The following is a 57671-nucleotide window of genomic DNA, read 5'->3' on the forward strand; positions in this document are numbered from 1 at the left end:
TCGGAGTACCACGACGACTTCTCCGACTACCCGATGGATGTCGACGGCGACGGGCGGCTCGATATTATTACAGGCGCTTGGTGGGGCGAGACGCTCCGCTGGCGGCGTAATCCGGGCGATACGTCGGCCGTTTGGGAGACGTTCGATATCGACAAATGCGGCAGCATCGAGACGATTCGTTATTACGATATCGACGGCTGCGGCTCCCTCGAGATTTTTCCGAATACACCGGGAGAGCCGCAGGCATTCTACAAGCTCGTTCGCGATGCGGAAGGTAAAGGGACGAGCGAGTTCAAGAAGTACGTCATCAGCGAAGGTTCGAGCGGACATGGCATGGGCTTCGTCGATGTGACTGGCAACGGGCGCATGGACATCATTCTGAGTGGCGGATGGCTCGAGCAGCCGGAAGATCCGCTTAGCGGCGGGCTGTGGACATTCCATCCAGAATTCTCGCTCGGCAGCGCAAGCGTACCCATTCTTGGGCATGACGTGAACGGCGACGGCCTGATGGATATGATCGTCGGGCAAGCGCATGATTACGGGCTGCACTGGTACGAGCAAGGCCGCGCTGCAGACGGATCGCGGACATGGACGAAGCACGAAATCGACATGAGCGGCTCCCAGTTCCATGACCTGTGGCTCGTGGATCTCGACCAAGACGGCGAGCTTGAGCTCATTACGGGCAAGCGGTATCGTGCCCACAACGACGGCGATCCGGGAGCTCATGACCCGATCGGTATCTACTATTACAAGCTGAATGGCGGCCAGTTCAAGAAGCATGTCATTGATTTCGGCCCTGCTGGCGAGGCTTCCGGCGCAGGGATTTACTTCTGGGTACAGGACTTGACCGGCAACGGCTATCCCGACATTGTCGCGCCAGGCAAGGACGGACTCTATCTATTCGAAAATTTAGGCAAAAGAGAGGGTTAGTGACGATGAGCAAATTACGAATTGGTTTTGTTGGCGGCGGCGGTATGGGCCAGATGGCTCACCTGAGCAACTATGCGGTGCTCACGGATCTATGCGAAGTCGTCGCACTTGCTGAGGTGCGTCCGGAATCCGCGAAGCTCGTGGCGACGCGGTACGGTATTCCTCAGGTGTATAGCAACCATCTAGAGCTGATTGCGAATGCAAATGTCGATGCGATTGTAGCGCCGCAGCAGTATCGCCACCATCCTGCGCTTATCCCGGACATTCTGCGCGCGGGTATTCCAGTCTTCACGGAGAAGCCGCTTTGCTTAACGGTTGAAGCTGGACGCGAGCTGGTCCGCATTAGCGAAGAGACTGGCACGCTGCACATGGTCGGCTACCATAAGCGCTCCGATCCTGCGATGGAACGCGCCAAGAAGGAAGTAGACGCTTGGCGGGCAAATGGCGACTATGGCAAGCTTCGCAGCATCCGTGTTACGATGCCTCCAGGGGATTGGGTTGCTGGAGCGGATAAACCGCTAAGCGCGAATGAGCCGTACCCTGCTCTGACGCTGGAAGGCGGCCCGTCCGACTATACCGAGCATCAGACACGCGAGCTGGATATCTTCGTGAATTATTACATTCATCAAGTAAACGCGATTCGTTTCTTCCTCGGCGGCGAGAATTATAAGCTGACCTTCGGCGACCGCGAAGGCGTGCTGCTTGTTGGCGAGAGCGACAGCGGCATTACCGTCACGCTGGAGATGGCGCCGTACTCGAATTCGATTGAATGGCATGAGCAAGTGCTCGTCTCCTTCGAGAAAGGCTTCGTCCGCGTCGACCTCCCTGCTCCGCTCGTTCGCCAGCAAGCAGGTAAGGTAGCGATCTACAAGGACAATCCGGATATCGCGCCGCCGGAGATCGTGCAGCCAATCATGCCTAACGTATCCGCCATGCGGAATCAAGCGATCAACTTCATCGCAGCCGTGAAGGGTGAACGCCCAGCGCCTTGTACGTCCAAGGAGGCGCTGGAGGATCTGATCCTCGCCCGCTCGTACATCGACTTCATGTCGCGGACATATTGGCAGCAGCCGGCGAAGGCTTAGGATTAGGATTAGGATTAGGATTAGGATTAGACTTAGACTTAGGCTTAGAGTGAACAACAAAACGTAGAAGGAGCGTGTACCGATGCGAAGAATCGCGATTATCGGAGCAGGAAGCATCGTTTTTTGCAAAACGTTAATCCTCGACATTATGGCGACCAAGGACCTCGAAGACACGGAATTCGTCCTGATGGCACCGTCAACGTCGAAGACGACGCAGGTGAAAGCTTTTGCCGATAAAGTGATTGCCCACAACGGGCTGAAGTCGAAGGTGACGATTACGACAGACCGCCGCGAAGCGCTGCGCGATGCGAACTACGTCATCGCCTCGTTCCAAATCGGTGGCGTTGACTTGTTCGAGAAGGACTACAAAATCCCGCTCTCCTACGGCGTTGACCAATGTATCGGCGATACGCTCGGACCAGGCGGCGTGTTCCGTGCGCTGCGCAGCATTCCGGTCATTCTGGATTTGGCTCGCGATATGGAAGAGCTTTGTCCGGAAGCAACGCTGCTGAACTACGTCAATCCGATGGCCATGATCTGCTGGGCGCTTGGCGAGACGAAGGTCAAGTATGTCGGGCTGTGCCACGGCGTGCAGACGACGCTCGACCTCATCTCCGGCTATGTCGGCGTACCGAAGCATGAGATCGACTACGTCTCCGCAGGCATTAACCATATGGGCTGGTTCACGAAGCTGACGCATAAAGGGCAAGATCTTTACCCGATTCTGCGTGAGAAGTTCGAGGAGCCGGAGTTCTACGTCAATGAGAAGGTCCGCGGTGAAGTGTTCCGCCACTTCGGCTATTTCATGACCGAGTCGACCGGCCATCTATCCGAATACGTGCCTTGGTTCCGCAGCAGCCAGCAAGCGCTTGATCTCTACTGCGACGAGCCGTCCTTCGGCGGCGAAAGCGGCGCGTACTACAAATGGTGCACTTACGTTGCCGATAAGTACAAGGAGAAAGACGTGCTTGCAGGCGAATCCGCTGAGCTTCCGCCACGCAGCGTGGAGTACTGCGCTTATATTATCGAAGCGCTCGAAACAGGCCGCACCTTCAAGTTCAGCGGCAATCTGCGCAACAACGGCATGATCTCTAACCTGCCGGAGGATTGCTGCGCAGAAGGTCTTGTGTTCGCAGATCGCAATGGGCTGCACCGCACCATTAACGGCGACCTGCCGCCGCAGTGCGCGGCACTCAATATGACGAACATTAACGTGCAGCGCCTTACTGTACTGGCGGCAAAGTCAGGCGACCCTGAAACGGTCGTGCAAGCGATCGCGCTTGACCCGCTCACGTCCTCCGTGCTGACGCTGAAGCAAATCCGCGACATGGTAACGGAGATGCTCATTGCCCAGCAGGAATACTTGCCGCAATTCGAGGGCAGACTCCCTCGTCCAACGCCAACGATCCAAATCCCGGCGAACGTCCAACGCGCCGAAGTGCCGATCGACCCGGCTCTCGCCGTCTATTCACGGTTCGGGGAGCTTGCGAAGTAAACGGTTTATGGCAATCTCAAAATGTGATCTCGGGGCTGATAGCGGCCCCGAGTTTTTTCTTTTGAGGCATCGGAATGTTGGTTATTTTGTTCGGCGATGGCGATGGGAGCACGTACATGTTCTCTCAGCTCGCCGCCACCTCCAAGTTCATTCCCGCCAACCTGCCCCTTCCGAGAGAGGCAAAACCCTTTCTCAGCCCCTCACCCTAGCTCCCCTCGCATCCTCACCACAAAGCCCGCACCTCCTCGCTCGCCAGCCTGCAAACCTCCCAACCACCAACCAACAAAACAAAAAAAAGCGTGAGGACCCCAACGCCCCCACGCTCTCCAACCTATTTCAATTCACGCATAACCTCCTGCAAGAACTCCCACGTCCGCTCCACAGAGGAAATTGACACATGCTCCTCCGGCGTGTGGAAATTGTACATGTTCGGGCCGTAGGATACGGCGTCGAGATGCGGCATTTTCCCAACGAGGACGCCGCATTCGAGTCCCGCGTGGATCGCCTTAACTTGTAGCGGCTCGCCGTACTTGCGTGCGTACACCGCTTCGAACACCTCGCGAAGCTTCGAATCCGACCGGTATGGCCAGCCCGGAAAATAATGATCGTGCCGGAACTTCACGCCCACCGCCTCCGCGAGCGTCTCCATCCCCTGCAGCACCGCATCCAGCTGAGAACGATGCGAACTGCGCACAAGGCTCTCGAACACAATCCCGTCCTCCTTCGTCGAAATCACACCGATATTCGTCGATGTCCGAACGAGATTCTCGATCGCCTTGTTCATGCTAAGCACGCCGTTTGGCATAAGCGCCAGCAAGCGGATCACGAGCAGCTTCGTCTCCTCCGTCAGCCAGCGCGACACTGCCGCATTCCCAGCCGTACCTTCAATCGCAGCAATCGTCACCTTCACGCCTGGGTCCGCAGCCTCGAACTCATCCTTATAAGTCTCGTTCCACTCTGCAATACGCGCTTCAGCCGCCGCCAGCTCCTCCGCCGTCAGACGCACAACCGCCTCCGACTCGCGCGGAATGGCGTTCACCTTCATGCCACCGGCAACGCTCACCAGGTCAAAAGCGACATGGCGCCGCAGATCATCCAGCACACGTCCGACCAGCTTATTCGCATTGCCGCGCTCGCGGATAATATCATCGCCAGAGTGGCCGCCAATCAAGCCCTCCACCGCAATGGTATACGCCGAACGGCTGTCCGTTGCCTCACCGCTACTCCAAACAATCGGCACCGTATGGAACACCGACGCTCCGCCAGCACTGCTTACGAACACAACGCCTTCGCGGTCGGAATCGAAGTTGATCATCATCTGCCCGCTAAGCTTGGAAGCATCAATATTTTCCGCTCCCGCCATAGTCGTCTCTTCTTCCGTCGTCAGCAAAATCTCCAGCGCCGGATGCGCCAGCTCCGCCGAGTCCATCAGCGCCATTGAGAACGCAACGCCGATGCCGTTATCTGCACCAAGCGTCGTATCCTGCGCATAGATCATATCCCCGTCAAGCTTGAAGCGGATCGGGTCCTTGGTGAAGTCGTGCTGCGTCGATTTATTTTTCTCACAGACCATGTCCAGATGTCCTTGAAAAATAACTGTCTGCGCGTCTTCGTACCCTTTTGCGGCCGGCTTCTTGATAATGAGATTATATCGTTCATCCTGAATCACCGTGCAGCCGCGCTCCTTCGCAAACTGCGCCACGTAATCGCTGATCGCTTTCTCGTTGCCCGATCCACGCGGAATCTTGGACAATTCCTCGAAGAATTGCAGCACCTTACAATCACCTGTATATACCTTGCTTGCTTGTTCTTTGCTCACGCTTGCATCCTCCTAAAACCCAGCCTTCTAGGTTCAACTTGCTATACGCAAGTAGTGTACATCATGCGAGCAGCGAAAATCCAGCATCCACCTTAGTTCGAGGAGACATTTACACTTACATCATACCCGCCATAATTGTTGCCATAGTAACCCGGATCATCATTATACATAAGCAGCAGCACTCCATCTGCAGGTGCAGTAAAGGTCTGGTTCGTACCGAGCACAATTGGACCGCTCAGCGAACCGTCCGACATCTGGATAACGCCTACCAATGCGCCGATTGGCGCGATGTTGAACATAGCCATACTATCCATCTTCGGGCTAAGTCTATCCGGGCTGGATGACAGGAATTGAAAGCCGTCTGCATCGGTAAAGTACGAGTCATATCCGCTGTAATATCCAATGCCTGTCGCCGTAACGTTGACCGTCTGCCCTTTCGCGATTGTAATGGCCGTGTTGGTATAGCCGCTTTGAGATGGATCTTGGGCTGCTGAGACAAACACCTTCTGCTCTGGACTCGACCTTTCGAATTTAACCGTAATGGAGCCCTGATTATCTGCAAAATAGCCCGGGTCATCGCTTATTTCGAGGAACAAGTCCATATCCTCGCTCGCGGTTATCGTCCTGCTGTCCCCGCCGACAAAGAACTTCGTCTCCAAACCGGAGGCCGTTCTCGTCTTGCCAATTAATGAGCCCCAAGGATGATCCGGCACTTCGCTTCGGCTCTTGGAGGCAAGCGTCTGATCAATCGCTAACGGATAACCATTCGCGTCGCACCAGAATTCATCCCCTTGGCCCGGCCAAATATTCCATTTGCCATCAACTGCGGTAATGGTCACTTGCTCGCCTTTGTTAAGATGCAGCATGTTTTGCCATTCCAGGTTGGCGACGACTGTCTTCTGAAGCGAACCTGATGAAGGATCTACTGTATCCGATCCTATACCAGTATCCGTACCAGTTTCTGGTTGCTCTGGCTCATCCGATGTGTCAGCCGGCTGATCGTCCTTAGGTTTCTCCGGCTCTTTACATGTGCTGCCTTCTTTGATCGGCCATGTCTGCTCCACGATCGGGAATTCAAGATTAAGGATATGCGGAATCTTCACATACGCCCCTGCGTTCAAGAACCAGTCAATCCCGTATTCTGCGCAAGCGGGCTGTTCGCCTTCCCAGTCATCCTTTGATTCAGATGGGTTGATGTTGTCGTTCTCATCCGTATACGTTACTTTGCCTCCCGCATAAATAGCGGCCTCTCCTTTAATTCCTCCATTCACGAATAAGCCGGCGCTGGCGAACTGCAGAATCGAAGCACCTAGCTTTAGCTCTGGGCCGAGGCTAGCCGAGACCTGACCTTCTCCTTTTCCTTCGACTTCAATCTCTTTCGTAAACTTGTTTATAGCCTGATAGCTGCCATTTGCCTTTACGATCCCGATATCCTTCGATATGGTCGCCGTTACCGTTTCTGTGATGCCGAGCGATGCATCGAATTTCAGCTGCAGCTGTAGAGAAGCTTCAACCCCCAACGGACCGGCCACTGGTACATAAAAGGTGCCTAGGGAAATATCTTCTTCAAAATCCAAGAAGTTTTTACTTGAATCATAGCCTTTGTATACCGGCGAATACGTGTAGCTCCCTTAATACCCAGCTTCGCCATTCAAGCTTAACTCCAATTGAAGCTTGTCCGTAGACTTGTACTCTAGCTGGAATCTCTTTACTCCTTTAATCACGGAATATTTGTAATCACTAATGACTTCTGGCTTTCCAATTAGTAGGCTCCCAGACAGGCCGATCTTCACTTTCGACTTGTCGAAGACTACGCCTTTATCATCCTTAAACTTCGGTTGAAACTCCAGCCCTTTCAAGCTAACCTCAAAACCCTCATCATTATTTGTCATTGAAATCGTTGGCAACGATTGCGTCTTCACTCTCTCCGGCAGCTTGCTTATCGTTACACCTTCCGGAACGGAAGCTGTATCCAGATTCGCCAGCTGCAGCGGGACTGTCTTCTGCACGCCAATCTGATCAATGACATCTTGGATTTCCGGCTCTTCCGTCTGTGCAACGGTCTGCCCGTTCTCGGTCGCAACGGAGACAATGCGCTTCGCAACGCCGAACGGATAGCCTTCCATCGCCGGCAGGACTACTATTTCGCCTGCTTCTGGCTTCTCTGCGTTTTGTCCAATACGAGCTCGCCGTCAGACGACAACGACTTCACCTGCCGCGGATCGGTAATTTCCGTCACGCCCGATTGGTACGTAACCTCGTTCGCGGCATCCCGGTGCACCAGAGGCGTCGGCATATCCGGGTCCTGCGACTTCAGCGCCGTGTCGAGCATATTAATGAGCGCAATAGCGGATTGCGCGCGCGTCAGCGTACCTGCCGGACGGAAAGTCTGATCCGGGAATCCGGTGATGATCTTGGCATCGACGATAGCACCGACCAGCTCGGGATGTGACCTGATGCTCGTTTTGTCCTTGAAACCCAGCGCTTTCTCGCTCGGATCCAGCTTCAATGCACGCGCGATCATAATCGCCATTTCGTTGCGTGTAATCGCCTGCGTCGGTTTGAAATTCGCTCCATACTCGCTCTTCACGAGTGCGCCTTCACGAAGCGCGGCTGCAATCGCCCCACTCGACCAGCGGGATGCGGCGACATCCGTGAAAACAGCGCCAGTAGCCGACGCGTCCTCCACCGAGTAGCCCAGCGTGTTCACCAGCATGGACACAAACTGCTCGCGGGTGACGTTCTGATTGGGGAGGAACTTCCCATCCGGGAACCCTTTTATAATCGCCATCTCTGCCAATCTCTCAATCTGGCTCTGCGCCCAGTGCGCCTTGATGTCCGGGAATGTTACTGTTACACCGGTGCTCTCTTCTGCGTGTACGAGCTGCTTAGTGTCTGGAAATAGTTGAACTGTTAATACGAGTACGAATAGGGATAAAAGCACACGCAAACTTCTCATTACTGAAACTCTCCTTCACATGTTATGTAAACTTGTACGTATCATTATAGACTAGCTAAATTTACCTATCAATGCAAAAAGTAACTTTAATAGTAGGAAATTGGTACTATGAGTGCCGGGTGAAAGTCTCGCAACCTGCCGCCGACTTGGGTTTTAGTGCTGAGAGAGCGTATTTGCTCTCTCGGGTGCTCTGCGGCGGGGAAATTACCGAATTCCACGATATTGGTATGGTTGGGGTCGAGGTTAGAATTGAGGTTAGAGCTGGGATTGGAGTTGAGGCACACATATCGAGAAGCAGTAGTGTAATTAGTTAATTCGGGTACCGAACTTTTTCATCAATTCTTGCGATATTCGAATCGCTCCTTCACGATCCTCCGCAGGAGCCGTTATCATGAATCCGTCTGTTTGTGACCATTGTTTATTGGCATCATTCGATATTGCGATGGTGAATTGAGTAAAATCGTCGTTGATATACGCAGCGCCATAGAAATAAATATTCGGAACAATAGCTCCACTCTTGCCTGCAGTACTATAAAACGATACGACTGATGCAAAATTATCCCCGGAATACAGCAGCTCTAATTTGTCGCGATCTTTTGGAATCTGGGGTACCTTCGCTCCCGTGATTTCTATTGTGCCTCTAAAGCTTTTATGACCATTGATATGATTTCGCAGCTTTCCGTTGAGATGCACTTTTACATCCCCGATTATGCCTTCTTCACCTAGTTGATAATAAACGCCGTCCAATGTTTTGTTATAGTGTTTTGGAGTAAAGCACCAAATTGCAGATGCCGCTAGTATCAACACAAGGACGACTAGAATTTTCACCTTCATAACAATCTTCCTCTCCATTAGGCTTAAGAAGCGCTACGAGCTATTTTAGTTACGTACCGGTTGCTTCCTTATTCTACATGAAAATCAGCTGCGCAAAAAAGACGCGCCGCATTGGCGCGCCCTTGTTATTATTTCTGCCCCTCAAAGCTCACACTCTCGTCCGCCGCATCCCCACCGCTATGCAGCTTATCTTCCTCATTGTCACGAATCGTCTTCTGCAGAACAAGACAGGACACTATTAGAAATGCTCCGCCAATGGCGTAGTAACCTTTTACAGACAACGGTTCTTCAAGATTGAATACCCCGACATACTCCGCAAGAATTGCGAGCACGAAGCCAGCCCATGAGAGGAATGTAAAAGCTGACGTATTTCTGCGGCGATAACCAGTGTTGAATGTTTGCAGGTAATTATCTTCATCGTTGTCCCGCGCCACCTTCTGAAGCAGGAACGAGGTTACGATCAGCAGGATGGCCGACACCGCGTAGTAGCCTTGAACGGAAAGCGGCTCCTTGAGCGTGTAAATTCCTCCAAATTCAAATCCACATGCCAGCACAAAAGCCGACCAAGCCATGAATGTATATGTCGGAGTGTTGCGGCGGCGGTAAAATGGCATTCTATTGCGAAGCGGTGCCCCAGCCCAGGTTGCTGTTGCAGTTGCATTTGTTGTCGATTCGGTCATCATCTCTAAAGTCCTCCCTTGCAGCCTCTCGCGGCTGCTTCGTTATGACTTTATTGTAAGGCCGACTCTGCAATCGCATAAGTACTATCTTCTCCTAGTACCTGGTCACAACAACTACCTTACTTAACGCTCGAACGTCACGTTCCGGCTGAGCTCCACGACCATTTTGGCTGTATTGGCGCTTGTTAGCGGCTCGCCCAAATAGCTGATACCGGAGAACGTAACGCCATCGATCATATGTGCACCGTCATAACCGCGGATAATAGAGACTGGGAGCAGCCCGCCGGTGATGGAGATATTCTCGAACCGAATATTGCGAACCTGACCACGCTCCGTATCGCGGGAATACTGGGAAAATTGGATCTTCATATCGACCAGCTTCTCCTCCGAATCCTCGATGCGAATGTTGCTATACAGCACGTTTTGCACGACCGCTCTATCGCCGTTATGAATGGTGAACGTTCCGCCAGATTCATACCCTTCGAACTGGCAGTGAATGATGTCGCAGTCGCTGAACTCGATGTCCGAGATGGTCTCGCAGCGTGTCTCGTAGCCAATTTCGAGCGCATTGCCCCACTCCGCATTGAAGAACACCGAGCGGCTCACCCGCACACGGCGGACATCGCGGCAGCCCGCTTCATGGAAGTAGTCGACCGCCTTAATCGCGATGCAGTCATCCTTGGAGCGAACGAACACATTCTCAATTGTCACATACTCACAGCCGACGATATCAATACCATCGCCCGTCCCTGCAAAAGTAAGCACGTTTACGTTCTCAATCCGCACATTCGAGCAAGCCGTCGGCACGAGATGCCACGTCGGTCCGTCCACGACGCTAATCCCTTCAATGGTAACACCCGAGCAGCGTGCAGGCAGCAGCATCGCATGCTTCTTCGCCCCTTCATTCTCCCGCCACAGCGAGCCGTCGAGAATTCCTCTGCCACGAACCGAGATGTTCGATGCTCCGTCTGCCGTCACTCGGCCATGCACGACTGCCCCTTCTTCAATGTAAAGCGTCTCGCCATCCTGCAAACGAATTTCGCCTGCATGATGCACTTCGCCGCCTTTGTAATAGTGAACAGCCTTGTCAGCAGGGTCCGGACGCTCTGCTGTCTCCGGCGGATTGATCCAAATAAACAGCGGCTCCTTGATGCCGCCGTCAAACTCAACGGATAGTTTCGCTGGCGCTTCGACCTCGAAGCGAAGCACATTGTCAGCTGCCGTTTCTGTCACAATGCCGTGGCGCAATGGCCGTACAACCACTTGCTCGAAGGCATGACTCGTCTCGATTTCAATTGTCATTGCGCCTTCAGCCGACAACACGGCATAGCCTGCGCCTTGGCACTGATATACAAAAACAGGCTGTCCACCAATACGAACCTGGTATCGGTCCGATGGCTTGATGGATGCCGCTGGGTAGCTGGATTGGATCGCTGCTTGAGTCATAACGCTGCACGCTCCTTGCATGGATTATGGCTCTATTTTATCGAACCCACTGCGCGGCACGTTAGTGAAAATTGTTCATTGCGACTCCGAAAGTTGTCTCGTGAAAAACCATTTTCAAGATGGATATGAGAGATGTTCCAGCATCGCGCTGAAAACCTCATCCCAATCAAGGTTAACATTATTAATCGTATAGGCCGGAAAAGGAGGCCTATTAGTCAAGCAATATCAATTCCACACCATTGTTCATTTCTAGTAGGATCGTTGATAATCCTTCGTAAATCAGTTTAGCTTCCGGTTTTAAAATGATGTAGGGTACCTAGTACCCTTCTTGCTACCTTTTCGCCGATTTTTGGCCAATGTAGAGTACCCACTACCCTTCTTGCACCCCAAACGCAAAACAGACCAAACCGCCATATCAGCGATTTGGTCTATTCTACTATTCCTTATGCTGCAATCAACCTTGTATTACCAGCCGATATCATCGCGTGCTGCAGCTTTTTCGCCGACATAAGCAGCCATGTCCTCTACGCCAGCAGATTTAAACTTGTCTTGAATGCCGTGCAGAATTTTAAGCGCATCGGCATCTGTTTTCGCGTAGCAAGCTTTGCGGAATTCTTCGTCGAAGTTCAAGCTAGCTGTTTTGTCGCGGAACTCTTGGTATTTAGGCCAGTCTCTTTCCAGGTAAGTTGCGCTGACTTTGTCGATAATTTGGATCGGAAGTCTCTTCGAGTAGCTTGCTTCGAGTTTCTCCCATTGCGTCTTCTGGTCATCTGGAATCGGCCAAGTGACTTCAGAAGAGAAAGCGCCCATGAAGCTGCCGGAGAGGTAGTTGAGACCTTCGTCACGCTTCACATCTGGATTATCATCGAATTGCTTCTTCACGTCTGCAACCCATACCGGCTTGCCATCAACCAGGTTGTAATCTTTGCCTGAGATACCCCAGTAAGCGAGCAGGCGGCCTTCGTCGCTGTTCAAGTAATCAATCAGACGCAGTGCTGCATCTGGATCTTTGATCTTCGCGCTCAAGAAGATAACCGGGAAGCCGGAACGACCTGGCTTCTCTACTTGCGTTACAATGTTGCCGCTCTTATTCTTCATTGGTCCAAGCAGCTCGTACTGCATTTCCGGATTTGATTTGTAAAGCGTTTTTTGCAATTCGCCAATCATGCTTTGAGCGCCGAATACAGCCAGCTTACCTGTAGCGAGCTTCTCATTCGCGGTCGTATCGGTATTGCTGAACGCCTCAGGGTCAAAGAGACCGTTTGTGATCAGCTTTCTCATATACAACAAGCGAGCTTCTTGATCTTTGGATTGCGTCCAGTGGATCAGCTTGCCATCTTCCTGACGGAAGTCCGAAATGTTGTAATCAGACCAGCCGGATAGGAATTGGCTATAGTCCCATCCATTGTGCATCGTACCGGAAGGAATAACCGGCTTGCCGCTAATATCTTTGAAATCGCCAGCCTTAATTTTAGTCAACAGATCTGCAAGCTTTTCTTCCGTGTCGATATCAGCAGCATTCACATTCAATGCTTTCAAAATATCTCCGCGAGCGTAGAGGCCGTAGTTCCAGTTATGAATACTTTCTGGAGTGCCGTCCGGCGTCTGCATAGGAATGACATATTGCTTGCCTTCAAGATCAGGACTATTCAGATCGAATTCGGCAAAGTCCTTCGCTACGCCTTGCGTCATCAGTTTCTTCACGTTCGGATATTTATCAAGATAAGGGGTTAAGTCGAGAAGCTGGCCTTCCAAAGCCGCTTTCTTGATGACTTGTCCTTCTCCGCCTGTCGTCGACCAGTATGGCGCGTTTACGATATCCGGAACCGTATCCGAAGCGAAGATCGTGTTCAGTTTCTCAACTTCGCTTGTTGTGATCGATTCCAGTTTCAACGTTACGCCGGTTTTCTCTCTAACTGCTTTAGCAACCGGATTGTTTTCCTGATCCTGCGGGAATCCTGCTCCTCCGCCGTTCCAGGCACTTAGGAAGGATAATGTAGCCTCTTTAGGTGCAGATGAGTCGTTTGTCCCCGAGTTCGCGTTCGTCGTGTTAGCTGCTCCCGAGTTCGCATTCGTACTCGAAGCATTGTTGTTTCCTCCACATGCCGTTACAGACAATGCAATCATCGGGATGGCAAGCGTCAAGCTAAGAGAACTTTTCAATCCGGTCTTACGCATTAGACAAGCCCCTTTCTTTTGCTGATTTTTTATATATAAAAGGCTCAGCCTCTTATACTCGGCTACTCTTTAAGCGAACCAACAAGTACGCCTTTAACAAAATACTTCTGAAGGAATGGATACACGCAGATGATTGGTGCCGTAATGATGATAACGAAGGTCATTCTGAGAGCCTCAGGCGTTACGCCTCGCAGCGCCATCTGGTTTTGGTTCATGTTTTGAATGGCTGAACCGCTGCTTGAGCCCGTCATGGACTGGAACGACGCTTCACTGATCATTTTGTTCAGGAACGTAGCTGCAGGCTGAAGGTTTTCATTTTGAATGAAGAACTGCCCGGTAAACCAGTCATTCCAGACGCCAACCCCGACGAACAATGCGATGGTAGCCATTACTGGCATCGAAAGCGGGAGAATAATTCTCCAGAATACGCTTAGCTCGCTTGCGCCGTCGATCCGCGCCGATTCCGATAAGCCGAGTGGAATTCCGTCGAAGAAAGTCTTCATAATAATTGCATTGAAGAAGCTATACAGCGACGGCAGGACAAGCACCCAGTACGTGTTCAGAATATGCAGCTCCCGGTACAGAATAAATGTCGGGATAAGTCCGCCGCTGAACAGCGTAGTGAAGAAGAAGAAGAAGACGATATATTTTCTTCCCGGCAAGCCTTTCCGTGAAAGACCGTAGGCGAGCAGAGCCGTCAACATTGTTGAACCTACGGTTACAACAACCGTTCGGGAAATGGAGATCCAAAATGATTTCAAAATGTGAGGGTTGTGGAATGCCTTGGAGTAGTTCTCAAACGTACTGACCCTCGGGAAGAAGTAGATGCCGCCCTTCATGGCGTCATAGCCGTCATTGAATGATAGCGCTAGAAAATAGATAAAGGGATAGAGTGCCGTCAGGCAGAATATGAGCAGCAGCGAATAGTTCACTGTGGTATAGATTCTATCGGCAGCCGATAGTTTTCTCACACCCATACCTGCACCTCCTTAAGTTCAAATAATGAATGATGCCTAATTACCATAGCGATACGTCGCTCACTTTTTTGGATACTTTATTAACGGCCACAATGAGAAGCAGAGAGATCACTGACTTGAACAATCCGATGGCCGTGGAATAAGCGAATTGTCCCTGCTGAATACCCGTTTTCAAGACATAAGTGTCTAGAATTTCCGAAACGCTGAGTGTAGCAGGTGTTTGCATCAGCCAGATTTGGTCAAAACCGGCATTCAGAACGCCGCTGAGAGAGAAGATCAGCAAGATACCAACCGTAGGAGTCAGAGATGGCAGCGTAATCTTAAACAGCTTGCTCCACCGTCCCGCCCCGTCCATTTCCGCGGCTTCATACAAATGCGGATCGATATTGGTCAAAGCGGCCAAGTAAATAATCGAGCCCCAACCTACACCCTTCCAAATATCCGAAATGACGACCAGCGGATAAAATAATGACGGCATGCCCATAAAGAAGATCGGCTCAAGCCCCATATGATCCCGGATGTCATTGACAAGTCCCACGTTAGGAGAAAGAATTTTTTGCATCAGCGTCACAACAACGACCCAGGATACAAAGTGCGGCAGATAGGAAATCGTTTGGAAGATCCTTTTTAATTTCCCATGCATAACGCCATTCAGCATCAAAGCAAGGATGAGCGGAGCCGGGAATCCAAGCAATAGCTTCAGGAAGCTAATCGATAGCGTATTGTAGAGCACCGAATAGAAACTGGAATCGCCTAGGAACTGTTTGAAAAACCGAAGGCCTTCCCACGGACTGTGCAATATCCCTAGGTTGTATTTGAAATCTTTGAACGCAATCAAAATACCGTACATCGGATAGTAGCAAAATACGACATACCAGATAAAAGCAGGGAGCATAAATAAGTAGATCGACCTGAAACTCCATACTTTCGCCCATGCATTGTTCTTCTTTAACGGCAATACATCGGGCATGACTTCAACTCTTGCTTCTTTTGCAATCATTACTCCTCCCACCTTCTACAGGGTATAGCCAAACGAAGCGCTTTCAACTAATGAACCGACAGACATCGATGCGCGAAAAGCAAAGGGACTGCGGCAGTCCGTTAAGCAAATGCAATGTCATCCTGCAAGCAGTTTCATTAACCTTATATATAAATATAATATGTTTAATATATTTAATCAACACTTTTATTAGAATTTTTTTCCACCAGGTACAGCGACCGGAACATCACATGTCATCACGGCACCATTCTCCACCTTCCCAAATGCTCACCTGGCGATAAAACCTCCGTAATTCGGGTATTTTGTCGAAAAATGCTGAAATGTGAAGGATCACCAATTTCCCATTCTCATCCTCCAATACGCTAACTTACCCCTCCCATGATTTAAGTTGGCAGCTACAAAACCAACTTCAATAAATAATATATTTAATATATACTCAATACTTAATATTCATGCCTTCGTCTTAGGCACTACATACCAGCACAAAAAAAGCCGCCCGCTTCAAACGAAGCTGCTAGCAGCTAACCTAATAGGTGCGAAATGGTCGGGCCAAATGTCACGCTTGGTGCTACCGGTGGCTAACGGATCCCAGATGCCGTGCCACCGCTAAATACAAATGAGAAAAAGCCGTCTCGCAGTAGTATAAACACTACTTCCGAGACGGCTCTTGCATCCGATCTTCGGAGGCACCTCCTTGAAGGGCACCTCCGTCGCACTCTATCCCTACTACTTCACCCGCACCAAAATATCAAGCGGGTAACGCCCTGCATTGCGGCCGTAAAGCGCCACGCCGCCTTGGTCCGCTGCGATTGCGAGCTTGAAGCTGCGGCTGCGGTTCAGTTTGGCTGCAATACGGCTTGGCACCGTAATGCGGCACAGGTAACCGTACGAGCCTGCCTCGTCGAGCTTGTTGTATATCTCTTGATACTGATACGACAGCACGCCGCGGCTATCGGACGGATTGTCTGGCAGCGTGAACGTTCCAACCTGCTCACCGTCAATGCTCACAACGATGTGCGATGGGTGCAGCTCATCATCGGTCATGTAGTACGTATTGCTGTTGTACTCCACATTCGCATTCGCGCCATGCATGAAGTCGATGCCATGCTGGCGGTCGCGCGAGCCCTCGATATTACGGGCAAGCAGTCGCTTCGCGCTGGCTTCGAAAGCGATTTCGATATGATGGATCGCGCCCTGTTCTTCTACGCTTGGCAGCTCCACGTCGTACACGAACTCGCCTTCCAAACCGCCGTTTGTTTTGCCCTCTTGAATCGCGTTCCACTGGTGCGGGAAGCTATGCGAGGCGAAGCCTGTAACAGGCACCTGCACGAACTGCCCTTCTGCTTCATATACGCCGTGAGCAGCGCCACTGCGCACATCGAATGTCGTGAAGTTGCGCGTCACCACGCGGCCCGCTGCATCCACAAGACGAACTGCCAGTACAGCAACCGCATCTTGCTTCGGCATGTTCACCACAATCGGCGCCTCAATTGCCTTCACGCCATACTCGCCCCAAGCCAGCTCTACCGATCCGCGCTCAGCTGTTACGCGTACGCCGATGTTGTCATACGTCAGCTCCCAAGCAAGCGTCAGCTGCTGACCATGATACGCATCGGAGTAGCTGGATGCCAGCAGTGAAACCGATACTTGCTCGCCAGCCTGTACAGTTTGACAAGGAGGTGCGTCGATCACGATAAAGTCCGGCGTATGCAAGTCTGAGAGCGACATGCCCGGCACTAGATCTTCATATCCGAACTGCTTATCCGTGCCGTCCAGACGGTAGTAGCCGTTGAATTCATTCGTCACATCGCGGAATTCCGTAAAGACAAATCCGCACATTTTGTCATGACGGCGGAACTCATTCATCATGTACCAGTAATGCCAAGCAAGGTCGCTGTCGCCAGCACCGTTCGAGAAGCCCCACACATTGCCGCACTCGCTGTTCATCAGAGGCGCATCGCCCTGAACGTTACCGCCAATGCAGTTGAAGCTCGAGCCTGGATAGGTTTTGTCCACAACGTCCGTCACATGCTCACGCAGCTGCTCGTAGCCGTTAATGTAGAAGTGCCATGTATTCAGATCCGTCTCGACATGGTCGAAGTTACAAGGGGAGTTGTCTTCGACGATCCGCGTCGGGTCAAGCTCTTTTGCCCAGTGATAAATCCCTCTGACCCACTCCTGAGTCTCAGGCAAATACGCGCTTGGCGTATGCGATTGATTTGTTAGGCCCTGTGACTCTGGATTTGTCTTCAGCCCCCAAGTTTCATTGAACATGACCCAAGAGAAGATCGACGGATGATTGTAATCGCGCTCAATAATTTCCTTCGCTTCGCTCTCATAATTCGCTCTTGCCGTCTCGTCTGGATTGCCCCAGAAGCAAGGCATATCCTCCATTACGAGCATACCCAGCTTATCCGCCCAGTACAGCTTGCGCGGCTCCTCCGGTTTAATATGAATCCGAACCAGGTTAAGCCCAAGGCGCTTCAGCAAATAAATCTCGTCCTGCATCTCATCATCGGTCGGATAGGTGAAGTAACCTGTCTGATGGTACGACTGATCAAGCGTACCGTTCAGATATATCGGCTTGCCGTTAAGCGTAACCCAGCGGTACGAACGATCGCCGAATAGCGCAGTCCCGAACTCGCGAATGCCGAAGTACGTCGATACCACATCGCCCGCACTGCCCGCACGACTGAGCGTCAGCGAACCTTCATAGAGATAAGGCGTCTCAGGGCTCCACAGCTGCGGATCGCTCACGACAAAAGAAGCGCTAACCTCATTCTCGCCCTCTGCCAGCTCAGCCACGAAGTTATGCTGAACAGTCCCGCCATCGAAGCTGAATTGCAAGCCAGCTTCTCCCGCTTCATGAGCGACAACGACAGCCTTCACACCAATCGTGCCATTAATGAACGTTGCGAACTTCGCCGATTGGATATAAGATTGCGGACGCGCTTCCAGCCAGACCGGCTGCCAAATGCCGCGAATTTCTCCATAACCTTGCTTCCCGCGTGCCTGATAACCATGGTCAAAATCAGTCGCGCTTACAACAATCGCATTCTCCGCATCAGTGCGCCACACATGCGTTACATCGAACTCGAAGCCGCCGTAGCCGCCAATGTGCGAGCCGACATGCGTACCGTTAACCCAAACCTCGCTGCTGTAATCAGCCGCGCCAAAGCGCAGGAAGACACGCGAATTACTCTCAGCTGGCGACCATGCAACACTCTTCTTATACCAGCCAGTGCCGCGCTCATCGCGGCCAATTCCCGACAGCGGGCTTGCCCATGAGAAAGGCACTACAATTTCACTGTCAAATTGGGTCGCAGGCGTCTCGCAACCGCTTGCAGCTTCCGTCGTATCAAGACGGAATTCCCATGTACCGTTCAAGTTCAGCCAATCCTGGCGTTGCCAGTCCGGGCGCGGATATTCAGGACGAGGTATTTGTTTCAATGCAGACGTTAATGCTTGCGCGGTCATATCAAGTAGCACAACCTTCCCTAAAAGTGGATTTGCCCCCATTTTAGCACCCATATATAGTTTAATCAATATGTATATTATACTTTTACAATATAACGATTTTCGAGTACACTACCTCTATAACGATTTGAAGGGCTGGTCAGGTGAAGCCAATGAACGAAATCAAACAAGACACAATCAGATACCCCTCCTCCCGCATTGTCGACGTGGCAAAGGCGTTATCCGGCGACGTTCGGGTACGCATTCTGGAAGCGCTCGGCGAGAAGCCGATGAGCGTCAGCCAGCTTGCGGAGGCGCTCGGTGTAGCGCAGCCGACGATCTCCATTAATGTACAAATCCTCGAGAGCGTGGAGCTCGTCTCGTCCACAACCGGCGCGAATCGGGAGAAAATATGCTCGGTCACCGGACGCTCCATCCTGCTCGAGCTGCCCGTCAAGCTTGGCGAAGGACTGCACCGCACGGAAGAGCTGCATATGCCGATCGGCATGTATTCCCACTGCTCGACCCAGCCGACCTGCGGCATTGTGACTCGGGATGGCTCCCATGTCGGTTCCGTCGACGATCCGCGCGCCTTCTATTTGCCGGAACGAGTGGATTCATCGCTGCTCTGGTTCTCCGGCGCAGGCTATTTCGAATATTATTTTGCCAACCCGATGCCGCCCGGCGTAACGATTGACGAGCTGTGGTTCAGCGCGGAGCTCTGCTCGGAGGCGCCGCACTTCCAGATGGACTGGCCTTCGGACATCTCGCTATTCATCAACGACCAGCTAGTCGGCGTCTTCACAAGCCCCGGCGACCTCGGCGACCGCAAAGGCAAGCTGACACCTGACAAGTGGAGCGGCACTGAGTACGGCGAGCTCACTGAATGGCGCATTACCGCTTCAGGCAGCCTCGTGAACGGCTCAGCCTCCTCCGAGGTGACCATCGCGTCGCTTGATCTGCAGTACAACAAGCCGATCCGCGTCCGCCTCGAAGTCGCCGAGGATGCGGCGAACTGCCGCGGGCTCAACCTGTTCGGCGCAAACTTCGGCGATCACAGGCAGGATCTGCTGCTGTCGTTCATCCGCTACTCGGATTAACTCAGATCTATAATGTATACAAAGCAAATAAGCGCAAGGAGCGACAATCGCCCCTTGCGCTTATTTGCTTTATTCAGCCAACTCGCCGACTTATATATCCGAAATAGTCAGCAGTACAGTCTTGATCTCGAATGGCGTGAATGTAAGCGATATGCTGCCATCCGCAGCTTCCAACTGCTCTTGCTTATTCTCCATTAGATCAGCCAACCATGCATCTTGGAGCGGCAGGCCGACGCGAAGCTCCGATTGCACGGAGGCGCCGCTTGTCTCGTACAGACGGACGATAATGTCATCGCTGTCCTCTGCTTTCTTCACCGCCTCGATCATGACGCTCGGGTGAGCTGGCTGGAAGAAGGATTGCGCCGATGCCGCAGCAGACTGCGCATGCGATCCTCCGATACTCGCAGTACGGAGAGGAACGTTCAGCTCATAGCCTTGCTTATAAACCTCGGCCGCTACATGATCACCAGCATGCGGGTAAAGCGAGTAGGTGAACATATGCTCCGCTTGGTCCGCTTCCGGATCCGGATATTTCGGGCTGCGCAGCAGGTTCAGATCGAGCGTGCTGCCCTCGGCGCGGTAGCCGTATTTGCAATCATTAAGCAGCGCTGCGCCGTAGCTTGGCTCGGACAGGTCGACATATTGATGCGCGCAAATTTCGTCTTTGGCATAGTCCCACATTGTGTTGCGGTGGGTTTGGCGGTTCAAGTACCCGAATTGAATTTCGCAAGCAGCGCGATCCGAACGGACGTTCAGCGGGAAGGAGGTGCGGAGCATCTTCTCCTCTTCCTTCCAATCGACGGTCGTTACGAAATCAATGCGCCGGCTGCCCTCGGTAAGCACAACCTTCTGTATGAGTACGGACTCGCCATACTGATAGCAGTGGATTACGCCTGCCGTCGGTCCAGACTCGAAGGATGACGACTCGATTATTGAGAGCGACATGCCGCCAGTCTCGCGGTAATCTTGACGGAAGTCCCACGCATCGCCTTTGTCATCGTACACCTGCAGCAAGTTGGCACGCCCGCCAATTGCGACTACCTCGCGATTGTGTACTTTATCGAAGACGGAGACAATGGCGCCATCCTCGCCGAAGGTAACCTTCAGAAGCTCATTCTCTATCGTGCGCAGATCGGCGCGCACGATTGGCGTTGCAGGCGCTGCGGACCGCCCCACTGCTGCCTCTGCTTCGCTGCTGCAATCCGCCGCCGCAGCGACACCCATTGCCGGCACGGTAACACGCTGCCAGCTTCCATCTGCACGCTCGATCCACTCGGAACGCTCCCACGGCAAAGAGTTAAATACGGTGAGCGCATCCCCAGCAGGAGCCGAGGTCGTAGCCGCGACTGCCGCTACCGCAACCGGTGAAGCTGTACGCTGCAGCGCGATCGCTTCATATTTCTCTGCAACCATTGTTTCCACCCGCTCCAGCAACAGCGCGTACCGCTCTAGCGACTCGTCATACACCCGCTTAATGGACGAGCCAGGGAGAATATCATGAAACTGGTACAGCAGTACTTCCTTCCAGATTTCCTCCAGCTCGGCCTGCGGATAAGAGATGCCGCATAGAGCGCGAGCCAGCACCGCAGCGAACTCAAGCTCGCGAAGCGCCTTCTCCAGCTTGCGGTTATAACGCTTGTTCCTCGCTTGGCTTGTCAGCGTTCCTTGATGCTTCTCCAGGTACAGCTCCCCGCGCCAAGTCTGATAGCTCGCCTGCTTCTCGGCAAGCTTCTCGAAGAACGCCGAGGACGGTTCCTGCGTGACCGGACTGAGTCCGAGCAGATTCTTCTCCCGCGCCAGCCGCTCCAGATGCTCTTCACCCGGACCGCCGCCGCCGTCGCCGATGCCGAACAGCATGAGTGCGTGATCGGATACATTCTTGTCGAGATATTCCGCCTCTGCCTTCACGATTGAACGCGGCGCGGCCGGACTGTTGTACGTGTCCTCCGGCGGCATATGTGTCAGCACCTTGGAGCCGTCGATCCCTTCCCACATGAATGTGTGATGCGGATGGCGGTTGTAGGTGCTCCATGACAGCTTCTGCGTCATCATGTAATCGACGCCGGATTTGCTCAAGATCTGCGGCAAGCTCGCCGTGTAGCCGAACACGTCCGGCATCCACAACGACTTCATCTCTTGCCCGAACTCTTGCAGGAAGTATCGCTTGCCATACAGAACCTGCCTTACGAGCGCTTCCCCGCCAGGCACGTTCGTGTCGGACTCGACCCACATCGCGCCTTGCGGTTCCCAGCGTCCTTCCTTCACGCGCTCCTTGACCTGTTCATACAGGGCAGGATAGTGCGTCTTCACCCACTCATACAGCTGTGGCTGGCTCGCCCCGAAGATATAATCCGGATAACGCTCCATCATCCGCAGCGCTGTCGAGAACGTCCGCGCGCCTTTGCGAATCGTCTCCCGGATCGGCCACAGCCACGCCAAATCAATATGCGCATGGCCGACGGCACTGATCATTAGCACCGGATCGCCTCCGCGCTTCGCCAGCTGTTCGCCAAGCAGGGCGCTCGCCTTCGCGATGCGCTCATCAGTCATCTCCGTGAGAATGAGCGTCGCTTCATAGAGCGCGCGAGCGATCTTCTCCTTCCGCGCGGACCCTTGCGGCAGCTTCTCCGCCGTTTCGAGCAGCACTTCCGCGTCGTAGTAGAGTTCGCGGACGTTCTCGCGGCAGATCGCGATAACCGCTTCCTTGAGCGTGCCGCTGCGGTACCGGCCGAATAAGTCGTTGCAGCCAGCATCGCCCCACAGATCAATCGTTTCATCCCCAGAGGACGATTCGTTGATGTGGACAACCCGCTTGCCCGGCAGGCCGAGCGAATAATCGAACTCCGAATTAATGTTCGTCAGACCCTGCACCGGAGTACCCGCCTCATCAACCAAGCACAGCTCTCCGTTCACGTCGATGAGTAGCACGACTTTGGACCCGCGCGCATCGATCGGCACCTGACCGGCAAAATGAAACCAAGCGCAATCCCACAGCTCGCCCCACCGCTCACCGGCAGCCACTTCCAACCGCTGTCCCGACATACGCTCCGCATAAGGAACCGGCTCTTTGGTTACCCAAGCCGTAGCCGTCAATGTAGATACTGGACGATAAATATATTCCTGCAATCTCCCAAGCATGGACCGCATTTGATCAAATTTAACTGTTTCGTATGGCATCTGAATCCTCTTTTCCGCAGCGTATTTACTATAATAGATTCCATCCATCCTATGTCCGCTTAAGCCAGCGACCGCTTTCAACAACTTGAATCTTAATATAATATATATTCAATATACACGCAACATGATTATTATGTAAAAAAAGAAGAAGCTCCCCCTTCGGAAAGCTTCTTCTTCATTTGCCTCCGGTGAACTCGTGCTCAGCCCCCGACTCTACTTACTTTACAGTCTTCAGCGGACCTGTCGATTGCCGTACGACAAGCTCAGGCTTTACAATCACTTTGCTGTACTTGTGCTCTGCTGCCTGTTTATCGTTGATAACCTCGATCAGCTTGTTCGCCGCCTCGTAGCCAATTTCGTACTCGTACTGCTTCACATGCGTGAACATGCTCATATCCTCTGCAATCGCTGTCGGATCGTCGAAGCTGACGAGCGATAGGTCATCCGGCACAGATAATCCGCACTGCCGCGCAATTCGGTATACGTGCATACCGAGCTTGCTGTTCAGCGTAATGTAAGCCGTCGCCATCCGATTGCGGATATAGCGGTACAGCGGGTGATCCTCCTTCACTTCGTTGAACGGCGCGAAATCCGTAATGATATGTGCCGGATTAATGAGCGCCCCCTTCTTCTTGAGCGCGTCCATATACCCTTGAATTCGCTCTTGAACGGTCACGGTCTGAATCGGCGAATCTGAGCAAATCGCAATTTCACGGTGACCCAGCTCCCATAGATGGTTGACCGCAAGCTCTGCTCCCGTACGGCCGTCACCGGCAATGTAGTGTGTTTCTACGCCTGGCAAGTAACGGTCAATAAGAATGAACGGATAACCGGACAGCTTCATGCCGAGAATCTCGATATTGTACTGCTCCTCATCAACCGGGAAGATCAGCATCCCTTCCGCACCCATGTCCATCAGCGTCTGAATGGCCTCATTCTCCACCGAGAGCACGCTGTTCGAGAGCATAATGACAGTCCGATAGCCTTTCTCCATGAGCGCTCTCTGCACACCTTGGGTCAGCCGCGCGGCAAAATAATCATAGATCGAAGGCAAAATGAGCCCTATAATTCCAGACTTCGTGCCCGTCCGAGCAGCTGGCTCATGACGAACCGCTACACTGCTTGCAGCTGGCCTCGTCTCCACAGCATTCATCATGCTTGCTTGACTGCTTACGAAGCTCCCTCTTCCCGGCACGCGCGTGATGACATTTTCATTAGCTAAGCCCGTAAGTGCATTGACGACGGTAATTTTACTGACATTGAAGCGCTCCATAAGCTCCTTCTCAGTCGGAATGCGATCGCCTTCCTTGAGGCCGTCCGAGTTGATTAGACTGCGAATGTAATCTTGGATCTTCTGGTATAGAGGTACTCGGTCCATTGCATTCATTATTAACACCACTCATTCTATGGTTAATATATATTCAATATAGTATATCCAAATGAAGATTGCTTTATAAAGTTTGTAAAAGTTTTAGAAACTTTTTAAATTTATTGATGCCTTTTCTAATAGTAGCAGAGAATCCAATGAAACTGAAACTTTATTCGTCAATTTTAGACAAATTTCTTTCGTGCCGATTTAGGCCTCTGCATAGTTCTCCTACTTTAGGGCGAGAACGCAATCATGAAGATCCATTCTATGGAACTAGCTCGCTATTCGTATGTGGATAACTATAGTTGTGGATATGTTTACAGTCGCGAAAACAGTTCAAGTTTCTTCATATTTCAGGCTGTTAGCAGTGGGGATAAGTCTGTGGGTAAGTTCGGATTCATACACATCTTCGGTGCAAGTATCCCAGCAATCGAAGGAAGCGAAAGACTTCTTCTTCACAAAAATAAAATCGCATTGCAAACATATGTTCGTTATATTATGATGTTCCTGTCGGCAATACTGAAGGCAGTGACCTACTATAACAAAGGAGCGATTATCGCGATGACATTGAAATTAGAGCCTTATCTAGTGATGGACGGCAATACGAAGGAAGCAATTGAGTTCTATAAAGAAGCTTTGGGTGCAGAGGTTCTTTTCCTGCAAACATTCGGTGAAATGCCAGAGAATCCGGAATTCCCATTGGCTGAAGAAGCGAAGGGCCTTGTCGGACACGCGATGGTTCGCGTCGGCGAAACCGATCTAATGTTCTCCGATAACTTCCCAGGCACGCCGTTTACGATTGGCAACCAAGTGACGATCTGTATCTCTTCCACCGATATTGAGCGCTCGCGCCAAATTTACGAAGCACTGCCAGTAGGCGGTCAAGTGCATATGCCGCTTACGGAGACGTTCTTCAGTCCAGCGTACGCTGTATTGACTGATAAGTTCGGCGTAACTTGGCAGGTCTACACGCACGCGAATAAATAATCGGAGCGTTGCCCCTCGCAGTCACCGCGAATAAACAGCTCTGAACGCAGCTTTTGCGGCTAGAGCTGTTTTTTATATAAAATTTGTAAAACTTTCTTTATTCTACACATGGTAGATAGAGGAAAAACAAGCTATAATTAAACTTACATAGAATTGGTCGGCACAGTCGCTGTCGTTCCATCGTGAAATTTTGAAGAAGGGCGTGTATCATGAAGATTCCGGTCGTTAAGAGGTTCAATAAAAAAGAGTTTGAAATTGTTTTTATTGATCTCGAAGACGTTCTTCTTATGCGCAGCTATCGCGGAGAGGTTTACTACCAGACGAGAGAAGGACTTTATAGTCAAATTTCCACCTTTGAAGAGCACGAACGTTTTCTTGTTGAACAAGGGTTTAAGAAAGTGGACCGCTGTTATGTCGTTCAGATGGATCAAGTCGAGTTTTTTGACGAGGTGCAGCAGCGGCTCTATTTTGTAAAGCAGCCCGTTAATAGCGACTCGCCAAGCGCACCAGTGTCCGGCGCGCACCTGAAATCGGTGGAGAAGCTCATTAATCATGCAGGTTCCGAGGGAGCATCCGCTTCCATTCGGAGCAATCTATCAGGCGGTTTATCGACCAACTGATCGTTGGTAGAAGGAAAGCCGACCCTACTGGGTCGGCTTTTTTTGTCGCTATTATATGGAGCCCATCGGCTATGTGGTCAATCCTAATCTACGATCTGCTTAAGCGCCGACAGATGTCGCCTGTCCGAGCTTGCTCCTACGGATGCGAAGCGCCATCAGTGAAGCGAACAAGCACGCAAAGCCTGCGGTCACGAATGGCACCGTGTAGCTGCCAAGCCAATCGCGCATGAAGCCCGCCTCATACGCCGCGAACGAAGCTCCTGCTTGGTGCGCCACGACGATCCAGCCGAAGATCATGCCGGCCTTCTCCTTGCCGAACGCATCGGATGCAAGCTTCGCCGTAGGCGGTACCGTCGCAATCCAATCCAGACCGTAGAAGACGGCGAATATCGTCAGCTGCGTATAGCCTGTTCCAAGTGCCTGCGGCAAGTAGATGAGCGACAGCCCGCGCAGACCGTAGTACCAGAACAGCAGCCAACGGCTGTCAACTCGGTCGGACAGCCAACCGGACAACGTTGTGCCGACAAGGTCGAACAGCCCCATCAGCGAGAGCAAACCCGCTGCGGTTGCGATGGGAATGCCATAATCGCCGCAAGCTGGAATGAGGTGCGTGCCGATCAGCCCGTTAGTGGAGAAGCCGCAGAAGAAGAACGTGCCGGCCAGCAGCCAGAACGTGCCTTTGCGCGCAGCCTCTGCAAGGGCTGCAATCGGAGCGAGGAACAGATTGCCGGCGAGCGGCACCGGCTTCACGATCTCTTCCGTACCGAGTGCAGCTGCGCCAACATCGTACGGATGATTACGCATCCAGAGCGCGACGATCGGCGTCAGCAGCACGAGCACGCCCATGACGGTGTAGATGGCATACCGCCAGCCGATATCCTCCGTAATTCGCGCAATGAGCGGCAAGAACAGCAGCTGCCCGGTCGCGGCGCTCGCCGTCAGCATGCCGATGACGAGCCCCTTATATTTGACGAACCAGCGGTTCGCAATAGAAACGCCAAGCGCATTCGCGAGCGATCCCGTACCGATGCCGATCATGACGCCCCAGAGCAGCGTCATCTGCCATATTGAAGTCATAAACGGCGTTAACGATAAGCTGGCAATCAAGATAAGCATCGAGATAACCATTATTTTGCGGATGCCGAACCGTGCCATGAAGGCAGCTGAGAATGGACCCATCAATCCGTATAGCAGAATTCGTAGGGAAGCGGCACCTGATATCGCGCTGCGGTCCCAGCCAAACTCCTTCTCAAGCGGAAGCATCAGCACGCTTGGCACCGCGCTAATCGCCGCCGAAACTAATAAACATAAGAAAACAATGCCGACCACGACCCAGCCGTAGTACAGTCCTCGTTTCTTCTCCATCCGCCTCACCCCCAGGCTCTCAGTATACAGGGTAATGGCGCGGTATGGCACCCCTGAGATTGAGAGAACGTATATGTTCTCTCAGCAATGACTTAGCATTCTGGTCGGAACCGCGACAGCGGGGCAGAAGCCGATTTCTTTACCCGCCGTCACCATGACGGGGGTCATTTCACTTCAGCTTGTACGCCATAAGCGCCATCTCAAGGCAGCGCCTCTTATCCGTCTCGAGAAAATCTTCCCCCAGCAGCATCGCCAGTTTATCTAAGCGATTATATAGCGTCTGCCGATGAATGTTCAGCTTCGTGGCCGTCACCTGCTTGGAGCCCATGCAGGCCAAATACACATCCAGCGTCTCAATAAGCTGCAGATGATGCTCCCGATCGTAAGCCATTAGCGCCCCCAGATGATCCTCTACATACGAACTGAGAAAAGACAGCTTCGGCACAGCCTTGAGCAGCTGATAGACGCCTAACCGATTATAGAACATGCAGTCCTCGTACGCCGCCAAACTCCGCGCCACATCAATAACTTGCTGCGCTTCCTCATAGCTTCGCGAAGATTCCGAGATTTGTGCGCGCAGCTTGCCGAAGCCGGCGTACAACTTGAGCGACGAAGCATGCGACTCATGCGCCGACTCCCTTAGTTCCTCCACCAGCCGCTGCAGCGTGGTTTGAAGGTTCGCCTGCGAATCCTTATGCAGCGCTTCTTTGGCACAGAGCATGCAGATCCGGTTATTTTGCATCATGACCAAGCTGTTAAGCCCATGCTTCTTGAGCAATTGTCTGACTAGAATAAGCAGGTCCTGCTTATCCGCCTCAATCGTAATCGGTTCCGTGTCAGCCGTATGCTGGATTTCGATAATACCGCCGGCGAACAAGTACTCCCCTTTGCTCAGCTGCCGAAGCCCCATTCTCGCCTGCGCCTGATCCTCGTTCTCGATCCGGTTGTTCATAATGTCGAGAATAAACTCGTTATGGTCCCGCGATAGCTTCTCTTCCAGAAACTCTGTCCGCAGCGTAATGGCAGCGACGGCCTTTGTCGTATAATCAAGCAGCAAGGTAAGCGATTCCGTTATCTCTGGCGTGTTGTGCAGAAGAATGCCTACGTAGGAGAAGGTCTGGCCGAAGCATATGACCGGTTGAACGACAATAATCTGCTGCGTATTCATCGTCAGTATGGAAACGTCTTTGGCCGATAGTGCCCTAGCATCCATCTGCCGCTGAAGGAAGCTCGATATTGGGCTCGACGCCTTCGCCGTTATGGCGGGATAGAACACGCTGCTGTGATCTAGCGACGAGAAATACAGCACCTGCCGTCCGGTCTGCTCGTGAAAAGCTCTCAAAATCTGCGCGATGCCCGTGCTCTCAATCGTCAGCCGCTGCAGTTTGCGGGAATAGACTTCGAGCTCTTTCAGAAACTGATGCTGCCTGTTTATGAGCAGTGCATGAATGTCCTGCGTAATTTCAACGTAACGGACCGGCTGTTCAAACACGATTAGCGGAAAATGATGCAGGTCGGCCAGCTCCACAATTTCTTTCGGAATGGCGTCAACCGACGTACCCATCTCAATGCACAGCCCTGCCGCATGCTGATCAATCAGCTGCTTCATGTATGCGAATCGGTCCTGCTCATTCTGCTTCAGCCATAGTCCCGTCGTTAATATAAGATCGTTCGGGCTCACATATGGAGCCACGTTCGTAATTTCAAGCACATGCACCCAGCCGACGGGGCGATGCATCCCTTCCCGACCGGCAACCAGCTTCGCTGAGCGGAATATTGGCCTAGCAAGCAGCTGGCTAATATCAAACTTCATATTTGTGTCCATATTTTCCGCCTCCAACTAGACATTATGTTTATCACAACTAGTCCAACTATACAAAACTGTAAAGGAATTCGTCAAATGACTTGATACTTTGTACGATGAATAAGCTGTTGGTCGATCCTATAATAGAAGTATCGAGCAAGCAAGGTTCCCATTACGAGTCGAGGAGCGACAGATCATGAAGATTGGCGTACCGAAGGAAATGAAGAACAATGAATGTCGTGTCGGAGTAACGCCTTATGGTGTGCAAGAATTCGTGCAGGATGGCCATACCGTCTATGTGGAGACGAATGCCGGCCTTGAGAGCGGATTTACCGATGCCGAGTACGCGCAATCCGGCGCCGTAATTGTGATGGATGCCGAATCCGTATGGCAGCAAGCGGACATGATCGTGAAAGTAAAGGAACCGCTGCCAAGTGAATATCGTTATTTCCGAGAAGATTTAATTCTCTTTACTTATTTGCACCTCTCCGCAGAACCGGCTTTAGCGAAGGCGCTGGTCGATGCAAAAGTAACCGCAATTGCGTTTGAAACCGTCAAAGAAGGCGGCACGCTTCCGCTGCTCACGCCAATGAGCGAAGTAGCTGGACGAATGGCTGCCCAAATCGGCTCACAGTTGCTCGAACGCTCCAAAGGCGGACGCGGTATTCTGCTCTCCGGCATCCCAGGCGTAGCGAGGGGCAAGGTTACGATTATCGGCGGCGGTGTCGTTGGCACCAATGCAGCGAAAATCGCAGTCGGCCTTGGCGCAGATGTAACCATTCTCGACCTAAACGCGAATCGCTTGCGCCAGCTCGAAGACCTGTTCGGCAATCAAGTGCAGACTCTCGTCTCGAGTCATCACAATATCGCACGCAGCGTAGCCGAAGCGGACCTGCTTATCTGCGCGGTCCTTATTCCAGGCGCCAAAGCACCTGTGCTCGTATCCGAGGACATGGTGAAAACGATGAAGCGCGGCGCTGTTATCGTGGACGTAGCGATCGACCAAGGCGGCAACGTAGCGACGATTGATCATATTACGACGCACGATAATCCAACCTATGTGAAGCATGGCGTCATTCATTACGCCGTTGCGAACATGCCCGGCGCGGTGCCGCAGACGTCCACCATCGGACTGACCAACGCAACGATGCCTTACGCGAAGCAAATTGCCCGCAAAGGCGCAATTGAGGCGATTAAGGACAGCGCTGCCCTCCAAAGCGGCACGAACATTATTGAAGGAAAAGTAACATACAAAGCTGTAGCTGATGATCTTGGTTATGCATATACCCCTCTGGCCGAAGTGCTGGAGCTGCATACCGTTCACATATAAAAAATTTAAAATCAGTCTCAGAACCTGATTTCAAATTTCAGAGCAAGAGCCCTTCATCTTCATTTTTTAAACCCCAACACGAAGCCCCCTTGAGAATTCTCGAGGGGGCTTTGTGTTGGCGTGTGGTTCATCGTTATAATGAATAACAACCATCAAATACGTTTACAGTTAACCCCATTAATAGAACGCTAGGAGTGATCCTTCTTGGACATCGTTTGGAGCAATATCATCTATCAAGCACTGACAATTATCATGATAGCCGCCGTCATATTTTTGGGCATCAAATTGTTATTTAAGCAAAATAGAAGACGATAAGCGAAGCTAAGCTAGCGGAGAACGCTGAGAGATCATATGCGTGCTCTCAGCGCTGAAATCGCGGCTTTCTTCACCTGAGAGATCATATATGTGCTCTCAGCTCTTATTTCCTGCGGTTTCTGACCCCGCGGGACCTCGAGAGATCGCATATTCTCTCTCAATGCTAAAATCGCGGCTTTCTTCACCTGAGAGATCATATATGTGCTCTCAGCTAACGTTGAGGGAACCGTACGTTCTCTCACGTACCGATACGGACCAAAAAAAGAGCTGAGAGATCAAATGGATCTCTCAGCTCCAAGAGCCATCGCTTATCTATACTCCGACAGCATCATCTGTACTTTCTGCATCCAAGCCTGGCTCACCGTATGGTAAGTGCTGTCCTTGATTGCGTTCGTTGCCGGATTCCAGCTCCACTGATAGCCGTAGTTGGTTGTGTTGCGAAGCTTCGCGTTCAGCGTGTCGATGTTCTGCTGCGCGATGTTCAGCCAGTTCGAGTTGCCGTCCGCCTCGTATAGCTTGATGAACGACTGCGAAGCCCAGCCGCTGTAGCACGGATTGAACACCGGGTCGGCGGTATTGATAATGAACGCGCCGCCGCTGTTCTGCGTGTTCCACAGGTGGTTCTTCATATTCGTTGCCAAATTCTGCGCGGCCGTCAAATACGCATTGTTGCCTGTGATCTGCCGATACAACAAGTTCACTTCAACCATGATCGCGTTATCGTACGTGAATTTGACCGAATTGACGCTGTTGCTGCTCTGCTCATATTGCCAGTTATACAGCCCTGCCTGGGAGTCGAACATATAGGTATCCAGCCATGATTTGATCGAATCTGCCCATGACTTGTAATACGTCTGTCCCGTAATGGTATATAAACGAAGGAACAGCTGACAAGCCAGTCCATTGACTTCGCTGCCTTTGATCTGGAAGCCCGGAATCGACTTGTTCGTCGTCCACCAGAAGCCGCCGCCTCCGGTCGAATCCCATAGCCCGCTATACATGAGCCAATTCGCAATCGCCATTGCCGAGTTCAAGTAGTTCGTGCGCGCCGTGCCTGTCGTCACTTCATACGCATCCAAGTACGCAACGCCAGCAAGCGAAGCGTCATCCACATATTTATCTCCGCCAGCCCCTGTGCCATCCACATTCGCCGCTGCAAAATATCCGCCAATCGAGCTCGACGTATCCCACATATTTCCCATAAAAGCGTATGTATTGTTCATATAAGGCAAATATCTGGAGTCGCCCTGCTTCAACATAGCGGAATCCGCGTAGATCTGGCTTACGTTATACCACTCGGTCGTGCCTGGATCTCCAAGCTGCGACCGGTAGCTATTATACGAGGTTAATAAATTGCCTACTGTAAAATCATGCGTCTGCTGTGCATAATTCCAATACACCGAGCTCGAATTGGCAGATGCTATCCTCGCCCCTGCACCGGCAGACAAGGCCACGAGCACCAATGCCATTACTAGCTGAACGAACAAAACCTTCTTCGAAGCGGTTTTTGATTTGAAAATCAGAGCCTTCTCCATGTCTGAAAACCTCCCAAGATGTTGTAGAGACAACGCTACAGCTACAGATTGCAGCCGCCAGCAGCCGCCCTCGCCTATAGTATTGCGTTCGTTCAACTAGACTGTATATAGCAAGTTTTTACGGAATATATCAATTATTTGGGCAGTTTCACTGTTACACAGGTCCCCTTGCCAAGCTCACTCTTAATGCTGATGCCGTATCCAGCGCCATACTGCACACGGATGCGCTCCTGCACATTGAACAGTCCATAGCCCTTGGACTGCTGTACAAGCACTTCGTCCACCAGCTCCTGCGTCATACCTGGTCCGTTGTCCTCCACCTTGAATAAGATAGCTCCACCTTCGAGCGACCCGCTCATCCGCAGAATCCCTCTGCCCGACCGCTTTTGGTCGATGCCATGCTCAATGGCGTTCTCCACGATCGGCTGCAGCACCAGCTTTATCATATGGTGATCCAGAATTTCTTCATCAATCTGATACTGGGCGTCGAAATTGTCATCGTGCATAATAAGCTGCATCTCAATGTAGGACTTCGTATTGAGCAGTTCGTCCCTAATCGACATCATATCTTTTCCTTTGTTGAGCGATGTACGGTAGAACGTCGACAGCAGCCCCGCCACATTGCTAATATCCTCCGAGCCTGCCGCAATCGCCTTCCAGTTAATGACCGACAGCGCATTGTACAGAAAATGCGGGTTGATCTGCGATTGCAGCGCTCGCAGCTCAGCTTCCTTCTGGCTGATCTTGTTCTTGTACCCTTCGTCAATGAGCATATTGATGCTGGCGAGCATTTTACTAAACCGCAGCTCCAGCTCGCCAATTTCATCACGCACGACAATAGGAGCACTCGTCGTCGTAAACGCCCCTTGCTCCACGAGCCGCATTTTATGATTAAGCGTGTAAATTCGTCTGACGAACCCCCGCGAGAGCAACCAGATCATGAGGAGCAGAACGATAAAGCAGATACTCTCAATCACAATCGTTGCCCGGACGATGGTCCAAGGCTTAATCGTTAACGCCTTAGAGGAATAGATTAGCGAGATCGTCCAGTTCGCTTCCCGTAAGGGCTGCGACAGCACGACCTCATCCCCCTTCTCCTTGTCGCCTGCTGGCAGCTGTGCATCCTTCGGGTTCGCGTATAATACCTGCTGCTGCATATTCGAAACGATAATGGAGAAATTTTTCGTGCTCGTATCGGTTAACGAGGTGAAGAATTCCGGCTTCAGCTCCACGTAGACGATATTTTTCAGATCATCCGTCAATTCGCCAAAGATCCGCCTAACACCGAAAATGCGGCCATCCCGCACATACCAGTTCGTCTGCGCCGACTTCATCACTTCGTCATACCAGAACTCGTGCTCGACTGTCGTAATCGGCATAATCGAATTTTTGCGCGGCGTAATGTTGTTGCCCGTGTAGATCATAATCCGTTTAATATCTTGATTAAGAATTAACGTCGTGTCCAGCAGCGGATCAACGGTCTCACTGAGGTCGGTGTACATGGAATAATAATCGGAATATTCATCGTTGAATATGCGGCCAAAGTTCGGATTAAACGCAATAAGCTCAATCGCTGAATTAAACCTCTGCAGCTTGTAATTCAAGCTGTCTTCCATCTTCTGCAGACTGTCCTGAAGGACAAGCTCCGCCTGCTGTTCCTGCAGCTGCTTCGATTGCTGGAACGAATACGCGCCAAGTATCGTAAGCGGTATCAATATGACCGCCAAGTAGGAAACGAAGAGCTTCCGCCTCATGCTCAGGTTGCTTAACCAGCCTAACCCCATAGATGTCTCTGCCCCCAGCACTCTGTCGTTTTACCGAACAATTATAGTAGAAACCGCTAGAGAAAGATAGAATCATTTAACCTTGGCCAGACATCCGGGAGCGGTGCTTACACCCTCCTTAAACATAAGAAGGGTATCGCTCGCGTAAATCGCAAGGATACCCTTCTCCATCTATGACGGCTACTTGAATCGCCTAGTATTCACTGTAGCGGCAATTTCCTTCGCAATCGCGTCGCCGCCGATTTTCTTCCAAGTGGATACGAACTTATCGAAATCGTCGATTGGCGCTGCACCTGTAATGATGCGCAGAAACGTCTCGTTCTCGAGCTTGTCGAGGTAAACGCCGCGCTTGGTCATCGTCTCGGTCTTGCCGTAGAAGACCGGCTCCACCTTCTTGATTTTATCGGACCCAGTGACCGCACCAGCCGTGAAGAAGGAGAGGGAATCGGCAAAAGCCAAAATGTCCTTCTTCGGATCCCTATAATTTTTCAGCACCGAGTTGACCCTTGGAAGGAGACGCTCCGGCAGATTCATCGTGTTCCCGTCCTTAATCACTTGCTCATAGACCGGAATGTCACGAGCGATCGCGTCCTGGAAGTCTAGCTGCAGGTTCAGCGGATAGTTGGCCCATCCTACTCCTTTACCCTTGTACAGCTCAGTTGCTGCCGGGTCAATGAGGCGGATGCCCTCATATTCCACGCTGAGCAGCTTCAGTGCCGCTTCCGGGTGCGCAGCCTTCTTGCTGACAACCAGAAACGTGCCCGATGGCGCCGAAGGAACGACGTTGCGCTTGCCGTCGCTATCGAGCGGCGCAGCCAGCGGAACCCATTCCGCCTTCGGATCGGCCTTCACGCTATCGGAGATCATCCAGCCTGCGAACCATGGCGCGAACAGAATGCCTGCCTTGCCGCTGGATACAAGGCCAACATTGTCTTCCCACTTGCGAGTAAGAAATTGTTGATCAATGAGTCCTTCTTTATACATGTTGCTCAGCTGCACAAGCGCCTGCTTCGTCTCCGGCGTTGTCGAGCCGTAGACAATGTTGCCGCTCGCATCCTTGAACCAATTCTTCGGATAGGAGTGGTACAGGTTGAACACGGGGTCGAAGGTAAAGAAGAGGCCGTCGAATACCAATGACTGATCACCGAGCAAGCCAACTGTGTCCGGCTCGCCATTGCCGTCCGGGTCCCGGTCCTTGAACGCCCTCGCAATGCTCATCACATCGTCGAGCGTTGTCGGCAGCTTCAGGCCAAGCTTGTCCAGCCAGTCCTTGCGCACCCACAGCAGCTGGTAACTGCCGTCGATATTCGTGTTCGGCAAAGCAAACAGCTTGCCATCCACGCGGCCTGTATTCAGAACGCGGTCGTCCGAGTACGAGGCGTAATACTGTTTAATGAGCGGGGAGCTATATTTCTCATAAACCTTGGTTAAGTCCGCTAGTAGACCCGCTTTCGCAAGCCGCTTGAACTGCTGCTCATCGACAACCATCATATCCGGGATATCGCCGCTTGCAATCGTCAGGTTCACCTTCTGGTTATACGCGTCCAGATCATCAACCGAGAAGTCATACCTGACCTTTACGTTCAACCGGTCTTCGACGTACTTCAAATATCGATTGCTCTCAAGCGTATCTCCGTCAGGCAGATTGTTGCCTGTAATGCCTTGTCTGCCAAGCGTAACCGTAATCGGCTGATCATATTTCGTAAACGGGCCATCTTCTTCGGCCTCGACTATATTTAAGTTTGCGGAAGTGTTATTCAAAATCGTCGAAGCCGCCGAAATGCCGGCAACATTCCCTTGATTAACAGGTTTCGTGCTGTTCAAACCACAAGCTGTCACACTTAAAGCAACTGACGCACATAGCATTATGCCTACCCATCTTGTTCTCACGTTCATCCCCCAAACTCGCCTTTGAAAGTTACGTGTTCATTATATCGAGCAACTACATTCGCCCTCTATGCGAAATTTTTAAGAATGGGCATCAAATTTTTACGATGTGCCTTCCTCCCGGTACTTGGCCGGGCTAACCCCATGAAAATTGCGGAAAATCTGTATAAAATAAGAAGAATTGCTGAAGCCGAGCGTCTCGCTGATGTCGATGATTTTCATATTCGTATTCGTCAGCAGCTCTACAGCCTTCTCCATCCGTACCTGTGCTATATAACGAACGAGACTCTTCCCGGTTTCCTTCTTGAATAGAAAACTGAGATAGCTCGGCGTCAAATGGACATGCTCCGCAATGCTCTCCAGCGATAGGTCTTGTCTGTAATCCTTCTCAATCAGTCGCTCAACGCTCATAATGAGCTTACTTGCCGACTCTTCCTTCACCTCGGTTTGAACCGGAATGAGACGCTCAACGATGGAGCTGAGTAAATCTTTTAGCTCCGTTAACGAATGGACATTAAAGATTTGATCGAGATAGACCGCGAAGTCTTCCCTGCGCTCCCTGTCAGCCTTCTCATGAGCCCGCTTCATCACTTCTGAGCAGATGAATTTCGTATAGATGACGGGAAAATTCCCTCTGGAGCGCAGCGTAGAGAAGAGCATCTCGATGCTGTACTGCGCCCCTTGAACGTCAGCACGGTCTATATATTCATTGGCTTGCTTTCGGATCCGTTCAATCTCGTTTTCATCGGCCAAGGTTTGCGCAGAAGGAGAGGCATCGTCCGTAAATAAAATCGAATTGCCCTCCATAAAAAACTTCAGCTGGAGCGTCTGCTCCATCTCATTAAAGACGTCAAATAACTGCTCCATCTCATTAGCCGTCCGTCCAATAACGATCCCGATTCGCCCCGGATAGCTGTCCGCTGCTTGCGCTATCATTGCCTCTGCCAGCGCCAGCTGCTCCTGCTTGCCGATTGGTTCGCTGCTCTTTAAGAAGAAGACACTCTGGCGTTCATTAATATTCAAATAATCGTATGTATAACGAATTGGTCCCCTGAGCAAGGCGACGAACTCGGCATTGTCAAAATACCGTCCGCCGCAGTCAACGAGCATTAGGTGCATACATGTTCCGTCTGCATCCGCCTTATCACCGGCATAGGTCCCGTTTAATGCATCCATCAGCTGCTTCTCCCGCTCATATACCAGCCCGCGATTGTACCCTTCCAGCAGCTCGCTCGCTTGGCTCCGTGCGATGCGCTTCGCCTCACACCTCGCCATGACTTCCTTCATAGTCGTGAGAAATTCAGAGATTTGAATCGGCTTGAGCAAGTAGTTCGATACATTCGTCCGCATCGCTCTGCGGGCGAATTCAAAGTCGCTATAAGCGCTGTATATAATCATCTCAATTTCGGGATTTATGCCGCTAACTTTCTCCGACAGCTCGAGTCCATCCATGAACGGCATCTTAATGTCCGTCATGATCATATCAATTGGCTGCTGCCTCACGATCTCCAGTGCAGCTTCTCCGTTCTCCGCTGTCACCATGTCGAGCTCCAAATTATACTTGCGGATTAAGTGTTGTATGCCTTCACGTTCAATGCGTTCATCATCCACAATTAGAATCCGGTACATGCTATCATTTCCCTCATTTCGTATGGAGTTCAGCACAATAAGGGCTTCTCCCGAGTGAAAACGGCTGTCGTCCTTTGGCGACAAAAGCTCACGCTTCACGGTGAAATCTAAACAAAGTAAATCGAATACTTATACTTTCTTAGCTTTCAAGATAACACCCCATCTGTGTGTTGCAAAGCCCACCTAGGCACAAGGAAATTATTTCCTTTTAATAGAGTGGCAAAATGGTATTGAATTGTTCTCTATACCATATATCGGGTTTCCCCCACTCCACCGTGTAGCAAAGCGAAAAGAACCTACCACTTCACTCTAAAGTTCGATTCAGCAACAAGGCGAAGATCGGATGCCGCTCGCCCGTAGGCAAAATCACCCCAGCGACTGCAGCGAGCACCCTGCCAGCTCAAACATGTGCCCCCTCCTATCTCCAAAGCCGCGTCAATAGCGCAATTCGCGGACCATGGGAGGCTTTTTCCTCTCTCAGCGAAAAATCCGCTCCAATGTAGATCCCTAGGGGGTAATTTTGCTTCTTTCGGCGAATTACCACCAATTTGCGTTCTCTCAAAGGTCATTTCGAGCGGGATTCTGCGCATTCGCTTGCTGAGAGATCACATACGTTCTCTCAGCTTCCGATTTGCGCTTTTTGCACGCTGAGAGATCATATACGTTCTCTCGGAGGTCCTTTAAGGCGTAATCCTCCGCTTCTCAATGCTGAGAGATCACATATGATCTCTCAGCTTCCGATTTGCGCTTTTTGCGGACTGAGAGATCATATACGTTCTCTCAGCTTCACCAAGCGGGCCGCACACGATCAATAACAGAAAAAGGACCTCCCCTCACGCCAAGCGTGAGCCGGGAAGTCCCTCTGCTTCTGCTACTCCTATGCGTCCTCATCTTCATCGTCTGCATAGTACGTGCATTTGAACCGCTCGGTGCCAGGGAATTTCTCCCCCAGGCTCTCGACGGTGAACCGACTGCTGCGGTAGAAGTCGACCGCGGTGTCGTCTGTTTCCGCGATGAGCACGCTCGGCTTCTCCAGTTCCAGCAGCTCGAGAATGATCCCTCTGCCGTAGCCTTTGTTTCGATCGGAAGGCGTAACGGCAATATGGTCAATCTCAATCGTATTGCCGTTCACGTAGTGATAGCCGATCAAGCCAATAATTTCTTCCTCGGACTCGAAGCCGAGCAGCTTGTGTCCGCCTTCGCCCGCTGCGCCATTCTTGTATAAGCTAATCGCACGCTCCAAATGCTCAGGCTCGGGAAACACAGCCCAGCCCAGCAGCTCCTGAATCGCTTCCTCATCCAGCCTTGCGTGTATATCAATCAACATGCCCGCTTACCACCTTTGCTTCGTGACTTTATGAGCGATCATTATACCACATCTATAGTGTGGAATCGTAGGCGCGGTATGGCTATGGTTGGTACATGGTTTGCATGGTTTGCGTTCTCCTCAGTCATCCATGCCAACCATCTGAGCTTCCATCAGACGTTCCGCTTCTGACCATGACGTGAGCAGCGCATCATACCACGGCCGTTCGCCTGCCGCTGCAATAGCTCCGCTCTCATCCAGCACACGAATTACATCCCGTATGCCTTCCTCCCACGTCACCGTGTAGCGGAAATCCAGATCCCGCCGCGCCGCACTGTTATCATAGATATTGTTATAGCGGAAGTTCTCCACGCACCATTCCGCCTTCTTCGGCAGCAGCTTGCCGAGCAGGTCTGTCGGAATATGAACAATAACCGGCTCCGGTACGCCAAGCTCCTGAGCGACGATCCGCCAGTATCGGTCGTACGTCATCCACTCTTCGCCGGTCACATTGTACGCTTGTCCGAACGCCGCCTCATTACCAATCGCGTTCACGAAAGCGCGCGCCACATCGTCGCGGTGACACGCCGCCCAGATGGACATGCCGTCGCCATGGATAATAATCGGACGCCCTTCCCGCAGCCGCTTCATCTGATAATTGCCATCGGCCACGGACGGCACCGCAGTACCGCTTCCGCCATACGTCTGCGCGGGGCGTATTATCGTCACGGGGAATCGCTTTGCGTCGTGGGCGGCAAGCAAAATATTTTCGCTCCGCACCTTGTTATACGCATACGGAAACGATGAACTCGCATGACGCTCCCCATCTTCCGCAACCGGATAGGCGTTGCCTTGCTTACTGTACACATCCACGGTGCTGCAGTAGATGTAATGACCAACGAGGCCGTGAAAAGCGCGTACTGCGCTCTCCGCCTCTTCCGCCTTATACCCAATCATGTCGATGACACAGTCGAACGCTCCCGCTTCCGCCATTTGAGCCTCGAACCGTGCATAGTCCGTTCGGTCGCCATGGATCGTCCGAACAGCTTCACGAACCTCTGCCTGATTTCCAAGGCCTCGATTGTAATGCCACACTTCTACATCACTGCGGGCAAGCAGCTGCTTCGTAATCGCTGTGCTGATCAAGCCCGTTCCTCCAATAATGAGTACCCGCTTCGTCATGGATGCATGCGCCTCCTTGGAATTACTGCATTTGCGGAACAGCGTGTTGCAATAAGTCATCCAGAGCGATCGGTTTGTTAATCAAGTAGCCTTGCAGGCCCCAGCAATTCATCACTTTGAGCATCTGATATTGCGCTGCATCTTCCACCCCTTCGGCAATGACCTTCATGTGCAGCGCTTCTGCCATGACCAGCATTGCCGAGAAGAGTGACTGGTTCATATCGCGGATGAAGGAGCGGTCGATCTTCAGCTTATCAATCGGCAGCAGCGTCAGCATGCTGAGGGACGAGTAGCCCGTTCCGAAATCATCAAGCGCAATCGTAAAGCCGACTGCGCGCAGCCGTTCAAGCGTCTGCTCCACCTGTTGAAAATGATGAATGACCGAGCTCTCGGTCAACTCAAGCTCAATGCCTTGTGCAGGGACCCCTTCACGCTCCACGATCTCAATAACACGCTCGACAAAATTCGGCTCCGACAGCTGCACGCTCGAAATGTTAACCGACACTTTAAAGTCGCTGCCATAACGTTCTACAAGACAATGCCAATCCCGGCATGCTTGCTGAATGACCCAATAGCCGATCGGTACGATGAGCCCGGTCTGCTCCGTTACAGGGATGAAGTCAGCCGGCGATACGACGCCAACCCCCGTCCGGTTCCAGCGCAGCAGCGCTTCCGCTCCAACGACCCGCTCCTGCCGCGGACTGTAGATCAGCTGATAATAAAGCTCAAACTCCTTCAGCTCAATCGCGTTTGCAAGCGCAAGCTCGTGAATAAAGTTCTCGACATGATCGTATTTGGAGGTCGACTCGTAGATATGGTAGCCTTTGCGCCCGGCCCCTTTCGCCTTATAGAGCGCAATATCCGCCTGCTTCAGCAATGTCGGAATATCCTCTTCGTTCTGCCGAGTGGCAACGCCCACACTGACGCTAAGCTTCAACTGCTGGTCTTTCACGTCAAAAGGAGGCTGGAACAGCTGCATAATGAGCACCGCTGTCTCTTCCGGCTTCACCTGCTTGCTCGCCGCAATGATGAATTCATCTCCGCCAAGCCGCACAAGTGTATATTCCGGGCCAAACGCTGCATGAAGACGGGACGCCGCCTCAATGAGGACGGCATCGCCAGCATCGTGTCCGAATGTATCGTTAATGTTCTTGAAGCAGTCGAGGTCCAGCAGGAATAGCGCCTCCGCGCTCCCAAGCTGCTCAAGCAAATATCTACGGTTATGGAGCAGGCACAGATCGTCGTGATAGGCATAGTGAGCGAGCAGATTCTCGTAGTTCTTGCGATCCGTAATGTCCCTTGTAACGGAGAAAATATATGCAATCGCACCGGATTCGTCGTAAATAGGCGTCAGCACCGTTTCGCCGCTCATCGTCCCGTTCGGCATGACAACGCCGTCCTCGTAACGAATGACCGTTCGCTCGGTTAGCACCTTGATATATTTTCGGTAGAGATACTCAGCCATAGGACTCTTGTCATAAAAATCAAAAAAGGATTTGCCCATCTCGGACATCGTAATGCCCGTCAAACGAGTCGCAGCACGGTTTATGTAGTAGTAGGTCAGCTCCATACCGTCTGCTTTCATAATGAAAACGGTATCTGAAATTTCATCCAGCATCTGTCCAATTTGCAGATGAAAGCTATTATTAATCATCTTGGGAGTTCAGCTCCTTATGCGTCGACACCTGCTCTTGCCAAGCTGTTGTAATCATTCTGCAAACGCAAATGAATTTCCTCTTGCTGAACGTCGATTTTTATTGAATTTCCCCGTATTGGATAGGGATAAGGAAGTTCATGTCGTCTGATCCCAGAACCATTCCGACACCGCTTTTCAAGAGAGGCTCCGTTAATGGCTCGTATGTGATAAAGAACTGATGAAACACGGTCTCCTCGTGCGGATTTAGCGTAAATGGCGGCGTCCCGTGCCTGTCGTCCGTCATAAACTCCAACCGTTCTATCCGAGTAGCGTTAATTAGCTCTGGATAGAGCATCACGACTAGGGCGCGGATATCATGCACCTTCTCCGACTGATTCACGACAACCGCATAAACCTCCAGCCGCTGGTCGGCTTCATGCCAGCGGACGTAGCTTTGCTTGGAGAGGACGAGCTCTTGCTTGTCCTCTTCCGCACAAGAGGCGCACAATAAGACAGCGGCAAGGACAACAATGGTGCAAAATAATCGTTTGAACACATCGTTATCCCCCTCTGTTATTAAAGTTGCCCCCAGCTCACAACACCCTTGTGCAAGCTCGCGATTCTTGGCGCTCTCCGCGCAACGGCCTCTGCCGAGCAGCTCGCCTGAACGAGGACGCCCGATGCGTCGTCGCCAACAGCCGGCCATACCCGCTCGCCGGCATCATTCAACGGCAGCACGCCTCCGGTGATGAAGCGCAGCGCGCGCGTCAATGACAGCTCATCCGACATATGGTACAGCTCAGCCAGCCGTCCGGCTTTCTCCAGATTGTCGCCGTTGCCCCAAGGCGACCAGTGGTCTGTCAAGCTGTCCGTTCCCAGCTCCACCTTGACGCCTTTGCTGTGCAGCATCGGCAGCGGCATGACCATTCTGCCAATCGGCACCGTCGAGGCGACCGAAATGCCGGCTTCCGCGAACCGTTCCGCCAATTGCTCCGCCTCTGCCGGCGTGCCGCTTGCGAAGCCGAATGCATGGCTGACCGTTACTCTTCCCTGCCATCCGGCATCCAGCGTCAAGTCAGCTAGCCGGTTCATAATGGCATAGCCCGCTGCGCCTTGCTCGTGCAGATGCAAGTCGATGCCAGCGCCGGTCTCGACCGCGATATCCATCATCGCATGGAGCGACCGCTCCATATCGCCGTCGACGGCAATCGGATCGAGCCCGCCGACATGCGTCGCGCCAAGCTCCACCGCTTGCTTCACTAAGCCGCGCGAATCGGAGAGAAGCAGCCCGTGCTGCGGGAATGCGACAAGCTCGTAGCTCAGCTTGTCCGCATAAGCCGCAAGCGCTTGCTGCGCCGCTTCCAGCCCGCGCATGCCGCTCGTCGGCTCGACGTTGACATGCCCCCGCACGAATGTCGATCCAACGCTCAGCATCAGCTCCAATATTTCCTTCGCTTTGTCCGCTGCCGTCGGCAGAAGCTTAGGCAAGAGCTGGCGTTCTTCCTCAATCCGGTCGAATATGCTGCGGGCCGGCTTTACTGCCTGCCAAGGGCGTCCATAATACGTCTTGTCGAGGTGAATATGCGCATCCCGGAACGCCGGCAGCAGCAGCGCTCCCTTCGCGTCCCGCTTCGGCAGCGTATCGTCCGCTGCAATCGGATCGAATGTAACGGCTGCGACCTTGCCGTCCTCAATCTTGATATTCCCCGTTGCAGTTTCCGTCGCCGTTACGCGCCCGTCCTCTACCTGGAATCCCTTCTCCAGTCTTACATTTTCCAGCCAATACGTTGTATGTTTCATGTCATTAGCTCCCCCTTGTTCCTTGCATTAGTCATTTCCAGTCATTCTTCTAATCTACCATAAAAAACAAATCCAGACGCGAGAAACGCCTGGACGATAATGAATGCTATGGATGACTGGCTTCGCTCACTTCTTCTCCACTTGGAGCAGCGAGATTTGTTTGACCGAGAAGGTGTCTTTAATTTTCTCTTCGGCGATGACGTTCAGCTTGATGAGCGAGGCGATTTTGGAGGTATCGGGCTTTGAGAGCAGCCGCCACACTTCAAGATCAGGAACCGCTTCGAACAGCTTGTCATCGTCATATTCCTTGCGCTCTTGATGGACAACCTTGACCATATAACGCGGGGTCTCTAGCTCCGATACGCCTTGCGAAGAACAATGGCTAAGTATCTCGCCCCGCAGCTCCGACAGCTCCTGCTCAAGCTCCTTCTGCTTCTTCTTCAGCTGGTAGTACCGTTTCACTGTCTTATCCACTTGATACTCACGCTCCTCTACTACATGTCTATGCAGAGGAGGCGCCTATCAAGCCATTAGCATTTCAATTTCTCGTGCTGGATGCCGGCCGTTTCAACCTGGATCGTCGCGTGCTCAATCCGGAATTGCTTCGCGAGCAGATGAATCGCCGACTGCAGAACGGTCTGGCTGTCTTTGCCGTCCGAAATCTGCAAATGGCAGCTAAGGGCATCGAAGCCCGATGTAATTGTCCATATATGAAGGTCATGCATGTCAGTTACGCCTTCGATGGCAAGCAGCGCTTCCCGCACCTCTTTCTGATCAATCGAGGTTGGCGTTCCCTCCATCAGAATGTGCAGGGTATGCGTAATAATTCCCCATGCGCTCTTCAGGATAAGCAGCGCCACAAGCACGGAGATTATCGGATCGGCGGCGTACCAGCCGAATGCCAACATGACTGCGCCAGCAACGATGGCTCCGATGGAGCCAAGCGCATCTCCGAGTACATGCAAGTAGGCGCTGCGCAGGTTCACGTTGTTCTTCACATCGCCTTTGCGCATAAGCGCCCAAGCGCTGCCCAGATTGGCGAGCAGCCCAATCGCGGCGATGATCATCATCGAACCGCTGGCAACAGCCGGCGGATCGTTCAGCCGCTTGATCGCCTCTACGACGATGAATGCTGCAATGACGAAGAGTGCAACGCCGTTGAAGAGAGCGGCGAGAATTTCGAAGCGATGATTGCCGAATGTTCTGCGAGCGGTTGATGGCTTCGCCGCCAGCCATAGCGCCAGCAAGCTGAGCGCAAGCGCGCCGGCATCGCTCAGCATATGGCCGGAGTCGGACAGGAGCGCAAGGCTGTTCGTCAGGTAGCCGCCGACAAATTCAAGCAGCATAATGCCGAAAGTAATAATCAGTGCAATCGCAAGCCCGGCTTTGTTGCCTTCCCTGCCATGGTCATGACCGTGATGATGGTGGCCGTGATGGCTGTGCTGTTTATTCTGCTTATGTGAATGGTCATGCTGATGATTCGAATGATCGCGGTCATGATCATGATCGTGGTCGTCGTGCTTATGATCGTGCATCGTGATAGCCTCCTAACTAGTGGTCACAGTGATTGATCGCTTGGTGCAGCAGCGAGACGACGTGCTCATCGTCGCAGCTGTAGAACACTGTCGTTCCTTCACGCCGTTTCTTCACGAGCCGGATGTTGCGGAGAAAGCTTAGCTGATGCGAGACAGCCGATTGCGACAAATCCAGCACCTCCACGATATGGTTCACCGCGCATTCCTCTTGTGACAATAAGTACAGAATCTTCAGGCGGGTCGGGTCTGCCAGCGCTTTGAAGATTTGCGATATGGCTTCGACTTTTTCACTATCCAGAAATGTATGTTCGCTTACTTGCATCGGGCTCCCGCCTTCCTTATATCTAAATATGAGCATATGCTCATATTTAGATTATTAACGCACCATGCAGTATGTGTCAATACCGGGATAATAACCATTTTTCACCCATAACGTAAAATAAACTTGACACCATGTTTGGTTTGATATACATTTTGTTTGTAATACTTTACATTCAGAAGCAGCATATGGGAGGGTATACATCCGCATGACCTATCAAGAGAAGAAAAGTATCGTCTCTATCGTCACTGCGATTTTGATTTTCGGGCTTTATTGTGCATTCAAGTATGCGAATTACCCGGCGGAAGGGCTTCCAGGAACCAAAACCTATCATTATTGGGGTGCTTTCGTCCTCGTCCTCATGCTGGTTTCCATCATCGCGCACATTGTGATCAGTATCGTCTTTAACATCATCTTTCGCATCACAACTGGAGAGCAGGAACCGAAGTTCGCAGATGAGCTAGATAAGCTCATTGAATTAAAGTCGAACCGGAACGGCTTCCTCGTCTTTATCCTCGGTTTTCTTCTTGCGATGGGCTCGCTGGTTATCGATCAGCCGATATCGAACATGTTCATCATCTTAATCGTCTCCGGATTTCTATCTGACGTTACAGGCTCTGTGACGAAGCTTTATCATTACCGGAAAGGAGTTTAACATGGGCAAATATCTTGTCGGCAATCACATCCGCAGACTACGGTTCAACCACAACGAAATGACACAGCAGCAATTGGCTGACAAGGTAGGAGTCACCAGACAAACAATCGTGGCGCTGGAGAAGGGCAACTACTCTCCATCATTGGAGCTTGCTTTTCGCATCGCCAATGCATTCGGGCTTCCATTAGAAGAAGTTTTCTATTACGGGGAACACATCGAATCGTAAAGTAGATGGAGGTTGGTTAACTGTGAAATCAGCAGCGGTAGCCCCTAAAGTGACGGGCGTATTTTTCATCCTTGCGGCAATCTCTTCGATTATCGGCCTTAAACTGTATGACCCGATTCTTAACAGTACCAATTACCTGGTAAGCGGAGCTGCACATGCAGACCAGATCATTCTCGGAGCGCTGATGGAATTGATTCTTGTCGTCTCGGCGGTCGGCACTTCCGTTACCCTATTTCCTTACTTGCGTCGGTACAATGAGAGCCTCGCGCTCAGCCACGTGTGCTTTCGGTTTATGGAAGCTGTGATCATTACGGTCGGCATTATCAGCGTGCTGTCGCTGCTCACATTGAGCCGGGAATATGTAGCGGCTGGGGCGCTGAACACCGCTTCTTACCAAGCTTCCGGTACGGTATTGAAGGCAGTCCACGACTGGACGTTCTTGCTCGGACCGAATTTCATGCTGGGCATTAACACGATGATGTACAGCTATATTTTCTACAAGAGTGGACTCGTACCGCGGTTTATCCCCATTCTGGGTATGACAGGCGCATCTCTCGTGCTTATCGCCGCTCTGCTCGAAATGTTCGGCGTCTTCCCTCAAATTTCCGTTTGGGGCGCACTTCTCTCGCTGCCTGTCGCAGCGAATGAAATGATTCTCGCCGTATGGCTAATCGCGAAGGGTTTTAAAGATCATGTTCCGCCAAATGATGCCACAGACTAGTCCCACTTTCTGTTTGCATTCATAGAATGCTATAAACAGATAAAGAGGTGATTACTATGGCTATTCAAATTCTTGACGAGCGTATCTCCATTCATAACAACGGCTTCGGCGGATCGGAGCCGCTATCGACTTTGCCATTATTGGTGGGTGATATCGGACTTCAGGTTGTTGCTGCGAATCCGCTCAATTCGTCTAACGTGCGCGTGTCGCTAGTAGGTACGGTAAGCATTGATTTTGCTCCTCCGACGCCGGAATCTCCTGAGCCCGCCACCGTTTCGTTATTTGTTGAACGCGGCGGAGTTGGAACGGCGGGAACAGGCGTGACAATCTGGGAGGAACAATTTGATCTCGCACCGACTGCATCCTTGTTTCCAATCAGTATAACCGCGGCTGATTTCCCTCCGGCAGCTGACGTCTTGACTGGTCAGATAAGGTACGTGCTGTTCATCGGTGTAGACAGCCCTTTCAGCCTGGTCCTCTCCGGCCCTGCTGTATTCAACGGCAGTGCCTCTGCCGGAACGACTTAGTTTGGTTTCAGGACAGCGGTCCAGGGGAAACTGGGTCGCTGTTTTCAATTATGCCTGCCTCGCGCTGCAAAAAAAGTGCCGAAATCTCCCTTTGGGATACTCTCGGCACTTGCTCTCCAATTATTTTGTAATGACAGCAATGACTTTACTAATGGGGATGAAAATCTTCGTCCCCAGCATCGTCCTTAATACGACGATGCCATTGTTTACTTTTACGATCCGGCCTCCGATTTCTTCCGCGGAAACCATTTTAAGCACAACAAATTTCCCCCGAAAACTTCTCAAAAGAGTTGCCAATACGGCGATCCCCCCTTAACGACTTATATTCTATTATTATGAAATGCAAACGTTATGGTTCGGGCTTGTACATAGGAATGTAAGATTATTACGATGGCAATTGCGTACAGTCGGCTGGCTGCTGCTCGAATACATTGTAGTACCTGTAGAAAAGAGGTGATGATGAATGGCTACAAAATCCAAGATGACAAGAACCAGCGCGAAGCAGTGGTTAGGGCAACCCGTATATATCGAATTAAAGAACGGCCGCTCTTATGTTGGCTTTGTCACCGGTGCTGAGAATGGGCAGCTGCTCGTGTCCGGACAGAGTATTCCGCAGAAGACAAGAACGATCTCCAACAAACGTACTGGAAAAGCTAAAGTGTCCAGTTTCATGCCCGGTATGTTAGGGTCAATGGTTGGAGGCGGCTCAATGCTTGGCGGCGGTTTGCTTAAAGGTGCCGGGGGCATCGGTGGAGGAAGCGCGCTAGGCGGATTAGGTGGATTTGGCGGCGGATTCGGAGGCGGACTTGGCGGAGGTTTTGGTGGATTAGGGAAAGGCTTTGGAGGTTTAGAGAACATCATGGGATTCATGGGAAAATCATTTCCTATCATGAATTTTGGCTTTGGAATGATAAAATCCATTATGCCGATTCTGAAAATATTTAAATTTTAAGGCCTGAACCAGCTTTGCGGACAAAGCTGTCAGCGAAGCTGGTTTTGCTCCGTTCTTTTACATAGAAGGATTTGGTAAACTATGATTACCATTCGACTTAAAGGGAGGTTGACCATAATCATTTCCTCTGAAAATGAAGCACAATCCGTTATTTACGCACTGCTCCGCAATCCCTCCACTGGACAACTTCTAACGGTTCGGCAAACTAACAGCGAAGCTTGGAGCTTACCGGCATTAATCGTTACCGAGCAAACGGAAGCCTCACTTGGCTTCATAACGCGTGAAATGTCCGCACTTCTCGGACGGCCCGTCATAGCGTGCCGTTACGTATGGATCCGATTATCTGGTCAGAGCGGCGGGAACGAAGCGTTTATCGAAATAGACAGCACGGACTCCTCATTCGGAGCCCTCCAGAACAATGAACGATGGACAAGCTCCGAGGAGCTATCGTTATTGCAGCCGCATCATATCGGCGTTATTCAAGATTATTTGTTAGAGGCGACAAGCGAGGATGTGCCGGAATTCCGCCAGCCTTGGGAGCTTATCGGATGGTATACGAAGGCAATGTCTTGGATCGAGAGCTCTCTTCAAGCACTCGGAATCCAGCTCACAGCGCCTCCAGAACAGGTCAAGTGGTGGAGCCTCTCCTGCGTGCTCCGGCTCACAACCACACACGGAATCGTATATTTCAAAACAAACGCCAAGCAGCCGCTGTTTGCTCATGAGCCTGTATTTCTGACTTACATGGCGGGAGTATTTCCAGCTCATGTGCCGATTGTTCTGGCTTCTGAGACAGCCGAGGGCTGGATGCTCCTTGCTGACGCCGGGGACAAATTAAGCCGCGACACCGTGGAGAATAAAATAGAGCTACTGCGCACGTTCGGTAAAATTCAGCTTGAGATGATAACCCGTACGGAGGAAATAATAGAGCTAGGATGCGCGGACCGAAGACCACCGATGCTCCTTCCTCTTGTTAAACCGCTTCTAGAGGATCAGGTTGTCGTGTCTGAGTTTGCTCCTGAGGAGCTTGAAAGACTTCGTCGGCATTTGCCTGCCATTCTGGAGATGTGCATGCGAATTTCGACCTATGCAGTGCCATCTACACTCGTTCATGGTGATCTACATATGGGGAATGCCGTAATCAACGATGGAACAATTACGTTAATAGATTGGACGGATGCGAGTGTCGCCCATCCCTTCATGGATATGTTTATTATCTTTGGCGAAAGCGATATAGCGCTTCGGACTCAGCTGCGAGATGCTTATCTGGAAATGTGGATCGACTTCGAGCCAATGCCGCGATTGCTGGAGCTCTGGTCACTCTGCGAGGTCGTGCACGCGGTATACCATGCGGTGAGCTACCAGTCCATCCTGCATCACACCGAGGTTAAGTCCCGAGGGGAGCTAGGTCCACCAACATACTATCTTCGCAAGGCATTGCTCAGTCTTCAGTCGAGAGAAACAGATTCGGATTAGTGATGGGCGTAAGTAGACGCTATTTGACGCTACCCGCTTACCGGACAGTCGCTAACGAATCCCAGAAGCGTTATTCGACGCAAATAGCTGGTTTCTGGAATGTAACGAATCAGAGACACGCTATTCCGACGAAATCAGCCTTTTTCGGCTGCCAAAGTGGCGAATAGCGATTCTGAGATTCGTTACATTTTTTTGAGCGCCATTTCTGAACGAATAAGGTGTTTACGGTACGTTAGCCGGGTGAGCTGCTATGCGACTGGCGGTAGGGGCGGTAGGTAGCAAGCGGTAAGCTACAGCTACCTGAGATCAACCGCAGCTGGGGCCGGGATATAAAAAGGCAGAGACCATAGGTCACTGCCTGCTACAGACAAGCTTTGGAGGCAACGCGTGACAGCAGCAACAGCTCGCGCAAAAGGGCAGGTTTGCTCCTCTTGCTTCGCTCCTTCGAGCATGCCCCTTTTACTCCGCCTCCAGCACCTGCTTCACCAGCCGCTTCGGTGCGGCCCGCAAGTAGGCTTCCTTCAACAGCGTCGCCATCTCTGCCCAGTCCTTCGGCTCGCGGATGCCGATCCAGCCTCGATGCCCGATGTAGGCAGGCCGGTAGAATCGCTCCTCCTGGATAAGAATCTCCTGCGTCTCCAGATCGGACTTGAAATTCAAGCCATAGTCGCTCATCATAATGAACGTCTTCGATCTTACTTTAAACGACGTGTGACCATGTCCATCAATGAACTCGGTCGCTTCAGGAAGCGCCTCGCAGATGCGGCGCACCTGCTTCAGCATTTCCTTTCCCTCAGCCGTTTGCATGCCAATTGGATGTGACATCTCCAGCTGCCTCCCTGCGGCAAAATAACGTGCCTCTCCATCTATCCTTTCAAGTACAGCGCCCTTGCGACCGACAGCGCGGCATAGTCGCCGACCTGTTCGCCGAGCCCAGCCGGGACGATCTCACAGACGGACAGCGAGCCAGGCAGCGCCTCCTTGCGCAGCTCCTCCAGCATACAAGGCTGCAGCAGCTCCTGCTGACGCGCGTAAATACTGCCAATGACAACCTTCTGCGGATTCAAAATATCAATTAATACCGCTAATCCACGTCCGAGCTGACGCCCTACTTCCTGAAAAATCCGCACAGCATCCGGGTCACCGGCCTGCGCTGCTTCCGCCACGGCTTTCGTCGTAATCGCTTCCAGCGACGACTCGCTCGCCGAGTAGAACGAAGGTGGCTGCTCACCAGCCTCTAATCGCTTACTTACAAGCGACTGCGCCAGCCGCGCAATACCGCCCCCGCTGCAGAAGCCTTCGAACGACCCAGCCTTGTTGTACCCGACTGGTCCATCCTCGGCTAGCCGCATATGTCCGACCTCGCCGGCATTGTCGTTCGTCCCCGCATAGAGCCGACCATCCAGAATAAGCCCCGCTCCCATGCCAGTTCCGAAGGTGAGGAAGATCATATTGCGCGTGCCTCTTCCCGCCCCCCACTGCCATTCGGCGAGCGCGCAGGCGTTGGCGTCATTTTGGAGTCCGACGGGTACTCCGAAGTGCTGTTGAAACGGTGTGATGACATCAATGTGGTCCCAATTCGGCAAGTTCGGAGGGGAGAGAATAAGGCCCCGCGTGCTGTCCAGCGGTCCGCCGCAGCTGATACCGATGGCTTGCAGTCTTTGTTTGTCTTCAGGGTGCTGCTCTAGCAAGTTGACTAGCTCGTGAAGTAGTTGTTGAAGTGTTTCGTGAGGAGATGGAGCGGTTGGAAAAGATGTTTTAGCGATGATGTCAATGTCGTGATCGGTAGCGCGTCCAAGAGTAATCGCACACTTGGTTCCGCCTATATCAAGTCCGGCAAAAGTCAGCATGAGCCGAAGAACGCCTCCTCCAGCATAATGCAAAGCGTATGGTAGATCGGTAGATGCCGCTCTTGAATGGCCGGTGTCGCGGAGTGAGGCACTACAATCGTGACATCGCACAGCTCCTTCAGTTTGCCGCCGGTACCGCCGGTGAGCGCGATTGTCCGAAGCCCTTTCGCCTTGGCGACCTGCACGGCATGGACGACATTGCGTGAATTGCCCGATGTGCTGAGGCCGAGGAAGACGTCGCCTGACCTGCCATATCCGTACACCTGCTGGGCAAAAGCCGTCTCGTACGACCGATCATTCGCGAACGCCGTATTGAAGGCGTTCTGGCTAACGAGCGACAGCGCGGGAAGTGCCCCCTGCAGCTGATCGCACAACAATGCGCCGTCCTCGGGGAACAGCCCCGTAACGGTGTCTCGGAACTGCTGCGGCACAGGGCGCGGCAGCAAGAAACCCTTCATCAGCTCGCCGACGATATGCTCGCTATCCGAAGCGCTGCCGCCATTACCGGCGACGAGCAGCTGCCCGCCCTCGCGGTAACAGTGCTCGAGCAGCTCATAGGCTTGCCCTATGGCAGGGAGGCACTCGGCAATATCGGGGTAATTGTGCTGAAGAGCAGCCAGATGCTTGTTCATCGTGCAGCCTCCTCCTTCAGAGAGCTGCAATGCAGCCATGGAGTGGAATTATTGTCGACGCCTTGCACCAGAACAGGAAACTTGTTGCTTAGTGGAGAGAACTGCTTAGACATAGGCTTTTTTGTCGCTCCTTTTGGGCGGATGTATATTCCAAAATCCTGCATTTATCGTAGGCGATTCTTGTCCTTTTGTCGATAGCTTCGGCTTACAAAAAAACGGCCAGGAGCATAAGAAGCTTCTGACCGCATGGTTTGTCATACTATTACTATGATTTCAGCCCGAGCAGCTCGCTGACCGTAACAAACCGATAGCCCTGCGCGGCCGCTTCCTCTAGCAGAATCGAGATGGCAGCGAGCGATTGCGAACGGTCGCCGAATCCGTCGTGGAACAGCAGAATGCTCCCGCTTCGCATGACCGCTCGAGTCGTATCTACAATGTGCGAGACGCCGGGCATATCCCAATCATTTGCTTCAAGATTAACGCCGTGAATGACCGCGTAGCCGAACTCGCCTGCAACGCCAAGCAGCTCGTCGTTCACGGCCAGATAAGGCGGGCGGAACGTATTCGGACGCATACCGGTTACCGCAGAGATCAGCTGCTCAGCCCGCTGAAGCTCCTCTACTTGCCCCTCTCGGTCAAGCTCCGGTAGACGCGGATGCGAGTAGCTATGGTTGCCTAGTTCATGCCCTTCCAGGACGATGCGCCTTGCAATCTCCGGATACTTTTCCATATTCGTACCCTGAACGTAGAAGGTTGCCTTCCCGCCATACTGCTTGAACGTATCGAGGAACTGCGGCGTCCATTCCGGGTTAGGCCCGTCGTCGAACGTGAACGCCAGAAGCTTCTCCTCCGTCTGTACTTCATTGTAGATCGTCGCTGCTGCCTTCATGAAGATCACTCCTTATTTCGGTGAATAAGTGCCATCATTAATCGCCTTAATGAACTCGACCGGCACTTTCGGCTTCCGATCGTAGGTCACGAGACCGTTAATCTCCTGCTCAACGTCCGTTAGCTGCGTATAGCAATATCCTTGCACGACAGGCGATTGGAGCATTGGCTGAATGACATTGTGGAGGCGCTCCAAAAATTCCTCGTCTGTTGATGCGCCGGAGTAGCCCCAGCCTTCCCAGTCGCTCTTCTTGAAGGCGATTCCGCCAAACTCGGTCACGAGAATCGGCTGGCCTTCGTACTTGAAGCCGCCTACGCTCAGTTGCCGGTTCGCCGGCATCGCACTTACTGCTTTCTCCACGCACGAGTATCTATCCTGCAACACTTCGCTTCTCCACTCATAATCGTGAATGTTGAACAGATCGGTCTTGACGAGCTCCCAGCCGTCATTCGAGACGACAGGTCTCGTCGCATCAATCGACTTCGTCAAGTAGTACATCGCAAGCGCATGCTGCTGCTGCTGAACATCAATCTGAATATTCGGCACGCCCCAGCTTTCATTAAGCGGCACCCAAGCGACGATGGAAGGATGGTTGTAGTCGCGCTCAACCGCTTCCTGCCATTCTTTCGCGAACCGCTCCGCATACTTCTCCGAATAGTCGTACGCATTTGCCATCTCACCCCAGACGACCAGCCCCAGCTTGTCGCACCAGTACAGATAACGGGGATCTTCAACCTTCTGATGCTTCCGCGCTCCGTTGAAGCCCATCGCCTTCGTTAGCAGCACGTCCTCTTTAATCGCCTCATCGGACGGCGGCGTCAGGTTGCCATCAGGGAAGTAACCTTGATCCAGTACCAGCTTCATATAGTAAGGGCGGTTGTTCAAACAGAGCTTTCCATTCTCCACCGATACTTTACGCAGGCCAAAATAACTCTCCACAAGGTCGACCGGCTCCCCATCCCGAAGCAGCGTGAACGAGACATCATAAAGATTCGGATGCTCTGGCGACCACAGCCGCCCAAGCCCGTGCTCATTGAAGTCGCGAAGCTTAATCGTTCTCGACTCGTGTTCGGCGAAGAGGGAGTACTGATCATCCGCAACCTGCTTGCCATCCGCTGTAATGGTAACTCGCAGCTGTAGTTGCTGCGAAGAGTCCCAGCCTGTCAGGAAAGAGCGAATGACAACCTCATTGCGATCTACGTCAGGGGTCATACGCACCCGCTCCAAGCGAACCGCCGATACCGCTTCCAGCCAGACCGACTGCCAGATGCCTGTCGTTCTCGTGTAGAAGATGGACGCGGAATCGTTCAGCCAATACTGCTTGCCGCGAGGCAGCGTGATGTCCTCGCTATAATCTATCGCCTGCACGACGATCCAGTTTTCATCCGCTTGCAGATAATCGGTAATGTCCGCATGGAACGGCGTATGGCCGCCTTCGTGGCGAACGGCAAAATGTCCATTGACCCACACCGTTGCCTCGTAATCGACGGCGCCGAAGTGCAGAATCGTTCTCAGGCCGGCGAATACTGCTGGAACCTCAAGCCTCTTGCGATACCAGACACAATCATGAAACGAAGGATCTGCAATGCGGCTCAGCTTGCTTTGGAATGCGAACGGAACTTGAATCCGCTTCGATAAAGCTCGCTTCCCGCTGAACCAGTGCTCCTTCTGACCGATGCGTTCATCGTCGAATTCGAATTCCCATTCCCCATTCAAGCTCTCCCACAGTTCACGAGCAAACTGCGGACGCGGATAATCCAATCTTGGCGTGTTTGTCATACGAAGAAACCCTCCATTAGTTCGGCGTTTATGATTTGAGGCTCATATTTTGAGTATTGGATTGTTTTGGTCTCGATAATCTTTAGGCGTCATCCCAGTCTCGGACTTGAATACACGGTTGAAATGACGGATATTCGCGAATCCGGTCTGCTCTGCAATGCTCGTCACTTTCTCTTCGGTCAGGAGCAGCCTGCGCCTCGCTTCTTCGATACGAATCCCCGACAGATGCTCCACGAACGTGCTGCCCGTCTTCTGCTTGAACAACGTGCTGAAGTATGCGGTGTTCAAGAATACATGATCGGCGACTTCCTTCAGTGTTATCGGCTCAGCGTAATGTCGATCCAGATAGCGGATCGCTTTCTGAATCGGATCGCGTTCCACATGCTGCTGCCCGGTAGCAATGCTCGCCGTTAATCGGCTGAATAAATCTTTGCAGTGCACGATCAGCTCATCCTGCGATGACATGGCGCATACTTCAATGATGAGTGTCCGAATATCCTGTGTACCGAGCCAACTTCTGGCGATGCCAAGGTCTTCCGACAACTCATAGTAATGGATAAACAGCTTGCATATATGCTGATGGACAGTTTCCGGCGTCTGCGCTTGGCTGCATAAATCAGCGATAGCCGCTTCGACACAAGCATCGATTTCATCCGTTCTACCGCCATTGATGGCCTGCTCCAGCGCTTCCCATTTCCACTTCTTCATGCTTAATTTGATATGATTGTCCTTCGATGTATGCTCATATTCGAGCACCTTGTCTCCGCCGACAACAAGCCGGTAGAGCAGTGCGATCGAAGCTTCGCCGAATGTAATCGGTACAAGCTCGAACCCCTTCACTGGACGGCCGACACCGATGGTAACCGTCATGTTCGAGAGCGACTTGATCTGCCTGCATATGGATTCCGCCACTTCAAGCAGCTTCGTGCGGGAGCCGTCGGAATCAGGCAAATTTATGAAGGCGACGACCTCCGATTCGGAGTAGACGAAGCTGAATCCTTTGCACCGATTGTCTAGTATCTCCTGAACAAACTGCTGAATATAGAGCTGAAACAAGGATGGGTCAGAGCTGCTGTAACGTTCGCTGTCGATAGATTGCTTATCGAGCTTAATGACTAAGCTCGCATAATAGGGATCGTCAAACTGAATGCCGATTCGGGCGAGCACATCAAGATCCTGCTGCCCCACTTGATTGCGATTCAGACCTGCTACCAGCTGGTCGCCGGCATGGCGGCGCGCCTGATAGTCGTCCTGTCGCTCATCCGCAGCGGCGGCGGAAGGCTTGTGCGTTGCCGTTAATCTTAGCTTCTCCTGCAGCCTGTCCAGTACCCGGAACAGCTCTGCCCGCTCAACCGGCTTCATGAGATAGTCGATTGCGCCGTGACGCAGCGATTGCTGCACATAGGAGAAGTCGTCGTAACCACTGATGACCACACACAGCATGGTAGGGAAACGGTCGCGCAAAATATTTTGCAGCTGAATGCCGTCCATGCGAGGCATCCGAATATCCGTCAGCACGATGTCAGGCCGCAGCTGCTCCAGCATCTCCAGTGCCTCGAAGCCGTCCCGCGCGTCGCCGACGACTTCAAAGTCGCCCTCCTTCGCAGCAATCATGGCACGCAGTCCTCTGCGGAATACCGTTTCATCGTCCACAATGACTAGTTTGGGCATCCTCGATCGTCCTCCCCTCTTAACTAAGATGCATTATTTTAGAACAGGAAGCGAAAGGGTCACTCGAAGTCCTTGATAAGGCATGCTCTCCAGTTGGATACCGAACGGCTCGCCATAATGCAGCACGATACGGCGATGCACGTTGAGCAGCCCGTTGCCGCTCTTGCCGCCAAGTTCTTTGGACGTATACAGCCGCTCCTTCAGCATCTCCAGCTCGTCATGCGTCAGGCCAATCCCGTCATCCTCGATTATGATCGTAAGTCTGCCATCTTGGGTGAAACCACTGACCCGGATTCGTCCCGTACCGACGCCTTTGTCCAGTCCATGATTGATCGCATTCTCCACGATCGGCTGGATCATGAGCGGAATGACGTTGCAGTCCAGCGCTTCTTGATCAATCTGTTGTTCGTATTGAATCCGCTCTTCATAGCGGATTTTCTGAATGCTCATATAGCCAGCGACATGCTCAAGCTCATCTCGCAGCGTCACCGTTTCTTTACGGCTGCTAAGACTATAGCGGAGCAACCGGCTCAGGTTATTCGCCATCGTTACGATTTCACGGTTATTCTCAAGCTCCGCGAACATGCTGATAGAACCTAACGTGTTATATAGAAAATGCGGATTAATCTTGCTCTGCAGCGCAGCAATCTGGGCATCCTTCTCCCGAATCTCCGTCTCATACAGCAAGTAGCCAAGCTCGCTCAGCTTCGATACCATCGTATTAAAAGCGTTGCCCAGCTGACCAACCTCATCG

At 52.1% G+C, this 57671-nt stretch carries 48 protein-coding genes and 1 pseudogene (2 of these 49 running past the window's edge); 13 read left to right on the forward strand and 36 right to left on the reverse strand.

The features are described from left to right. From AC0LWF_RS18795 to melA, 3 genes are all read left to right on the forward strand, one after another. Positions 1 to 930: the 3' portion of an FG-GAP repeat domain-containing protein gene (locus AC0LWF_RS18795; RefSeq protein ID WP_474653074.1), read on the forward strand. 162 nt of this gene lie to the left of the window's left edge; the window shows 930 of its 1092 coding nt (coding positions 163-1092); its start codon lies beyond the left edge, outside the window; its stop codon occupies positions 928 to 930. Positions 931 to 935: 5 nt separating this feature from the next. Beyond that, the gene (locus AC0LWF_RS18800; protein WP_474653075.1) at positions 936 to 2015 is read left to right on the forward strand and encodes a Gfo/Idh/MocA family protein; all 1080 of its coding nucleotides are present in this window, start codon (positions 936 to 938) and stop codon (positions 2013 to 2015) included. 82 nt (positions 2016 to 2097) lie between these two features. Next, on the forward strand, positions 2098 to 3510 hold the full coding sequence (melA, locus tag AC0LWF_RS18805; protein WP_474653076.1) for an alpha-galactosidase: 1413 nt from the start codon (positions 2098 to 2100) through the stop codon (positions 3508 to 3510). 331 nt (positions 3511 to 3841) lie between these two features. Here the strand turns inward: melA and AC0LWF_RS18810 are convergent, their stop codons facing one another. The 12 genes and pseudogenes from AC0LWF_RS18810 to AC0LWF_RS18865 form a co-directional block, all read right to left on the reverse strand. Next, the gene (locus tag AC0LWF_RS18810) at positions 3842 to 5329 is read right to left on the reverse strand and encodes an aminoacyl-histidine dipeptidase (RefSeq protein ID WP_474653077.1); all 1488 of its coding nucleotides are present in this window, start codon (positions 5327 to 5329) and stop codon (positions 3842 to 3844) included. Between the two features lie 92 nt (positions 5330 to 5421). After that, positions 5422 to 6849, reverse strand: coding sequence for a LecA/PA-IL family lectin (locus AC0LWF_RS18815; protein WP_474653078.1), 1428 nt, complete (start codon positions 6847 to 6849; stop codon positions 5422 to 5424). A gap of 111 nt (positions 6850 to 6960) precedes the next feature. Then, a complete protein-coding gene (locus tag AC0LWF_RS18820) occupies positions 6961 to 7455 on the reverse strand; it encodes a hypothetical protein (RefSeq protein ID WP_474653079.1) in 495 nt (164 codons plus the stop codon). A 14-nt stretch (positions 7456 to 7469) separates the two neighbouring features. Further along, positions 7470 to 8288, reverse strand: a complete 819-nt coding sequence (locus tag AC0LWF_RS18825; protein WP_474653080.1) for an S-layer homology domain-containing protein — start codon at positions 8286 to 8288, stop codon at positions 7470 to 7472. Between the two features lie 306 nt (positions 8289 to 8594). Continuing rightward, positions 8595 to 9122, reverse strand: a complete 528-nt coding sequence (locus tag AC0LWF_RS18830; protein ID WP_474653081.1) for a hypothetical protein — start codon at positions 9120 to 9122, stop codon at positions 8595 to 8597. 128 nt (positions 9123 to 9250) lie between these two features. Then, the gene (locus tag AC0LWF_RS18835) at positions 9251 to 9526 is read right to left on the reverse strand and encodes a YiaA/YiaB family inner membrane protein (protein ID WP_474653181.1); all 276 of its coding nucleotides are present in this window, start codon (positions 9524 to 9526) and stop codon (positions 9251 to 9253) included. Positions 9527 to 9556: 30 nt separating this feature from the next. Continuing rightward, a pseudogene (locus AC0LWF_RS18840) lies at positions 9557 to 9805 on the reverse strand (YiaA/YiaB family inner membrane protein); the annotation flags it as partial. Positions 9806 to 9925: 120 nt separating this feature from the next. Then, a complete protein-coding gene (locus AC0LWF_RS18845) occupies positions 9926 to 11248 on the reverse strand; it encodes a glycosyl hydrolase family 28 protein (RefSeq protein ID WP_474653082.1) in 1323 nt (440 codons plus the stop codon). A gap of 465 nt (positions 11249 to 11713) precedes the next feature. Beyond that, positions 11714 to 13426: a type 2 periplasmic-binding domain-containing protein gene (locus AC0LWF_RS18850; RefSeq protein WP_474653083.1), complete on the reverse strand. Its 1713-nt coding sequence runs from the start codon at positions 13424 to 13426 to the stop codon at positions 11714 to 11716. Between the two features lie 62 nt (positions 13427 to 13488). Beyond that, complete coding sequence (locus tag AC0LWF_RS18855) at positions 13489 to 14403, reverse strand: carbohydrate ABC transporter permease (RefSeq protein ID WP_474653084.1); 915 nt, start codon at positions 14401 to 14403, stop codon at positions 13489 to 13491. 40 nt (positions 14404 to 14443) lie between these two features. Then, a complete protein-coding gene (locus AC0LWF_RS18860) occupies positions 14444 to 15403 on the reverse strand; it encodes an ABC transporter permease (protein ID WP_474653085.1) in 960 nt (319 codons plus the stop codon). Positions 15404 to 16129: 726 nt separating this feature from the next. Beyond that, positions 16130 to 18880, reverse strand: a complete 2751-nt coding sequence (locus tag AC0LWF_RS18865; RefSeq protein WP_474653086.1) for a glycoside hydrolase family 2 protein — start codon at positions 18878 to 18880, stop codon at positions 16130 to 16132. Between the two features lie 152 nt (positions 18881 to 19032). On the opposite strand from AC0LWF_RS18865, the gene AC0LWF_RS18870 reads away from it, so the two are divergent. Further along, entirely contained in the window at positions 19033 to 19959 is a 927-nt protein-coding gene (locus AC0LWF_RS18870; RefSeq protein WP_474653087.1) for an ArsR/SmtB family transcription factor, read from the forward strand. A 90-nt stretch (positions 19960 to 20049) separates the two neighbouring features. On the opposite strand, the gene AC0LWF_RS18875 is transcribed toward AC0LWF_RS18870, so the two are convergent. After that, positions 20050 to 23136: an alpha-mannosidase gene (locus tag AC0LWF_RS18875; protein ID WP_474653088.1), complete on the reverse strand. Its 3087-nt coding sequence runs from the start codon at positions 23134 to 23136 to the stop codon at positions 20050 to 20052. A gap of 217 nt (positions 23137 to 23353) precedes the next feature. Beyond that, positions 23354 to 24523 (reverse strand): GntR family transcriptional regulator, encoded by a 1170-nt coding sequence (locus AC0LWF_RS18880; RefSeq protein WP_474653089.1) that lies wholly within the window; start codon positions 24521 to 24523, stop codon positions 23354 to 23356. A gap of 543 nt (positions 24524 to 25066) precedes the next feature. Here AC0LWF_RS18880 and AC0LWF_RS18885 point away from each other — a divergent pair. Then, entirely contained in the window at positions 25067 to 25492 is a 426-nt protein-coding gene (locus AC0LWF_RS18885) for a VOC family protein (protein WP_474653090.1), read from the forward strand. A gap of 209 nt (positions 25493 to 25701) precedes the next feature. Next, on the forward strand, positions 25702 to 26112 hold the full coding sequence (locus AC0LWF_RS18890) for a LytTR family transcriptional regulator DNA-binding domain-containing protein (RefSeq protein WP_474653091.1): 411 nt from the start codon (positions 25702 to 25704) through the stop codon (positions 26110 to 26112). Between the two features lie 99 nt (positions 26113 to 26211). Here the strand turns inward: AC0LWF_RS18890 and AC0LWF_RS18895 are convergent, their stop codons facing one another. Together AC0LWF_RS18895 and AC0LWF_RS18900 are read right to left on the reverse strand one after the other, a co-directional pair. Then, complete coding sequence (locus tag AC0LWF_RS18895) at positions 26212 to 27477, reverse strand: MFS transporter (protein ID WP_474653092.1); 1266 nt, start codon at positions 27475 to 27477, stop codon at positions 26212 to 26214. Between the two features lie 169 nt (positions 27478 to 27646). Beyond that, entirely contained in the window at positions 27647 to 29302 is a 1656-nt protein-coding gene (locus AC0LWF_RS18900; RefSeq protein WP_474653093.1) for a PucR family transcriptional regulator, read from the reverse strand. Positions 29303 to 29477: 175 nt separating this feature from the next. Here AC0LWF_RS18900 and ald point away from each other — a divergent pair, with 175 nt between their 5' ends. Further along, the gene (ald, locus tag AC0LWF_RS18905; protein WP_474653094.1) at positions 29478 to 30611 is read left to right on the forward strand and encodes an alanine dehydrogenase; all 1134 of its coding nucleotides are present in this window, start codon (positions 29478 to 29480) and stop codon (positions 30609 to 30611) included. Between the two features lie 623 nt (positions 30612 to 31234). Here the strand turns inward: ald and AC0LWF_RS18910 are convergent. The 12 genes from AC0LWF_RS18910 to AC0LWF_RS18965 all read right to left on the reverse strand — a co-directional run bounded on the left by AC0LWF_RS18910 (position 31235) and on the right by AC0LWF_RS18965 (position 45542). After that, entirely contained in the window at positions 31235 to 32461 is a 1227-nt protein-coding gene (locus AC0LWF_RS18910; protein ID WP_474653095.1) for a glycoside hydrolase family 76 protein, read from the reverse strand. 134 nt (positions 32462 to 32595) lie between these two features. Beyond that, the gene (locus AC0LWF_RS18915; RefSeq protein WP_474653096.1) at positions 32596 to 34245 is read right to left on the reverse strand and encodes a sensor histidine kinase; all 1650 of its coding nucleotides are present in this window, start codon (positions 34243 to 34245) and stop codon (positions 32596 to 32598) included. A gap of 180 nt (positions 34246 to 34425) precedes the next feature. After that, on the reverse strand, positions 34426 to 36135 hold the full coding sequence (locus AC0LWF_RS18920; RefSeq protein WP_474653097.1) for an extracellular solute-binding protein: 1710 nt from the start codon (positions 36133 to 36135) through the stop codon (positions 34426 to 34428). 99 nt (positions 36136 to 36234) lie between these two features. After that, on the reverse strand, positions 36235 to 37761 hold the full coding sequence (locus AC0LWF_RS18925) for a response regulator transcription factor (RefSeq protein WP_474653098.1): 1527 nt from the start codon (positions 37759 to 37761) through the stop codon (positions 36235 to 36237). An 877-nt stretch (positions 37762 to 38638) separates the two neighbouring features. Beyond that, positions 38639 to 39088 carry a GNAT family N-acetyltransferase gene (locus tag AC0LWF_RS18930; protein WP_474653099.1) on the reverse strand — a complete coding sequence of 150 codons (450 nt, stop codon included), beginning with the start codon at positions 39086 to 39088 and terminating at the stop codon, positions 38639 to 38641. Positions 39089 to 39208: 120 nt separating this feature from the next. Next, positions 39209 to 40249 carry an NAD-dependent epimerase/dehydratase family protein gene (locus AC0LWF_RS18935; protein WP_474653100.1) on the reverse strand — a complete coding sequence of 347 codons (1041 nt, stop codon included), beginning with the start codon at positions 40247 to 40249 and terminating at the stop codon, positions 39209 to 39211. Positions 40250 to 40271: 22 nt separating this feature from the next. Continuing rightward, positions 40272 to 41903: a putative bifunctional diguanylate cyclase/phosphodiesterase gene (locus AC0LWF_RS18940; protein WP_474653101.1), complete on the reverse strand. Its 1632-nt coding sequence runs from the start codon at positions 41901 to 41903 to the stop codon at positions 40272 to 40274. Between the two features lie 100 nt (positions 41904 to 42003). After that, positions 42004 to 42441, reverse strand: a complete 438-nt coding sequence (locus tag AC0LWF_RS18945; protein WP_474653102.1) for a hypothetical protein — start codon at positions 42439 to 42441, stop codon at positions 42004 to 42006. Between the two features lie 20 nt (positions 42442 to 42461). Beyond that, entirely contained in the window at positions 42462 to 43685 is a 1224-nt protein-coding gene (locus AC0LWF_RS18950) for an amidohydrolase (RefSeq protein WP_474653103.1), read from the reverse strand. 126 nt (positions 43686 to 43811) lie between these two features. Further along, positions 43812 to 44159: a hypothetical protein gene (locus tag AC0LWF_RS18955; RefSeq protein ID WP_474653104.1), complete on the reverse strand. Its 348-nt coding sequence runs from the start codon at positions 44157 to 44159 to the stop codon at positions 43812 to 43814. Between the two features lie 56 nt (positions 44160 to 44215). After that, positions 44216 to 45220, reverse strand: coding sequence for a cation diffusion facilitator family transporter (locus AC0LWF_RS18960; RefSeq protein ID WP_474653105.1), 1005 nt, complete (start codon positions 45218 to 45220; stop codon positions 44216 to 44218). A gap of 16 nt (positions 45221 to 45236) precedes the next feature. After that, positions 45237 to 45542 (reverse strand): ArsR/SmtB family transcription factor, encoded by a 306-nt coding sequence (locus AC0LWF_RS18965; protein ID WP_474653106.1) that lies wholly within the window; start codon positions 45540 to 45542, stop codon positions 45237 to 45239. Between the two features lie 205 nt (positions 45543 to 45747). On the opposite strand from AC0LWF_RS18965, the gene AC0LWF_RS18970 reads away from it, so the two are divergent. Genes AC0LWF_RS18970 through AC0LWF_RS18985 form a run of 4 tightly spaced genes read left to right on the forward strand, consistent with a single transcriptional unit; the run spans position 45748 to position 47668 of the window. Beyond that, positions 45748 to 46194, forward strand: coding sequence for a hypothetical protein (locus tag AC0LWF_RS18970; RefSeq protein ID WP_474653107.1), 447 nt, complete (start codon positions 45748 to 45750; stop codon positions 46192 to 46194). A 1-nt stretch (position 46195) separates the two neighbouring features. Next, positions 46196 to 46420 carry a helix-turn-helix transcriptional regulator gene (locus AC0LWF_RS18975; protein WP_474653108.1) on the forward strand — a complete coding sequence of 75 codons (225 nt, stop codon included), beginning with the start codon at positions 46196 to 46198 and terminating at the stop codon, positions 46418 to 46420. Between the two features lie 22 nt (positions 46421 to 46442). Further along, positions 46443 to 47141, forward strand: coding sequence for a DUF4386 domain-containing protein (locus AC0LWF_RS18980; protein WP_474653109.1), 699 nt, complete (start codon positions 46443 to 46445; stop codon positions 47139 to 47141). A 56-nt stretch (positions 47142 to 47197) separates the two neighbouring features. After that, the gene (locus tag AC0LWF_RS18985; RefSeq protein WP_474653110.1) at positions 47198 to 47668 is read left to right on the forward strand and encodes a hypothetical protein; all 471 of its coding nucleotides are present in this window, start codon (positions 47198 to 47200) and stop codon (positions 47666 to 47668) included. A 120-nt stretch (positions 47669 to 47788) separates the two neighbouring features. On the opposite strand, the gene AC0LWF_RS18990 is transcribed toward AC0LWF_RS18985, so the two are convergent. Continuing rightward, entirely contained in the window at positions 47789 to 47926 is a 138-nt protein-coding gene (locus AC0LWF_RS18990; RefSeq protein ID WP_177182772.1) for a hypothetical protein, read from the reverse strand. Positions 47927 to 48131: 205 nt separating this feature from the next. Between AC0LWF_RS18990 and AC0LWF_RS18995 the strand changes: the two genes are divergently transcribed. Together AC0LWF_RS18995 and AC0LWF_RS19000 are read left to right on the forward strand one after the other, a co-directional pair. Further along, positions 48132 to 48620: a hypothetical protein gene (locus AC0LWF_RS18995; RefSeq protein WP_474653111.1), complete on the forward strand. Its 489-nt coding sequence runs from the start codon at positions 48132 to 48134 to the stop codon at positions 48618 to 48620. 81 nt (positions 48621 to 48701) lie between these two features. Next, entirely contained in the window at positions 48702 to 50096 is a 1395-nt protein-coding gene (locus tag AC0LWF_RS19000; protein ID WP_474653112.1) for a phosphotransferase family protein, read from the forward strand. Between the two features lie 459 nt (positions 50097 to 50555). On the opposite strand, the gene AC0LWF_RS19005 is transcribed toward AC0LWF_RS19000, so the two are convergent. The 7 genes from AC0LWF_RS19005 to AC0LWF_RS19035 form a co-directional block, all read right to left on the reverse strand. Further along, positions 50556 to 50921, reverse strand: coding sequence for an MmcQ/YjbR family DNA-binding protein (locus AC0LWF_RS19005; protein WP_474653113.1), 366 nt, complete (start codon positions 50919 to 50921; stop codon positions 50556 to 50558). A 41-nt stretch (positions 50922 to 50962) separates the two neighbouring features. After that, entirely contained in the window at positions 50963 to 51946 is a 984-nt protein-coding gene (locus AC0LWF_RS19010) for an ROK family protein (RefSeq protein ID WP_474653114.1), read from the reverse strand. After that, positions 51940 to 52578, reverse strand: coding sequence for a D-sedoheptulose-7-phosphate isomerase (locus AC0LWF_RS19015; protein ID WP_474653115.1), 639 nt, complete (start codon positions 52576 to 52578; stop codon positions 51940 to 51942). Before AC0LWF_RS19015 ends, AC0LWF_RS19010 begins: the two co-directional genes overlap by 7 nt. Positions 52579 to 52843: 265 nt before the next feature. After that, a complete protein-coding gene (locus AC0LWF_RS19020; protein ID WP_474653116.1) occupies positions 52844 to 53467 on the reverse strand; it encodes a polysaccharide deacetylase family protein in 624 nt (207 codons plus the stop codon). Positions 53468 to 53479: 12 nt separating this feature from the next. Further along, the gene (locus AC0LWF_RS19025) at positions 53480 to 55246 is read right to left on the reverse strand and encodes a glycoside hydrolase family 2 protein (RefSeq protein ID WP_474653117.1); all 1767 of its coding nucleotides are present in this window, start codon (positions 55244 to 55246) and stop codon (positions 53480 to 53482) included. Positions 55247 to 55288: 42 nt separating this feature from the next. Further along, positions 55289 to 56917: a response regulator transcription factor gene (locus tag AC0LWF_RS19030; protein ID WP_474653118.1), complete on the reverse strand. Its 1629-nt coding sequence runs from the start codon at positions 56915 to 56917 to the stop codon at positions 55289 to 55291. 33 nt (positions 56918 to 56950) lie between these two features. Then, on the reverse strand, positions 56951 to 57671 hold the end of the coding sequence (locus AC0LWF_RS19035) for a sensor histidine kinase (RefSeq protein WP_474653119.1). Its footprint extends 1043 nt past the window's final position; the window shows 721 of its 1764 coding nt (coding positions 1044-1764); the start codon falls outside the window, past its right edge — the gene reads right to left on this strand; the stop codon is at positions 56951 to 56953.

Source organism: Paenibacillus sp. sgz302114 (assembly GCF_056120345.1).

Excerpts from the sequence above, each read along its gene's own strand:
- AC0LWF_RS18800 (WP_474653075.1), top strand. The coding sequence starts at position 936 with ATGAGCAAATTACGAATTGGTTTTGTTGGCGGCGGCGGTATGGGCCAG.
- melA (WP_474653076.1), top strand. The coding sequence starts at position 2,098 with ATGCGAAGAATCGCGATTATCGGAGCAGGAAGCATCGTTTTTTGCAAA.
- AC0LWF_RS18820 (WP_474653079.1), bottom strand. The coding sequence starts at position 7,455 with ATGGAAGGCTATCCGTTCGGCGTTGCGAAGCGCATTGTCTCCGTTGCG.
- AC0LWF_RS18825 (WP_474653080.1), bottom strand. The coding sequence starts at position 8,288 with ATGAGAAGTTTGCGTGTGCTTTTATCCCTATTCGTACTCGTATTAACA.
- AC0LWF_RS18830 (WP_474653081.1), bottom strand. The coding sequence starts at position 9,122 with ATGAAGGTGAAAATTCTAGTCGTCCTTGTGTTGATACTAGCGGCATCT.
- AC0LWF_RS18845 (WP_474653082.1), bottom strand. The coding sequence starts at position 11,248 with ATGACTCAAGCAGCGATCCAATCCAGCTACCCAGCGGCATCCATCAAG.
- AC0LWF_RS18850 (WP_474653083.1), bottom strand. The coding sequence starts at position 13,426 with ATGCGTAAGACCGGATTGAAAAGTTCTCTTAGCTTGACGCTTGCCATC.
- AC0LWF_RS18855 (WP_474653084.1), bottom strand. The coding sequence starts at position 14,403 with ATGGGTGTGAGAAAACTATCGGCTGCCGATAGAATCTATACCACAGTG.
- AC0LWF_RS18860 (WP_474653085.1), bottom strand. The coding sequence starts at position 15,403 with ATGATTGCAAAAGAAGCAAGAGTTGAAGTCATGCCCGATGTATTGCCG.
- AC0LWF_RS18865 (WP_474653086.1), bottom strand. The coding sequence starts at position 18,880 with ATGACCGCGCAAGCATTAACGTCTGCATTGAAACAAATACCTCGTCCT.
- AC0LWF_RS18870 (WP_474653087.1), top strand. The coding sequence starts at position 19,033 with ATGAACGAAATCAAACAAGACACAATCAGATACCCCTCCTCCCGCATT.
- AC0LWF_RS18875 (WP_474653088.1), bottom strand. The coding sequence starts at position 23,136 with ATGCCATACGAAACAGTTAAATTTGATCAAATGCGGTCCATGCTTGGG.
- AC0LWF_RS18880 (WP_474653089.1), bottom strand. The coding sequence starts at position 24,523 with ATGAATGCAATGGACCGAGTACCTCTATACCAGAAGATCCAAGATTAC.
- AC0LWF_RS18885 (WP_474653090.1), top strand. The coding sequence starts at position 25,067 with ATGACATTGAAATTAGAGCCTTATCTAGTGATGGACGGCAATACGAAG.
- AC0LWF_RS18890 (WP_474653091.1), top strand. The coding sequence starts at position 25,702 with ATGAAGATTCCGGTCGTTAAGAGGTTCAATAAAAAAGAGTTTGAAATT.
- AC0LWF_RS18895 (WP_474653092.1), bottom strand. The coding sequence starts at position 27,477 with ATGGAGAAGAAACGAGGACTGTACTACGGCTGGGTCGTGGTCGGCATT.
- AC0LWF_RS18900 (WP_474653093.1), bottom strand. The coding sequence starts at position 29,302 with ATGGACACAAATATGAAGTTTGATATTAGCCAGCTGCTTGCTAGGCCA.
- ald (WP_474653094.1), top strand. The coding sequence starts at position 29,478 with ATGAAGATTGGCGTACCGAAGGAAATGAAGAACAATGAATGTCGTGTC.
- AC0LWF_RS18910 (WP_474653095.1), bottom strand. The coding sequence starts at position 32,461 with ATGGAGAAGGCTCTGATTTTCAAATCAAAAACCGCTTCGAAGAAGGTT.
- AC0LWF_RS18915 (WP_474653096.1), bottom strand. The coding sequence starts at position 34,245 with ATGGGGTTAGGCTGGTTAAGCAACCTGAGCATGAGGCGGAAGCTCTTC.
- AC0LWF_RS18925 (WP_474653098.1), bottom strand. The coding sequence starts at position 37,761 with ATGTACCGGATTCTAATTGTGGATGATGAACGCATTGAACGTGAAGGC.
- AC0LWF_RS18930 (WP_474653099.1), bottom strand. The coding sequence starts at position 39,088 with ATGTTGATTGATATACACGCAAGGCTGGATGAGGAAGCGATTCAGGAG.
- AC0LWF_RS18935 (WP_474653100.1), bottom strand. The coding sequence starts at position 40,249 with ATGACGAAGCGGGTACTCATTATTGGAGGAACGGGCTTGATCAGCACA.
- AC0LWF_RS18940 (WP_474653101.1), bottom strand. The coding sequence starts at position 41,903 with ATGATTAATAATAGCTTTCATCTGCAAATTGGACAGATGCTGGATGAA.
- AC0LWF_RS18950 (WP_474653103.1), bottom strand. The coding sequence starts at position 43,685 with ATGAAACATACAACGTATTGGCTGGAAAATGTAAGACTGGAGAAGGGA.
- AC0LWF_RS18960 (WP_474653105.1), bottom strand. The coding sequence starts at position 45,220 with ATGCACGATCATAAGCACGACGACCACGATCATGATCATGACCGCGAT.
- AC0LWF_RS18965 (WP_474653106.1), bottom strand. The coding sequence starts at position 45,542 with ATGCAAGTAAGCGAACATACATTTCTGGATAGTGAAAAAGTCGAAGCC.
- AC0LWF_RS18970 (WP_474653107.1), top strand. The coding sequence starts at position 45,748 with ATGACCTATCAAGAGAAGAAAAGTATCGTCTCTATCGTCACTGCGATT.
- AC0LWF_RS18975 (WP_474653108.1), top strand. The coding sequence starts at position 46,196 with ATGGGCAAATATCTTGTCGGCAATCACATCCGCAGACTACGGTTCAAC.
- AC0LWF_RS18985 (WP_474653110.1), top strand. The coding sequence starts at position 47,198 with ATGGCTATTCAAATTCTTGACGAGCGTATCTCCATTCATAACAACGGC.
- AC0LWF_RS18995 (WP_474653111.1), top strand. The coding sequence starts at position 48,132 with ATGGCTACAAAATCCAAGATGACAAGAACCAGCGCGAAGCAGTGGTTA.
- AC0LWF_RS19000 (WP_474653112.1), top strand. The coding sequence starts at position 48,702 with ATGATTACCATTCGACTTAAAGGGAGGTTGACCATAATCATTTCCTCT.
- AC0LWF_RS19005 (WP_474653113.1), bottom strand. The coding sequence starts at position 50,921 with ATGTCACATCCAATTGGCATGCAAACGGCTGAGGGAAAGGAAATGCTG.
- AC0LWF_RS19010 (WP_474653114.1), bottom strand. The coding sequence starts at position 51,946 with ATGCTGACTTTTGCCGGACTTGATATAGGCGGAACCAAGTGTGCGATT.
- AC0LWF_RS19015 (WP_474653115.1), bottom strand. The coding sequence starts at position 52,578 with ATGAACAAGCATCTGGCTGCTCTTCAGCACAATTACCCCGATATTGCC.
- AC0LWF_RS19020 (WP_474653116.1), bottom strand. The coding sequence starts at position 53,467 with ATGAAGGCAGCAGCGACGATCTACAATGAAGTACAGACGGAGGAGAAG.
- AC0LWF_RS19025 (WP_474653117.1), bottom strand. The coding sequence starts at position 55,246 with ATGACAAACACGCCAAGATTGGATTATCCGCGTCCGCAGTTTGCTCGT.
- AC0LWF_RS19030 (WP_474653118.1), bottom strand. The coding sequence starts at position 56,917 with ATGCCCAAACTAGTCATTGTGGACGATGAAACGGTATTCCGCAGAGGA.